Annotated in this window: 54 protein-coding genes (2 of these 54 cut by a window edge); 13 read left to right on the plus strand and 41 right to left on the minus strand. The window is 66.0% G+C overall.

Annotated features, from left to right (window positions below; genetic code table 11):
• Positions 1-440 carry the final stretch of a LacI family DNA-binding transcriptional regulator gene (locus AABF56_RS28960; RefSeq protein ID WP_272808617.1) on the plus strand. Its footprint begins 619 nt before the window's first position, so only the last 440 of its 1059 coding nucleotides appear in the window; its start codon lies off the left edge, out of view; the stop codon is at positions 438-440.
• Between the two features lie 49 nt (positions 441-489).
• Here AABF56_RS28960 and AABF56_RS28965 read toward each other — a convergent pair whose 3' ends face one another.
• The 20 genes from AABF56_RS28965 to AABF56_RS29060 form a co-directional block, all read right to left on the minus strand.
• Positions 490-1254, minus strand: coding sequence for an SDR family NAD(P)-dependent oxidoreductase (locus AABF56_RS28965; RefSeq protein ID WP_272808616.1), 765 nt, complete (start codon positions 1252-1254; stop codon positions 490-492).
• A gap of 28 nt (positions 1255-1282) precedes the next feature.
• Complete coding sequence (locus AABF56_RS28970; protein ID WP_244768649.1) at positions 1283-1867, minus strand: helix-turn-helix domain-containing protein; 585 nt, start codon at positions 1865-1867, stop codon at positions 1283-1285.
• Between the two features lie 114 nt (positions 1868-1981).
• A complete protein-coding gene (locus AABF56_RS28975; protein WP_272808615.1) occupies positions 1982-2749 on the minus strand; it encodes an SDR family NAD(P)-dependent oxidoreductase in 768 nt (255 codons plus the stop codon).
• Positions 2750-2770: 21 nt separating this feature from the next.
• Positions 2771-3472, minus strand: coding sequence for an ABC transporter ATP-binding protein (locus tag AABF56_RS28980; protein WP_244768647.1), 702 nt, complete (start codon positions 3470-3472; stop codon positions 2771-2773).
• Complete coding sequence (locus tag AABF56_RS28985) at positions 3411-4235, minus strand: ABC transporter ATP-binding protein (protein ID WP_244768646.1); 825 nt, start codon at positions 4233-4235, stop codon at positions 3411-3413. The genes AABF56_RS28980 and AABF56_RS28985 overlap by 62 nt, the downstream gene beginning before the upstream one ends.
• Positions 4211-5194 carry a branched-chain amino acid ABC transporter permease gene (locus AABF56_RS28990; protein WP_272808614.1) on the minus strand — a complete coding sequence of 328 codons (984 nt, stop codon included), beginning with the start codon at positions 5192-5194 and terminating at the stop codon, positions 4211-4213. The genes AABF56_RS28985 and AABF56_RS28990 overlap by 25 nt, the downstream gene beginning before the upstream one ends.
• 15 nt (positions 5195-5209) lie before the next feature.
• Complete coding sequence (locus AABF56_RS28995; RefSeq protein ID WP_272808613.1) at positions 5210-6160, minus strand: branched-chain amino acid ABC transporter permease; 951 nt, start codon at positions 6158-6160, stop codon at positions 5210-5212.
• A gap of 65 nt (positions 6161-6225) precedes the next feature.
• Positions 6226-7341: a branched-chain amino acid ABC transporter substrate-binding protein gene (locus tag AABF56_RS29000; RefSeq protein ID WP_272808612.1), complete on the minus strand. Its 1116-nt coding sequence runs from the start codon at positions 7339-7341 to the stop codon at positions 6226-6228.
• Between the two features lie 133 nt (positions 7342-7474).
• Positions 7475-8236 carry an SDR family NAD(P)-dependent oxidoreductase gene (locus tag AABF56_RS29005; protein ID WP_272808611.1) on the minus strand — a complete coding sequence of 254 codons (762 nt, stop codon included), beginning with the start codon at positions 8234-8236 and terminating at the stop codon, positions 7475-7477.
• Positions 8237-8289: 53 nt separating this feature from the next.
• Entirely contained in the window at positions 8290-8985 is a 696-nt protein-coding gene (locus AABF56_RS29010) for an acetoacetate decarboxylase family protein (protein WP_272808610.1), read from the minus strand.
• 87 nt (positions 8986-9072) lie between these two features.
• Entirely contained in the window at positions 9073-10506 is a 1434-nt protein-coding gene (locus tag AABF56_RS29015) for an NAD-dependent succinate-semialdehyde dehydrogenase (RefSeq protein ID WP_272808609.1), read from the minus strand.
• A 24-nt stretch (positions 10507-10530) separates the two neighbouring features.
• Positions 10531-11634, minus strand: coding sequence for a Zn-dependent alcohol dehydrogenase (locus AABF56_RS29020; protein WP_272808608.1), 1104 nt, complete (start codon positions 11632-11634; stop codon positions 10531-10533).
• Positions 11631-13175, minus strand: coding sequence for an AMP-binding protein (locus AABF56_RS29025; protein WP_272808607.1), 1545 nt, complete (start codon positions 13173-13175; stop codon positions 11631-11633). The genes AABF56_RS29020 and AABF56_RS29025 overlap by 4 nt, the downstream gene beginning before the upstream one ends.
• Before the next feature lie 43 nt (positions 13176-13218).
• On the minus strand, positions 13219-13992 hold the full coding sequence (locus AABF56_RS29030; protein WP_272808606.1) for an enoyl-CoA hydratase/isomerase family protein: 774 nt from the start codon (positions 13990-13992) through the stop codon (positions 13219-13221).
• 132 nt (positions 13993-14124) lie between these two features.
• Entirely contained in the window at positions 14125-14922 is a 798-nt protein-coding gene (locus AABF56_RS29035; RefSeq protein ID WP_272808605.1) for an IclR family transcriptional regulator, read from the minus strand.
• An 85-nt stretch (positions 14923-15007) separates the two neighbouring features.
• Positions 15008-15703, minus strand: coding sequence for a GntR family transcriptional regulator (locus AABF56_RS29040; RefSeq protein WP_272808604.1), 696 nt, complete (start codon positions 15701-15703; stop codon positions 15008-15010).
• A gap of 50 nt (positions 15704-15753) precedes the next feature.
• The gene (locus AABF56_RS29045) at positions 15754-16503 is read right to left on the minus strand and encodes an amino acid ABC transporter ATP-binding protein (RefSeq protein WP_272808603.1); all 750 of its coding nucleotides are present in this window, start codon (positions 16501-16503) and stop codon (positions 15754-15756) included.
• 1 nt (position 16504) lies between these two features.
• Entirely contained in the window at positions 16505-17611 is a 1107-nt protein-coding gene (locus AABF56_RS29050; RefSeq protein ID WP_272808602.1) for an amino acid ABC transporter permease, read from the minus strand.
• Positions 17608-18465, minus strand: coding sequence for an ABC transporter substrate-binding protein (locus AABF56_RS29055; RefSeq protein WP_272808601.1), 858 nt, complete (start codon positions 18463-18465; stop codon positions 17608-17610). The genes AABF56_RS29050 and AABF56_RS29055 overlap by 4 nt, the downstream gene beginning before the upstream one ends.
• An 80-nt stretch (positions 18466-18545) precedes the next feature.
• A complete protein-coding gene (locus AABF56_RS29060; protein ID WP_272808600.1) occupies positions 18546-19286 on the minus strand; it encodes an acetoacetate decarboxylase family protein in 741 nt (246 codons plus the stop codon).
• A gap of 276 nt (positions 19287-19562) precedes the next feature.
• Between AABF56_RS29060 and AABF56_RS29065 the strand changes: the two genes are divergently transcribed.
• A complete protein-coding gene (locus AABF56_RS29065; RefSeq protein ID WP_272808599.1) occupies positions 19563-20327 on the plus strand; it encodes an acetoacetate decarboxylase family protein in 765 nt (254 codons plus the stop codon).
• Between the two features lie 16 nt (positions 20328-20343).
• The gene (gene proC / locus AABF56_RS29070) at positions 20344-21165 is read left to right on the plus strand and encodes a pyrroline-5-carboxylate reductase (RefSeq protein ID WP_272808769.1); all 822 of its coding nucleotides are present in this window, start codon (positions 20344-20346) and stop codon (positions 21163-21165) included.
• A 50-nt stretch (positions 21166-21215) separates the two neighbouring features.
• Here proC and AABF56_RS29075 read toward each other — a convergent pair whose 3' ends face one another.
• From AABF56_RS29075 to AABF56_RS29085, 3 genes are all read right to left on the minus strand, one after another.
• Positions 21216-22244: an amino acid ABC transporter substrate-binding protein gene (locus AABF56_RS29075; protein ID WP_443021246.1), complete on the minus strand. Its 1029-nt coding sequence runs from the start codon at positions 22242-22244 to the stop codon at positions 21216-21218.
• A 189-nt stretch (positions 22245-22433) separates the two neighbouring features.
• Positions 22434-23222, minus strand: coding sequence for an IclR family transcriptional regulator (locus tag AABF56_RS29080; RefSeq protein ID WP_272808598.1), 789 nt, complete (start codon positions 23220-23222; stop codon positions 22434-22436).
• 96 nt (positions 23223-23318) lie between these two features.
• On the minus strand, positions 23319-24467 hold the full coding sequence (locus AABF56_RS29085; RefSeq protein ID WP_272808597.1) for an alpha-hydroxy acid oxidase: 1149 nt from the start codon (positions 24465-24467) through the stop codon (positions 23319-23321).
• Between the two features lie 221 nt (positions 24468-24688).
• On the opposite strand from AABF56_RS29085, the gene AABF56_RS29090 reads away from it, so the two are divergent.
• The 7 genes from AABF56_RS29090 to hemC all read left to right on the plus strand — a co-directional run bounded on the left by AABF56_RS29090 (position 24689) and on the right by hemC (position 33181).
• Positions 24689-26119, plus strand: coding sequence for an FAD-binding oxidoreductase (locus AABF56_RS29090; protein ID WP_272808596.1), 1431 nt, complete (start codon positions 24689-24691; stop codon positions 26117-26119).
• Positions 26120-26190: 71 nt separating this feature from the next.
• Positions 26191-27273, plus strand: a complete 1083-nt coding sequence (locus AABF56_RS29095) for an ABC transporter substrate-binding protein (protein ID WP_244768626.1) — start codon at positions 26191-26193, stop codon at positions 27271-27273.
• Positions 27274-27347: 74 nt separating this feature from the next.
• Positions 27348-28448, plus strand: a complete 1101-nt coding sequence (locus AABF56_RS29100; protein WP_272808595.1) for an ABC transporter ATP-binding protein — start codon at positions 27348-27350, stop codon at positions 28446-28448.
• Positions 28449-28452: 4 nt separating this feature from the next.
• Positions 28453-30222, plus strand: coding sequence for an ABC transporter permease subunit (locus tag AABF56_RS29105; protein WP_272808594.1), 1770 nt, complete (start codon positions 28453-28455; stop codon positions 30220-30222).
• A 68-nt stretch (positions 30223-30290) separates the two neighbouring features.
• Positions 30291-31196: a 4-hydroxy-tetrahydrodipicolinate synthase gene (gene dapA, locus AABF56_RS29110; protein ID WP_272808593.1), complete on the plus strand. Its 906-nt coding sequence runs from the start codon at positions 30291-30293 to the stop codon at positions 31194-31196.
• A gap of 95 nt (positions 31197-31291) precedes the next feature.
• Entirely contained in the window at positions 31292-32131 is an 840-nt protein-coding gene (locus AABF56_RS29115; protein ID WP_272808592.1) for an IclR family transcriptional regulator, read from the plus strand.
• Between the two features lie 117 nt (positions 32132-32248).
• Positions 32249-33181, plus strand: a complete 933-nt coding sequence (gene hemC, locus AABF56_RS29120; RefSeq protein ID WP_272808591.1) for a hydroxymethylbilane synthase — start codon at positions 32249-32251, stop codon at positions 33179-33181.
• A 58-nt stretch (positions 33182-33239) separates the two neighbouring features.
• Here hemC and AABF56_RS29125 read toward each other — a convergent pair whose 3' ends face one another.
• The 10 genes from AABF56_RS29125 to acnA (AABF56_RS29170) form a co-directional block, all read right to left on the minus strand.
• Positions 33240-34529, minus strand: a complete 1290-nt coding sequence (locus AABF56_RS29125; protein ID WP_272808590.1) for an aspartate aminotransferase family protein — start codon at positions 34527-34529, stop codon at positions 33240-33242.
• A gap of 82 nt (positions 34530-34611) precedes the next feature.
• Positions 34612-35382 (minus strand): ABC transporter permease, encoded by a 771-nt coding sequence (locus AABF56_RS29130; protein WP_272808589.1) that lies wholly within the window; start codon positions 35380-35382, stop codon positions 34612-34614.
• A gap of 12 nt (positions 35383-35394) precedes the next feature.
• On the minus strand, positions 35395-36171 hold the full coding sequence (locus AABF56_RS29135; protein ID WP_272808588.1) for an ABC transporter ATP-binding protein: 777 nt from the start codon (positions 36169-36171) through the stop codon (positions 35395-35397).
• 31 nt (positions 36172-36202) lie between these two features.
• Positions 36203-37258 (minus strand): ABC transporter substrate-binding protein, encoded by a 1056-nt coding sequence (locus tag AABF56_RS29140; protein ID WP_272808587.1) that lies wholly within the window; start codon positions 37256-37258, stop codon positions 36203-36205.
• 87 nt (positions 37259-37345) lie between these two features.
• Positions 37346-38080: a maleate cis-trans isomerase family protein gene (locus AABF56_RS29145; RefSeq protein ID WP_272808586.1), complete on the minus strand. Its 735-nt coding sequence runs from the start codon at positions 38078-38080 to the stop codon at positions 37346-37348.
• Between the two features lie 22 nt (positions 38081-38102).
• On the minus strand, positions 38103-39266 hold the full coding sequence (locus tag AABF56_RS29150) for an FAD-dependent oxidoreductase (protein WP_272808585.1): 1164 nt from the start codon (positions 39264-39266) through the stop codon (positions 38103-38105).
• A gap of 21 nt (positions 39267-39287) precedes the next feature.
• Complete coding sequence (locus AABF56_RS29155) at positions 39288-40751, minus strand: aldehyde dehydrogenase (RefSeq protein WP_443021261.1); 1464 nt, start codon at positions 40749-40751, stop codon at positions 39288-39290.
• A 123-nt stretch (positions 40752-40874) separates the two neighbouring features.
• A complete protein-coding gene (locus tag AABF56_RS29160) occupies positions 40875-41597 on the minus strand; it encodes an isochorismatase family protein (protein ID WP_244768614.1) in 723 nt (240 codons plus the stop codon).
• Positions 41598-41623: 26 nt separating this feature from the next.
• On the minus strand, positions 41624-43000 hold the full coding sequence (locus AABF56_RS29165) for a dihydroorotase (protein ID WP_272808583.1): 1377 nt from the start codon (positions 42998-43000) through the stop codon (positions 41624-41626).
• Entirely contained in the window at positions 42997-45681 is a 2685-nt protein-coding gene (gene acnA, locus AABF56_RS29170) for an aconitate hydratase AcnA (RefSeq protein ID WP_272808582.1), read from the minus strand. Before acnA (AABF56_RS29170) ends, AABF56_RS29165 begins: the two co-directional genes overlap by 4 nt.
• A 201-nt stretch (positions 45682-45882) precedes the next feature.
• Here acnA (AABF56_RS29170) and AABF56_RS29175 point away from each other — a divergent pair, with 201 nt between their 5' ends.
• From AABF56_RS29175 to AABF56_RS29185, 3 genes are all read left to right on the plus strand, one after another.
• The gene (locus AABF56_RS29175; protein ID WP_244768611.1) at positions 45883-46584 is read left to right on the plus strand and encodes a GntR family transcriptional regulator; all 702 of its coding nucleotides are present in this window, start codon (positions 45883-45885) and stop codon (positions 46582-46584) included.
• 29 nt (positions 46585-46613) lie between these two features.
• Positions 46614-47525, plus strand: a complete 912-nt coding sequence (locus AABF56_RS29180) for an isocitrate lyase/PEP mutase family protein (protein WP_272808581.1) — start codon at positions 46614-46616, stop codon at positions 47523-47525.
• 141 nt (positions 47526-47666) lie between these two features.
• Positions 47667-48263, plus strand: a complete 597-nt coding sequence (locus tag AABF56_RS29185) for a hypothetical protein (protein WP_272808580.1) — start codon at positions 47667-47669, stop codon at positions 48261-48263.
• Positions 48264-48402: 139 nt separating this feature from the next.
• Here AABF56_RS29185 and AABF56_RS29190 read toward each other — a convergent pair whose 3' ends face one another.
• The 8 genes from AABF56_RS29190 to AABF56_RS29225 form a co-directional block, all read right to left on the minus strand.
• Complete coding sequence (locus AABF56_RS29190; protein WP_272808579.1) at positions 48403-49482, minus strand: AbrB family transcriptional regulator; 1080 nt, start codon at positions 49480-49482, stop codon at positions 48403-48405.
• A gap of 96 nt (positions 49483-49578) precedes the next feature.
• The gene (gene pcaC / locus AABF56_RS29195; protein WP_272808578.1) at positions 49579-49959 is read right to left on the minus strand and encodes a 4-carboxymuconolactone decarboxylase; all 381 of its coding nucleotides are present in this window, start codon (positions 49957-49959) and stop codon (positions 49579-49581) included.
• A gap of 70 nt (positions 49960-50029) precedes the next feature.
• A complete protein-coding gene (gene acnA / locus AABF56_RS29200; protein ID WP_272808577.1) occupies positions 50030-52732 on the minus strand; it encodes an aconitate hydratase AcnA in 2703 nt (900 codons plus the stop codon).
• Entirely contained in the window at positions 52729-54120 is a 1392-nt protein-coding gene (locus tag AABF56_RS29205; protein ID WP_272808576.1) for an MmgE/PrpD family protein, read from the minus strand. The genes acnA (AABF56_RS29200) and AABF56_RS29205 overlap by 4 nt, the downstream gene beginning before the upstream one ends.
• Positions 54121-54154: 34 nt before the next feature.
• Positions 54155-55459, minus strand: a complete 1305-nt coding sequence (locus AABF56_RS29210) for a CapA family protein (RefSeq protein WP_338341931.1) — start codon at positions 55457-55459, stop codon at positions 54155-54157.
• A gap of 114 nt (positions 55460-55573) precedes the next feature.
• Positions 55574-56173: a thiamine pyrophosphate-dependent enzyme gene (locus AABF56_RS29215; protein ID WP_272808574.1), complete on the minus strand. Its 600-nt coding sequence runs from the start codon at positions 56171-56173 to the stop codon at positions 55574-55576.
• 2 nt (positions 56174-56175) lie between these two features.
• On the minus strand, positions 56176-56706 hold the full coding sequence (locus tag AABF56_RS29220; protein ID WP_244768602.1) for a thiamine pyrophosphate-binding protein: 531 nt from the start codon (positions 56704-56706) through the stop codon (positions 56176-56178).
• A gap of 100 nt (positions 56707-56806) precedes the next feature.
• Positions 56807-57671 carry the 3' portion of a Bug family tripartite tricarboxylate transporter substrate binding protein gene (locus tag AABF56_RS29225; protein WP_272808573.1) on the minus strand. 134 nt of this gene lie beyond the right edge of the window, so only the last 865 of its 999 coding nucleotides appear in the window; the start codon falls outside the window, past its right edge; the stop codon is at positions 56807-56809.

Consider the following 57671-nt stretch of genomic DNA (forward strand, 5'->3'; position numbering starts at 1 on the left):
GCTGGCCGGGCCCGGTTCGCCGGCGCATCGGTTTTGAAGTGGCGGCGGCGAAGCTTGGCCTTCACACCGAGGTCTGGGAGGCCGAGCACTATACCGTCGAAGCGGTCCGCCGCCGGGCGGCACCGGAACTGTCGCGCGAGGACCGGCCGACGGCCGTGTTCGCGGTGAACGACGTGATCGCGGTTGCCTTGATCCAGCAGGCGATCGAGTTGAAGCTGGATGTGCCGCGAAATCTCTCCGTCCTCGGCTTCAACGACCTTGATGTGGCAGCCTATGTCCGGCCCGCCCTCACCACCCTGCGCACGCCCGGAGCGGCGATGGGCGCGCGGGCGGTGGAGGTTCTGGTCGATGCGATTTCCGGCAAGCCGCTCGTTTCAACCGCTTTGCTGCCGATTGAGTTCGTTTCCCGTCAAAGCACCGGCGCGGCGCCTGGGAAGTAGCCGGCCGCATCGCCTACATCATCGAGCGCGTGTCGGACCACCGCGGCGATCACCTTGCCAGATAGCCGCCATCGACCTCGTAGCAGGCACCGGTGACGAAGGAGGCCGCGTCCGACAGCAGGAAGAGGATGACGCTCATGATTTCGTCCGGCTGGCCGAGGCGCGCCACCGGATGAAGCATCGCCGCCTCCTGCTTCTTCTCCTCGCTGAGATGGGCAAGCAGCGGCGTCTCGATGAAGCCCGGCGCGACAGCGTTGATACGCACGCCCTGCGCCGCGTGATCGAGCGCGGCCGCCTTCGTAAGGCCGATGACGCCGTGTTTGGCGGCCGTGTAGGCGGGTTGGCCGGCAAAGGCGCGAAAGCCCATGATGGACGAGACGTTGACGATCGAGCCGCCGCCGCGCGCGAGCATGGCCGGTATCTGGTTGCGCACCGCATTGAACACCCCGGTCAGGTTGACCGCGATGACCTTGTCCCAATCCTCCGCCGGATAGTGTGCCGTCGCGCAGCGCGGCAGGTCGATGCCGGCGGAGTTGACCGCGAGGTCGAGCCCGCCGAAACGGGCAATGCCGGCGGCAACCGCCTGCTCGACGCTTGCCATGGACGTCACGTCGACATTAAGGGCGAGCACGTCCTGCGTCGCCAGCTGCGCCGCAAAGGCAGCAAGCCGCTCAGCGTCGCGATCGGCCAGGACGAGCCGTGCGCCGAGACGGGCGAGCCTGCCCGCGGTCGCGGCCCCGATCCCCGAGGCGGCGCCCGAGATGAAGGCGACCTTGCCGACGAAAGCCGCGGGGTCCGGAAACGATGTCGTCATGGCGATGGCCCGCTGCTTCGGCCGGCGGCTATTTATAGACGCCGACCCAGATGATGATGGTCGGTTCGGTCTTCGATGGATTGCGCGAGTGATAGGTCGAGGAGCGGTTGAAGCGGTAGCTGTCCCCTTCCAGGAGATCGAACTTCTCCTCGTCCACCCACAATTCCAGCCGCCCCTTCAGGATGTAGCCGTATTCGGCGCCGGCCGTCGGCACGTTCTTCAGCTCCGTCTCAAGCCCCGGCTCGAAGGTGGACATCATGAATTCGACGTCGGAATCGAGCTGCGGCGTCAGGAGTTCGGTGCGTGCGCCCCGATGCAGCATGAAACGGCGCTGGCCGGCACGCACGACGATATCCTTCTCGCGCTCCGCTTCCGGCTGTTTCTCTTCCAGGTCGACGAACCAGCTCATCGGCACGCCGAAGATGGTACAGGCAGCGTAAAGGTCCTTCAGCGTCGGCTGGGATAGGCCGCGTTCGAGCTGGCTGACATAGCCTGTCGACCGGTTGAGGCCATCGGCAAGCTGTTGAATGGTGATGCGGCGGGAGCGGCGCAGTTCACGCAGCGTCTTGCCGACATGGTCCGGCGTCCGCGCCTCGGAAGTGGATTTTGGCATTGAGCATAACCTAACGAATTCACTTGCATGATGAAATCGAACAAACACTTCATGAAGTCAATGTCATGCGCTTGCCGCCGCTGCTGGCGGCGCGATTGTCCCCACCTGAGGACCTCATCCAAAGGTGCCGGCGGTGGTGCCGCCGTCGAGCACATAGACCATGCCATTGGCATAACTTGCCTGGGGCGAAAGAAGATGGAGCACGGCATCGGCAACCTCCTGCGGCCGGGCAAAGCGGCCGAGCGGCACGCGCCGTTCGTAGAATGCGCGGTCGTAGGTCCCGCCCCCTTCCCGCAGCAGGCCGTCTGCCATCGGCGTATCGACGAAGGAAGGGCAGACGACATTGCTGCGCAGGCCCTGCGGGCCGTGATCGAGCGCCATGCAGCGGATCAGGCCGACGACGCCGTGCTTGGACGCGCAATAGGCGGCATAGCCGCGCGAGCCGCGCACGCCGGAATCCGAGCTGATCGCAACGAATGCGGAAGCCTCGTTGCGCAGAAGATACGGCACGCTGTGGCGCGCGAGAAGGAAGGGTCCCGTCAGGTTGACCGCCAGCGTCGCCTGCCATGTTTCGTCGGAGAGCATCGTGACATCGCCCTTGCGGGCGATCCCCGCGGCCGCCACCGCGCCGGACAGGAAGCCGTGCCCCTCCACGGCCTGCCGCACGGCGGACGCCATATCGGCATCCGACGATGCGTCTCCCGCAACGTCCACGACCGCGGCACCTGCCGCGCGGCAGGCATCGGCCACCGCGCGCAAGGCCGGGGCGTCCCGGTCGAACAGCGTCAGCGCCGCGCCCTGCGCGGCCAGCGCATGCGCGATGGCGCGTCCGATGCCGGACGCCGCTCCGGTGACCAGGATGGAGTTTTCCCGTTTTTGCATCCGTCCTCTCCCCCTCCGGCCTCAAGCGCCGAGATAGGCCGCCTTGAGGTCGGGATCGTTGAGCACGTTGTGCGCCCCGCCTTCCACCGAGCACCGGCCCGCATCTATCACATAGGCGTAGTCGGCGATCTCCAGCGCCACGGCCGCATTCTGCTCCACCACGATAAGGCTGATGCCGGACTTGGAAAGGCCGATGATGATCTCGAAGATCTGGTTGATGATCTTCGGCGCAAGGCCGAGCGAGGGCTCGTCCAGCATGAGGAGCTCGGGCGTCGCCATCAGCGAGCGGCCGATCGCCAGCATCTGCTGCTGCCCGCCGCTCATCCGGCTCGCCAGCGAATGGCGCCGCTCCCTGAGGATCGGGAACATGTCGTAGACCTCAGTGCGGATCTCGTCGAAGCTGCGCCCTCGGCCGGGAAGATAGCCGGCGAGCAGGTTCTCTTCGACCGTCAGCCGCTGGAGGATCTGGCGCCCCTCCGGGCAATGGGCAAGGCCGAGGCGGGTGATCTCCTCCGGCGGCAGCCCCCTGATCGGCCGTCCCTTGAATTCGATCTCGCCGGCATAGACCTGCGTCAGGCCGGAAATGGAGCGCAGCGTCGAGGTCTTGCCGGCACCGTTCGCGCCGATGATCGTGACGATCTCGCCGGCGCGGACCTCCAGGTCAATGCCGAACAATACCTGCGTTCGACCGTAGCCCGCCTTGAGCCCGGCGACCTTGAGCAAGCTTGCGGATGTCGTCGAGTTCTTCCGTGGTTCCAAGATAGGCCTCCTGCACCCTTTCATTCGCGCGCACCACATCCGGCGTGCCGGAGCAAAGCAGCTCGCCGTAGTTCAACACGTCGATCCGGTCCGAAATCGACATGACCATGTCCATGTCGTGCTCGACGAGGATGATCGCCCGGTCTGCGCGCTTCAGGCCGGCGATCATCGCCGCCATGTCCTTCGTCTCGGTATGGTTGAGACCCGCCGCCGGCTCGTCCAGCAGCACGATCGGCGCCTGCGTGACGAAGGCGCGCGCCAGTTCGAGGATCTTCTGCCGCCCGTACGGCAGGTCGCCGGCGAGCACGTCCGCCACATCCGACAGATGGAACTCGGCGAGGCAGGCATGGCAGATGTCGAGGCGCTCGGCCTTGCCGAGGCGTTTCGTCCCGCTGAGAAAGCTTATCCAGGACTGCGGGAAGAAACACACCTCCAGGTTTTCCAGCACCGTCATGCCGTCGAAGAGGCGCAGGTTCTGGTAGGTGCGTGCGACGCCGAGCTGGGCGATGCGATGCTTCGGCAGCCTGCTGAGTTCGGTCGTGCCGAGCCGGATCGCGCCCGAGGTGACGGAATAGGAGCCGGCGATCATGTTGACGACGGTCGACTTGCCCGCCCCGTTCGGCCCGATGATCGAGTAGATCGAGCCGACGTCGAAGGATAGCGTGAGGTTCCTGATCGCCACCAGCGAACCGAAATGCTTGCTTACGTTTTCGAGGGCGAGAGCCATAGCGACCGAACCTTCCGAACGATGAAGCCGAGGTTGAAGCGGGGCGAGACGAGGCCGCCCGGGCGAAGCACGATGACCGCCACGAGCACGATCCCGTAGATCAGCAGGCGGTATTGCGCGGCGAAATGCAGGACTTCCGGCAGGATGACGAGCACCACGGCCCCGGCGATGACGCCGACGATGTTGCCGACGCCGCCGATGATGATGATCAGCACGACGAGCAGCGATTCCTGGAAGGTGAAGCTTTCCGGGCTGACGAAACGCTGGAACGAGCCGAAGATCACGCCGCCGGCACCGCCGATCGCCGCGCTCAGCGCGAAGGCGAGCAGCTTCAGCGTCGTCGTGTTGATGCCGAGGCCCCGCACGACATCCTGGTCCTCGCGCATCGCCCGCCACGCCTTGCCGAGGATCGAGCGCTCCATGTAGTAGACGCCTGCACAGACGATGATCGCCAGCGCCAGCAGCAGCCAGTAGAAATGCACCGGGCTCGTCAGCGGCAGGCCGAAGAGGCTTGCCCGGTCGAGGCCGGCAATGCCCTGCGGGCCGTTGGTCAGGTCGTCGGCATTGTTGATGGCGATGCGGATGATCTCGCCGAAGCTCAAGGTGACGATGGCGAGATAGTCGCCGCGCAGCTTCAGCACGGGAAAGCCGAGCAGGATGCCGGCAAGCGCCCCGACGGCGGCGCCGATGAAGAGGATCACGATGAACGGCAGGTGGATGTCGAACTGGCCGCTGGCAAGGAAGGCATAGGCATAGGCGCCCACCGCGTAGAAGGCGATGAAGCCGAGATCGAGCAGGCCCGCATAGCCGACCACGAGATTGAGCCCGACGGCGAGGATGATGTAGATCAGGATGCTGTCCACGACGCGGACGTAGTAGGGCGGAAGCTTGGGCACGAGCGCCAGCAGGACCACGCAAAGCGCCAGTACTGCCAGAAGGCCGATCCGACGGACGATCACCGGGTTCCCCATGACTCAGTAATCCTTCTTTGCGACGGTCGTTTCTTCCGAGACGGTCTCGCCGAGCAGGCCGGCAGGCTTGAACAGAAGAACGAGGATGAGGACGGCGAAGGCGAAGACGTCCCTATATTCCGTGCCGATGAGGCCGCCGGAGAGGATCGGCAGGAAGGCCGTGCCGAAGGTCTCGATCGCGCCGAGCAGGAAACCGCCCAGCATGGCCCCCGGGATGGAGCCGATGCCGCCGAGAATGGCCGCGGTGAAGGCCTTGAGGCCGATGACCGAGCCCATGGTCGGCTGCATGATACCGTAATAGGAAGCGTACATGATGCCCGCCATCGCGCCGAGGCCGGGGCCGATGAAGAAGACGAGGCTGACGGCACGGTTGACACGGATGCCGAGCAGGCTGGAAGTCGTCCAGCTCTCGGAGGCCGCGCGGATCCAGATGCCGAGGCGCGTGCCGTTGACGAAGAGCGTGAGCCCGACCATCAGCAGGACCGCGGCGGTAAGGATGCCGAGCTGCACCGTCGTCACCATGCCGCCGAGCGCCGCGATCGGCGTGCTCGGCACGATCGCCGGGAAATGCACCGGCTGCGGGCCGACCGTCACGCGCACCGCGCTCTGCAGCACGATGGACATGCCGAGCGCGCTCAGCATCGGCGCCAGCCGGCCATAGGCACGCAGCGGCCGATAGGCGAAGCGCTCGATCGCCACGCCCAGAAGGCCGATGATCACGAAGCTCGCGACGATGGCGATGGCCGAATCCAGCACCGGCGCAAGCCCACCGAGACCGACGAGGCCGCTGAAGATGAAGGTGTAGACATACGGCCCGAGCATGAAGAACTCGCCGTGCGCGAAATTGATCAGGCGCATCACGCCGTAGACCATCGTATAGCCGAGGGCGATCAGTCCGTAGATCGCGCCGATCGCGAGCGCGAAGATCAGTTGCTGGAGAAAATAGTCGAACAAGGGGATCGCCTCTCTGCGACGGGCCGGCGCGGCAGCGCCGGCCCCATTGACGATGCGTCCGGCCGTTATTGCTTGATCAGCTCGAACTTGCCGTCCTTGACGACATAGAGATACATCGGCGCGGTGGTGTTCTCGCCGTTCTCGTCGAAGGCGACCGGGCCGAGCAGCGTGTCGACCGTCACGCCGTGCAACTGGGCAAGCACGCCCTCGCGGTCCAGCGTCTCGGCCTTCTCGACGGCGGCGGCCATGACCTGGGCATTCGCAAAGCCGAGCGAGGCATAGGGGCCGGGCGCCCGGCCGAACCGGGCCTGGTGGCGTTCGGAAAAGTCCTTCAGCTCCGGCGAGGAATCGTAGGGCGGCAGCTGGAACGTCATCAGCGCGCCTTCGGCGGAGGCCGCCCCAACCTGCGTGATGAAATCGACGGTGAAGCCGATATCCGGGCCGATGAACTGCGCCTTCAGGCCCTGCTCGCGCATCTGCTTGAGGAACAGGGCAAGCTGCGGCATGCCGGCGCCCATATAGACGACATCGGGGTTTTCCAGCTTGATCGATGCGATCAGGGCGGAAAAGTCGACATCCTCAGGATTCGTGCCGTGGGTGCCGGAGACCTTGCCGCCGCCAGCTTCGAAATTGTCCTTGAACACGCCGGCGATGCCCTGGCCGAAGACGGTCTTGTCATGCACCAGAACGGCGGTCTTCAGGCCGAGCTTCTCCGTCACGTACTTCGCCGGCAGCGCGCCCTGCACGAAATCGTTGGCCACGGGGCGCACGACGGTCTTGAAGCCCATGCGCATCAGTTCCGGATTGGTGGCGGGCACGACCTGCGGCATGCCGCATTCGGAATAGATGTCGAGCGCGGGCATGGTGACGCCGCTGTTCATGTGGCCGATCACACCGATCACGGCGCTGTCGTCGCAGAATTGCTGGGCGACGAGCGTGCCCTGGCGCGGGTCGGCGCGGTCGTCGAGCGGACGGAACACCACCTTGTTGCCCTTGATGCCGCCCTTCTCGTTGAGCTGGTCGAAATAAAGCTGGGCGCCGTCGATCTGCGACTGGCCGAACTCGGCCTGCGCACCCGACATGGGGGCGCTGCCGCCCAGCACGATATCGTCCGCCATGGCCGGCAGCACGCTCGATGCCAACAGCAGGGCGGCGGAAAGAAGTACACGGTTTCTGGTCATAAGGTTCCCCTTTCGTTTGGTGCGATTGGTTGCACGGAACTCCCATCCGGGCAACGCATGCGTGAAATTATTATATGCATTCTTCACGACAGTGACCGGGCATGCGACTACTTGACGTTTTCGTCCGACCTCCTCATTTCGCGAGATAACCACCGTCGACCGCCAGCACATGACCGGTGGTCATCGCCGATGCAGGCCCGGCCAGGAAGACCATGGCCGCAGCCACTTCGTCCGGCTCGGCAAGACGGCCGAGCGGCGTCAGGCTGCGGATCTTCTCCATCTGTGCCGCATCCGCGGTCAGATGGTCGATCAGCGGCGTGCGGACCCAGGTGGGCGCGACCGCGTTGACACGAATGCCGCTGCCGGCCCATTCGACCGCAAGCGTGCGGGTAAGGTTCACCACGCCGGCCTTGGTCGACTGGTAGGAGACGTTCGGGTGCAGGCCGCCGCCCGAATAGCTCATGATCGACGCGGTGTTGACCACTACGCCCGGAACGCCACGGCCGATCCAGGAGCGCGCCGCCGTCCGCGAGCAAAGGAACATGCCCGTCAGGTTGACCGAGACGACGCTGTTCCAGTCCTCCAGCGCAAGCTCCGTCGACGGACGGCGGATCGAAATGCCCGCATTGTTGACGAGGATGTCGAGGCCGCCAGCCTGCCGTTCCGCAGCGGCGAACACGCCGAGGACGTCCGCCTCGTCCGTGACATCGAGGGCAGCGGCCGTCACCGCGCCGCCGGTCTCCGTCACGTCCCGGCAGACGGCTTCCGCCGCCGCCGCATCCCGGTCGAGAACCACGACATGCGCCCCGAAGGCAGCGAACATCCGCGCCGCCGCGCGGCCGATGCCGCCGCCGCCACCGGTGATGAAGACCCGCTTTTCATCGAGCCTGAACATTTTTTCGGGCGCTTTTGCACACATCATGTGTACGGTTCCCTGTAGCTGTCCCTTCAGCCGACGATCTTGCCGAAGGCGAGCACGAAATTTGCGACGATCATTTCCGCGCCGACGATCTCGCGGATCTGGAAATCGGAGAACGGATCGCCGGCATTGCCGCCGATCTTGAGGTCGACCGTGCCATAGGCATGGCGAAGCGTTTCGGACTGGCCCAGCGAATTCTCGATGATCTGGGTCTCGACGGCAGCGCTTTCCGGCGACGGGATGATGCGGGTCTGGAAGCGCGGCTGCAGAACGGGCTTGTCGAAGGCAGGGCCGCCGGCCTTGAAGTCGATCTCGATCAGCGAGGTGCCTCGGCGCGACAGCTTCGCGGTGACCGCCGCCTCGCTCGCCTTCCAGTCCACTTCGCCCATCTTCTTCGGATAGCCCCAGACCTCGCGTCCGACGGCCATCGAGTCGTCATTGGTGACGATCTCGTAGAGCACATGGCCGCCCGGGCGCCCCTTGTAGCTCATCGGTACGACGATGCCGCCCTCGGCATAGGTGCCGAGCGAACCGCCCGCCGGAACGTCCATGATGAAGAACTCGATCACGTCGCCCCTGACATCGAACGGCGCGGGCAGCGCCGCGCGGATCGCCGCCTCGTCGACACGGCAGAACACGCTGACCTTGCTGAAGGCTTTGTAGTCGAACGGCGGCGCCTGGTAGAGGGGCGCGCGCTGCGGGAGGGAATAGGCCTGCTGAGACATCGGAGATCGGGTCTTTCCTGTATGTTCATGTCAAGCAGAAGTTCACACTAATGAAAAAATGAAGTCAAGATTTCATTTGAGTGATTTCTATAGATTCGTCTGCGAAACGAACTTTATGGACTGGAAGGTTTCCAGCGCCTCCGGCCCGCCCTCGGAGCCGTAACCGGAATCCTTCACCCCGTTGAACGGGACCTCGGCATAGGCAAGACCATAGTCGTTGATCGAGAGCATGCCCGTCTCGATGTCCTCGGCAAAGCGTTGCGCGTTCTTCTGGGACCGCGTGAAGGCATAGGCGGCAAGGCCGAAGGGCAGCCGGTTCGCTTCAGTGATCGCCGCGTCGACCGTCGCGAAACGGTTGACGACCGCCACCGGCCCGAACGGCTCCTCGTTCATGATCGCCGCATCCTGCGGCACGTCGGCGAGCACCGTCGGCTCGAAGAAGAAGCCGGCATTGCCGATGCGGCTGCCGCCCGCCAGGAGGCGGCCGCCCCGCGCGACGGCGTCGCCGATCAGGCGGTCCATGGCGTCGAGCCGGCGCGCATTCGCCATCGGCCCCATGTCGACGTCTTGCGAGAGCCCGTCCCCCACCTTCACGGCCTTCGCCGCGGCGACGAAACCGTCGAGCACAGTCTCATAGACGGGTTCTTCCGCCAACACGCGCGTCGGCGCGATGCAGACCTGGCCGGCATTGTGGAACTTATGGCCGGCGAGCATCGAGACGGCGGAGGAGAGGTCCGCATCCGCGCAGACGATGCAGGGCGCGTGCCCGCCGAGTTCCATCGTCACCCGTTTCATATGCGCGCCGGCAAGCGCCGTCAGGTGCTTGCCGACCGGCGTCGAGCCCGTGAACGAGACCTTGCGGATGGTCGGGTGTGGAATGAGATATTCGGAGATTTCCGAGGGTACGCCGTAGAGAAGGTTGACCGCCCCGTCCGGAAAGCCCGCATCGGCGAAGGCGCGGATCATCGCGGCGCAGGATGCGGGCGCCTCCTCTGCGGCCTTCAGGATGACGGTGCAGCCTGCCGCAAGGGCCGCGCAGATCTTCCGGATGGCCTGGGCGACCGGATAGTTCCATGGCGTGAAGGCCGCGACGACGCCGATCGGCTCCTTCATGACCATCTGCTGCATACCGGGCCTGCGCGCCGGGATGATGCGGCCATAGGAGCGGATCGCCTCCTCCGCGAACCAGCGGATCACGTCATCGGCATTGCGCAGTTCGGAGCGGGCTTCGGCAAGCGGCTTGCCCTGCTCCATGGTCAGGATCGGCGCGATCTCCTCGATACGGGCGCGCAGGTTGTCGGCAGCGGCATGCAGCAGCTTTGCGCGCTCACGCGCGGTCGTCTTGCGCCATATGGCGAAAGCCGCAGCGGCGGCGGCGAGCGCACGATCCATGTCGGCCGTCGCCGCCTTTGCGACGCGGCCGATCTCGCCGCCGGTCGCCGGGTTGAGGACGGGCAGCGTCTCGCCGCCCGCGCCATTGATCCATTTGCCGGCGATGAAGAGTTGGGTATCGGGATACATGTCTTCCTCGTTCGATAGGATGGGTCAGCGGTCGAAGCACACGAGCGTGCGGGCAAGAACGCCCTGCTCCAGCCAACCGAAGGCCTCGTTGATCCGCTCCAGCGGCACGCGCTCACCGACCTGGCGGTCGAGGTCGAAGCGTCCGGCCCGGTAGAGGCCAAGGATGCGCTCGAAATCACGCTCGGGAACCCCGCCGCCGTAATTGCTGCCGATGATGCGCTTCTGGGTGTTCGGCAGCGTCGAGGCCGGCAGGGAAACCATCTCGCCCTTCGCCGCGATGCCGACGGAAATCACCGCGCCGCCAAGCCGGACGCCGTCATAGGCAAGTGCGATGGCCGCCGGCCGGCCGGTGCAGTCGATCATGCTGTCCGGGCCACGGCCGCGGCTCAGCGCCTTGAGTTCCGCAGTGACGTCCTGCGTCGCGGAATTGAGGAAGTGCGTCGCCCCGAACGAGCGGGCGACCGCTTCCTTTTCCGGGTTGATGTCGATCGCCACGACCGCTTCCGCGCCGGCCAACGATGCCGCATGGATGGCGTTGATGCCGACGCCGCCGACGCCGATCACACCGACGACCTCGCCGGGCTCGACGCGCGCATCGTTGACGACGGCGCCGAAGCCGGTCGTCACCGCGCAGCCGACGAGCGCCGCCACCTCGAAGGGAATGTCCTTCTCGATCCGCGCGCAACCCGATTCCGGCACGACGGCGAATTCGGCAAAGCTCGACACGCAGGTGAAGTGATGGACTGGCTTTTCGGCGTTGCCGAGCCTTTGCGCGCCGTTCCAGAGCGTGCCGCCGCCGGCGGCCTCGCCATAGGTGTCGCACATGGTCGGCAGGCGCTTGTGGCAATAGAAGCATTCGCCGCAGTTCGGCGCCCAGGAGAGGATGACATGGTCGCCCTTCCGGACCTTGGATACGGCCGAGCCGGTGCGCTCGACGATGCCGGCCGCCTCGTGCCCAAGGATGATCGGCAGCTTCGGCCGCGACTTGCCCCTGGCGGCGCTGAGGTCGCTGTGGCAGACGCCGGTGGCGATGATCCGCACGAGGACTTCGCGGTCGCCCGGCTCGCCGATCGCCACATCCTCGATCACCAGGTCCTCGTTGTAGCCATAGAGAACGGCGGCCTTCATTCTGCGTTTCTCCTCTCGAGGCCTTGAGCCTGCCGCCTGTCCCAGCTTCCTTCGACAGAGGCGGGCAGCCGGTGCTTCATGATGCGCTGGCTCGGCGTGCGCTCGAAATCGTCGACCACGGCGAGGTAGCGGGGGTTCTGGAACGGGGCGAGCCGCTGGCCGAGCCAGGCGGAGAAGGCCGGCAAATCGATGGCGGCTCCCGCCTTCGGCTTGATGAAGAGCTTGATCTCCTGCTCGCCGACCTCGGCCGCAACGCCGATCAGCGCACAATCCTCCACCATCGGATGGCTGCCGGCGACGTGCTCCACCTCGAAGGCCGAGACGTTCTCGCCCTTCACCCGCACGCTGTCCGTCAGGCGGCCGAGGAAATAAAGGTTGCCGTCGGCGTCGATGCTGCCGAGGTCGCCGGTATGGAAGCCGTCCGGGCGCAGCGCCCTCGCCGTCGCCTCCTCGTTGCGGAAATAGCCGGCGAAGACCGCGCCTTCCCGACGCGGATGGACGACGATCTCGCCCGGCACGCCCGCCGCCACGGGCGCTCCCTGCTCATCGCGGATTTCCACCGAAAGCCACGGCACCGGCGTGCCGACCGACCCGACGATGCCGGCGGCGTTGAACGTAGTGATGCTGGAGGATTCCGTCATGCCGTAGCATTCACGCAGCGGCGTGCCGAAGCGCTCCTCGAAGGCGCGCCAGATGTCGCGCGGGCAGCCGCCGCCCCAGGCAACGCGCACTTTGTGGTCGCGGTCCCGACCGCTTTCCGGCTGCTTCAGGAGAATCTGCAGGACGCCGCCGAGATAGTGGATCTGCGTCGCGCCGCAGGCGCGCACCTGATCCCAGAATCGGCTGGCGCTGAAGCGCTGCACCATGGCGAGCGTGACCTCGCGCAGCAGCGGGATCGGGATGAGCTGCGCGCCGCCGATATGGTAGAGCGGCTCCCAGACGAAGAAGACGTCGCCGTCCCGCGCGTCCGAGCAGAGCATCGCCCCTTCGGCGGCGTAGCGCAGCATGCGGTGGGTGACGCGCACCCCCTTCGGCCGGCCGGTGGTGCCGGACGTATAGTTCAGCGCAAAGAGGTCGTCCGCCGCGGGCAGCGGTTCGGAAAAGACATGGCCGCGGCCGGCGAGCCCATCGAGGCTATCCGCCTCTCCCGCCTCGGCGACGAGCCGGAAGGCACGCATGTCGGCGCCACATGCCAGGATGTCCGGGAAGAGATCGCGGTCGGCGAAGACGACGCGCGGATCGCAATGGTCCAGGATATATTTCAGGCCGTCGCCGCGTAGCTGCACATTGACGGGCACCCAGACGGCGCCGCATTTGGCGATGGCGAACAGGACGGCAAGGCTGTCGGGGCTGTTGCGCAGCATGAGCGCCACGCGATCGCCCTTCGCAACACCCAGGCGGCGCAGCTCGACCGCCACGCTGTCCGACTTGCGGTGCAGATCCGCGAAGGTGATCGGCTCGCCATCGAAGGTCGCATAGATGGCCTCGGGCGAGGCGGCGGCGCGGGCCGGCAGGCGGGAAACGAAACCTTGGTCTTGCACGCTGAGGTCCTGGAACGTCGTTGATATCGAAAGCGGACGCGGTTCAGCCGGATTTCGCCCCGGACTTCGCGGCGAGGAACTTTTCCATCATCCGGTTGGGTTCGCCATCGCCATAGGCGATGCGCTGGTTGCGCACGCCGGCGGCGAGCGCATCGCGGAAGCGCGCCTCGGTGACTTCGCGGAACCGCTGCTTGTTGAGCTTCATGGCGAGCCGCGGCTTGGCAGCAAGCGCCTCGCCCAGCGCCAATGCTGCCGCAAGCACCTCTTCGCGCGGCACGATCCGGTTGATCAGGCCGATCGCGGCGCATTCCGCCGCCTCCATCATACGCCCGCTCAGCGTGAGGTCGGTCGTGCGCGCAAGGCCGATCATCTCCATCATGACCCACGGGCCGGTGGTGCTGGCAATACCGGAATTGATCTCCGGCTGCCCCATCTTCACGCCGTCGTGGCCGATGCGGAAATCGCCGAGCAGCGCGACCTGGAAGGCCGAGCCGGCGGCGAGGCCGTTCAACGCCATGATCAGCGGCTTGGACAGGCCGCGGATGCAGTCGTAGAGCCGTTCCCACTCGCCGATCCACATTTCCGCGCGGTCGGGATCGAAGGTCTTGGTCTCGTTGAGGTCCTGCCCGGCGCCGAAGGCACGCTCCCCTGCCCCGGTCATGACGATCGCTCCGACGGACGCATCCTCTTCGGCAGCTTCCAGCGCCTCCACGAGATCGGCACGCATTTGCGCGTGCCAGGCATTGAGAACCTCGGGACGGTTCAGCGTGATGACACGGCATGCGCCATGCTGCTGCGTCAGGATGAAATCTGCCATGTCAATCACCGTATTTCTATTTAATACGATGTATTGTATTTCGATGCATGAAATTGTCAACGGGATTCTTCATGACGTGCAGGATCGGCCGCCGGCTGGCGGAGATGCGCGAAAAGACCTTGTGTCAGGATTTCAGAACGCCGGGGACGCCTGCGAGATCGAGCGCGCGGCGGCGGTGACGAGCGGCGCAAAAAGCTCCTCGGCTTTCTCCGGCGTGTAGCGCGCGTTGGAGACTCCGATATTCACTGCCGCCACGGGCCGGCCGGCCTGGTCGAGCACGGCGGCCGCGACCGAGAGATCGCCGGGGAAGAATTCGCCCCAGGTCGTGGCATAGCCGGCATGGCGGGCCGCATCGAGCTGCGCGACAAGGGCCTCGACCGTGTGCACCGTTTGCGGCGTGAAGGCCTGCAGGGGCGAACGCCCGAGGAGCGAGATAGCCTCCTCGGCCGGCAGGCGGGAAAGGATCGCCCGGCCCGGCGCCGTGCAGAAGGCGGGCATGCGCGTGCCCACCACCACATCGGTGTTGAGCATGTGCCGGCTCATGAAGCGGGCGGCGAAGACGATATCCACGCCGTCCGGCAGGGTCAGGTTCACCGCCTCCTCCGTCTCGCGGCTGAGATGGAGGAGATAGGGCATCGCCTGGTTGACGATCGGGTTGGCGGTGATGAAATGGCGCGCCATCTCCAGGCTGCGCAGGCTGAGTTCGAAACGCTTCGTCACCGGGTCCTTCCGCAGGTAACCCAGCCGGTTCAGCGTGTGGGTGAAGCGTTGCGCCGCGCTCTTGTCGAGCCCGACACTGGCGCCGATCTGCGCCAGGCTGAGGCTGCGGTTCGTGCCGTCGAATGCCTCGAGCACGCGAAACGCCTTTTCCACCGACCGCACCATCAGCGGATCGGCGTCGTCCGGACCCTTCATGTTGTCAGCAGCCAAACTCGTTACCCCGGCAATCGCGTCGATGCCCTGTGGCCCCGTGTAACCCGGCCTCCCGGCAACGGCAAGCCCGCCCGGGCCGCGATCAGCCGGCGCTCTTGAACAGGAGATCGCGCACGCGGTCGGAATCATGGGCGACATGTGCCCGCATCAGGCCGCGCGCCGCCTCGCTGTCGCCGCCGAGGATGGCGACGGCGAGCGGCCGGTGATCGACCGCTTCGGGGCTCTGCGAAGGTGCGCTCTGGTTGCAGAAATACCAGAGTCGGAGAGCGAGATTGAAGTTCTGCGTCAGCATCGCGGCAAGATAGTCGTTACGCGCCATGCGGTAGATGCGACGATGGAACTCGGCGTCCCCGGCGATCTGGAGCGAGATGTCGCGCTCCTCCACCAGCTTTTCGGCGAATTTCATCAGCGATTGACGCTCCTGCGTCGTCGCGCGCACGGCCGCAAGCGAGGCCGCCAGCCCCTCGATCTCCAGCCGGATCTCCTTGATCGACTGCTGGTCCCGCAGGCCGATATCGGCGGCGAAGATGCCGCGCCGGGGGTAGATCACCACAAGATGCTCGCCCTCCAGCCGCCGCAGCGCCTCGCGGATCGGCGCAAGCCCGATATCCAGCTCGGCGGTCAGTTCCCGCTCGTTGAGCGGCTGCAGGGGCTGGTAATGCAGGCGCACCAGCCGGTCGAGCAGGATGCCGTATACCTTGTCGCTGAAGCGCTCCTCCGATTTGGCCGCCTTGTCGCTGTCCGGCAGCATGGCCGCACCCGCCGCGATGGTCGTCATGACATGTCCTTCACTGCCTGCCCGGCAGGCGCCCCGCGCCCGCCTTCACCTCATAGCCGTCCTGCGGCCGTCACCCGGCGCAGGAAGGATTGCGTCGCCGCCTCGCGCGGCGCGCCGAACACCTGCTCGGGCGGACCTTCTTCCAGGATCCGGCCCTTGTAGAGAAAGCATACTTTATCCGAGATTTCCCGCGCAAAACTCATCTCGTGCGTCGTGAGTAGCATCGTCATGCCCTGCCGCGCCAGATCGCGCACCAGATCGAGCACCTCCATCACCAGTTCGGGATCGAGCGCCGAGGTGATCTCGTCGAGCAGCAGCACCTCCGGCTGCATGATCATGGTGCGGGCGATGGCGACGCGCTGCTGCTGGCCGCCGGAAAGCTGGTCGGGAAAGGCCTTCGCCTTGTCGCGCATGCCGACGCGCTCCAGCATGGCGAGCGCCCGCGCCTCCGCCTCCTCCCGGCCGCAGGCGCCGGTGATGACCGGCGCGACCGTGCAGTTGCCGAGCACCGACATGTGGGGAAAGAGGTTGTAGCTCTGGAACACCATGCCGACGCGCCGGCGCAGCGCCACGTGGTCGATGCCGAGGCCGGAGATCACCTCGCCGTCGAGCCGGATCTCGCCCTGCTGGATGTCCTCCAGCCCGTTGAGGCAGCGCAGCAGCGTCGACTTGCCCGAGCCGGAGGCACCGATCAGCGAGACGACCGAATGGCGCGGGATATCGAGGTCGATGCCGTCGATGACGCGGAAGGTGCCGTAGGACTTGCCGATGCCCTCAAGTTCGATCAGCGGCCTTGCCATCTCAGCGGCCCTCCTTGGTGTCGGCGCGGGCGACGAGGTAGTCGACCAGCCGGGTCTGCGGAATGGTGATGGCGATGAAGAGGATGCAGACCACCGTGACGGACGAGAGATTGTAGTAGTTGGCCGAATAGATCTTGGCCTGGGTGAAGGCATCGACGATGCCGACGATGTTCACCAGCGCCGTATCCTTCTGCAGCGCGATGAAATTGCCGAGCATGGGGCCGGCGATGCGGCGCATGGCCTGCGGCAGCACGATGAGGCGCAGCACTGCGCCGGGCGGGATGCCGAGCGACTGGGCGGCGGAGATCTGGCTGTGATGGATGCCCTTGAGGCCGGCGCGGAACTGCTCGCCGTTATAGGCGGCATAGGTCAGGGACAGCGCGACGATGGCGTAGAGCATCGGATCGCCGTCGCTGAGCACGGGAATGCCCATCAGCGGCACGCCGAAGCAGACGAGATAGATGATGACGATGGCCGGCAGGCTGCGGAAGATATCGACATAGAAGATGCAGACGCCGCGCACCAGCGCGAAGCTCGATCCCTGCAACGAACGGCCGATGGCGAGCAGCAGGCCGAGCAGCATGGAGAGGACCTGCGCGGCGACGGCGATCGTGAGGTTCGCGCCGAAGGCCTTGGTGACGTCGACAAGGCTCGCCAGGATGACGTCGCCGCGCAGAAAGGTCTTGTAGACCACCGCATCGTTGATCGTCAGGAAGGTCGCGACCGCGAGCACGGGCAAAAGGAACAGGCCGAGCCCCATCGCCGTGAAGGCATGGTGGCGGGCATGGGCCGCCTCGACACGCGCTGCGACGGGAACGCCCCCGCGCCAAGCCTCGGCCGAAAGGCGCCGCGCCCGCAACGCGCGGCTCATGGGGATGCCAAGCGCGAAGGCCACGGCGAGCGCGGCCGCAATCGCGCCGGCAAGCCGCATGCTCTCGCCGGCAAGCGTCGCGACGCTGCCGCCGGCAAGAAAGGCGATACCGATCGAAGCCGTGGCCAGCGCCGCGGCGAAGGCAAGGGGCCAGCCCATCGGAAGCGGGGGCGTCTGGTGCGCCCCCTCCCTCGTTCCCGACAGCGCCGGCGCGTCGATGCTCTTCGTCACCGTCATTCGGTCGTCCACTCCTCGATGCTGGAGACCGGCGCACCGAGGATCGGCGCGAGCCACTTGACCTCGATCGCCGCGAGCGAGCCGTCGGCGCGCATGTCGGCGAGGATCGCATCGGTGGGCGCGACATTGGCGGAGCCCTTGGGGAAGAGGATCGCGACGTCCCCGCCGATCGGATAGCGGCCGAACACCTTCAGCGCGCCGTTCGAGGCGGTGGCGCGCGGCAGCGCCGTTTCCGTATCGGCCAGCGCCGCGTCGATCTGGTTGGCCATCAGCGCCGCCCACATATCGTCGTTCGACTGGAAGATGCGCAGGTCCCCGGTCGGCTTCAGCTTCTCGCGCACGAATTTCTCCTGCACCGAGCCGAGCAGCACGCCGATGCGCTTGGCGCCCAGTGTCTTGGCCGTCACGTCGCTGCCGGCCTTGGCGATCACGCCGGTATCGGTGAAGCGGTAGCTGCCGGAGAAATCGACCGACTTCTTGCGCTCGTCGGTGGGGAAGAGATCCCAGATCGACATGTCGAAATCGGACGCCTTGCCCGTTACGAGGGACTCGAACGAGGCGTTCTTGACGACGATCTTGCCGATGCCGCCACGGCTGGCGATCTCCGCGCCGAGGCAATAGAGATAGCCGCCGTCGATGGTTTCCGGCGTGTTGCCCTGGTAGGCCTGCGGCGAGGGCAGCGGCACGGCGATGGTCAGCACGCCCTCGTGGGCCGGGCTCAACGCGTGCTTGGCGGCGCCTTCCTTCAATTCGCAACGGCCGAACGCCGCCGTTTCGGCCTTTGCCGGCAGCGCTGCCGCCAGCACGGCGAAGACGGCCGAGGCCAGGAGTGTCTTGGTGGATACCTTGCTCATGTCGTGATTCCCCTTTTTGGTCGAGCTTTATCGGGTATCGGCGCCGGATCCGCAAAACCGGATCCGGCGCCGCAAATGCGTCAAACGAGCGACGCGACGACGGTCGGCACGCCGTTTTCCGGCGTCGAGGCGAAATCGCCCACCGTATATTCGGCGCCGAGCACCTCGGCGATCCGCAGCCGTTCCCCGCCAACCGAAATCGTCGGGCCGAGGGAAACGCGGCCGCGACCGACCTTGCGCTCCGTCAGCTTGTAGTCCTTGATGGTGTTGCGGCTGATGATGTCGAAGGTCTGGAAACCCGGCCCGTTGACCTCAGGCACGGCACGCACCTGGTAGTGCGGGAAGAGGCGCAGGTCCGCCCAGGCCTCGCGGCTGACCGAGGGGTCGAAATCCACCGCGATCTCGAACATGACGTCGTCGTAGAGCGAGGTCTTGCCGCGCATGCCGGTCGCCGTCTCCTCCAGTTCGATCCGGGCGAAATGCTTGGGATACCCCCACAGCTCCCGCCCGCCGGCGACGGTCGTGTGCTTGTCCTCGTATTCGAAATAGTAGGTGCCGCCGACATGCTCGCCGTATCGGACCGGCAGGATGACCGCGGCGTCGAAATAGGTGCGGCCGGAATTGTTGCCGAAATCGGCGATGGAGACGACGAAGCGGTCATCCGCCAGCTCGAAGGGCAGCGGGTCCAGAAGGCGCTCCATCTGCGCGCGCTCGCCCCGGCAATAGACCGAGAGCGTCTTCAGGCCGGGGCAGGCATAGGTGACGTTTCCCGGGCCGAAGCGCAGGAAATTCCAGAATTGCAGGGGGTCGTACGGTTTCATGTCGCTCACAGCCGTTCAAAATTTCATTGCACTGACATTTCAGATCAATTTTGAAATTCTGTCAAGCGAACTTCCCGCCAAGCCGCTCGAACTCTTCATATCTCACTGATCAGAATACATTATTTCGATTCCCGGCAGGAAATAAGGCTTGGGATTTACGCTCTTCCAAGTGCTGGTAGCCGCGGAAATCGCTTGACGACACGAAAGTCCCCTATATCAAATTCATATAAATGAATTTTGCAGAATATTTCTTCACGCACCGCTAAGAGGACCGCCATGAATCGCATCCCCCTTCAGAACGGCAACAACATGCCGCTCCAGGCTCCCCTGATTCCCGATCCGTTCGTGCCCTACGAATGCCCCGGCAACCGCAGCCTCAACGCGATCTGCCGGGGCGATCCGGCCATCCTCGGCCAGTATTTGGAAAACACGCCCTTCACGCTGAACGGCGACCGGTTCCTCGTCTACGTTTCCGACTTCACCAACTGCCGCAAGGCGCCCTTCATGGATGCGGGCATCGTCATTCCGGTCCGCTTCGGCGAGCGCGAGGGCGGCTATTTCCTCTTTGAATACGAGGACAACGACGCCGCCATTGCCGCCGGCCGCGACCTCTGGGGCTATCCGAAAAAATTCGGCACGATCACGCTGGAGGAGAAGGACGGCGGCGCGAGCGCGCGCGTCGTGCGCCACGGCGTGCCGCTCATCACCATCGACTGCCGTTTCGACGGGACGGAGACGGAGCCGCTGAAGACCACGCCGCATCTCAACATCCACATCCAGCCCGCGCCGGACGGCACGATCCTCAACAAGCGGGTGATCGCCCGCGACACCTCGCCGGATTTCCGCCTGACCTCCTGCCGCTGGGGCTCGGCGGCGGTGTCGCTCGGTTCGCTTCCCACCGATCCGATCGGCCCGCTCGGCCCCGTGACAGTGCTGGCCGCCAGCTATGTCGTCGGCGATTTCTTTGCCACGGAAGAGAACGGCTGGGGCAAGACCATTGCCGATCTTGTGGTCAACGGCGTTCCGACGACGGAGGCCTGACATGGACGACAATACCATGAGCGGCCCGCTGTTGCTGGTCGGATGCGGCAATATGGGCCGCGCGATGCTGCGGGGCTGGCTGGACGCGGGCTTCACCCGCGCCGACGCGGTTCATGTCGTCGAGCCGGCCGGTACGCTGCGCGAGGAGGCCGGTGTGCTCGGGGTCAGGACCCATGTCTCGACGGAAACGCTCGAACCCGGCTTCAAGGCCGCGCTCGCGATATTCGCCGTCAAGCCGCAGGCCATGGCCGCAGCACTGCCGGCCTATCGGCCGCATGTGGCCGAGGGTGTCACCGTGAGCATCGCCGCCGGCATTCCACTGGCCTCCATCGCCGCCGGCCTCGGCGAGGTTGCGATCGTCCGGGCCATGCCGAACACGCCGGCGGCCATCGGCAAGGGCTCCATCGTCCTTTGCGCGAACGAACGGGCGAGCGCGGCGCAGGTCGCGAGTGTAACGCGGCTTTTGTCGGCGAACGGGACGGTGCACCGGGTGGAAAGCGAAGCGGCGATCGACGCGGCGACCGCCATTTCCGGCTCCGGTCCCGCCTATGTCTTCCATTTCATCGAATGCCTCGCCGACGCCGGCGTAAACCTGGGCCTTCCCGCTCCCCTCGCCCTGGCCCTTGCAAGGGAAACGGTCGAGGGAGCCAGCGCCCTGGCCATGGCGACGGGCACGCCGCCGTCCGACCTGCGCCGGCAGGTCACCAGCCCCGGCGGCACGACGGAGGCGGCTTTGACCGTCCTGATGGGGGACGAGGGGCTGCGGGACGTGATGCGCAAGGCGGCGGTGGCGGCGCATCGGCGCGCGGTCGAACTGGCCGGGACGACATCCGCCTGAAAGCCGGACGCTGCCGGAGGCGGTCGCCCGCCTCCGGCGATCATAGGCGTTCAGCGCACGGGCATGGCGTATTGCAGGCCGTGGTCGGTCCACAGCCCGTTCAGGCCGCGGGCGATCTTGAGCGGGCTGCCCGAGCCGATATTGCGGTCGAACACTTCGCCGTAATTGCCGACGGCCTTGACGATGCGCACCACCCAGTCCTCGGTCAGGCCGAGGTCGGTGCCCAGCTTCGCGTCGGCTTCCATGCCGAGCAGGCGCTTGACCTCCGGATTGGGCGAGGTCTTCATCTCATCGACATTGGCCTGGGTGATGCCGAACTCCTCGGCCTGCACCATGGCGAAATGCGTCCACTTCACGATGTTGAACCAGCGGTCGTCGCCCTGGCGCACGACGGGGCCGAGCGGCTCCTTCGAGATGATCTCCGGCAGGACCGCATGTTCGGCCGGGGCCGACAGCGACAAGCGGGCGCTGTAGAGGTTCGACTGGTCGTCGGAATAGACGTCGCAGCGGCCGCTGTCATAGGCGGACTTGGCCTCCTCGATCTTCTCGAAGACCAGCGGGGAATATTCCAGGTTGTTCGCCTTGAAATAGTCGGCAAGGTTCAGTTCCGTCGTCGTGCCGGCCAGCAGGCAGATCGTCGCGCCGGAAAGGCCGAGCGCGGAGGTCACGTCGGGCATCTTCTTGCTGTTGATGAGAAAGCCCTGGCCGTCGTAATAGGTCACCGCCCCGAAGAGGAAGCCGAGGCTCGCTTCGCGGCTCAGCACCCAGGTCGTCTGGCGCGACAGGATGTCGATCTCGCCGGATTGAAGCGCCGGAAAGCGGTCCTTCGCCGAAAGCGGCGTGAACTGCACCTTCGTCGGATCGCCCAGCACGGCGGCGGCGACAGCCCGGCAGAGGTCGACGTCGAAGCCTTCCCACTCGCCCTTCTCATCCGGCGCGGAGAAACCGGCATTGCCGGTGGTCACACCGCATTTGAGAATACCATTGGTTTTGACGTCCTCCAGCGTGCCCGCCGAGGCAACACCCGCCACAGCCAGCACCGCCCAGCAGGCAGCGCCCCACATCGCGATTTTCTTCACAGCGCAGTTCCCTTGTTGTCCTGGATTTTCGGTTCATGGGCGCTTTCGCACGCCCTCTCCTCACACACTGATCGTATAACAAATCAGGTAAATTACAATCCATTTCTTTATAATTACATTGTAATTAATAATGCGCGATAGAATCCTTCCTTCTTGAGCCATTCATCGCAAAAAAGAGAAAAAGCGCCGTCAGTTTCCGGCGAGTTCGCCGGCAAGATTGTCGACCACGCTGACGAGCAGGTCGCACGCCTGGGCATGCACCTCCTCAACGCTCGTCGTGCCGCTGAAATAGGAAAGGCCGATCGCCGCAACGTCGCCGGTCGCCGGATCGGTGAAGCCGCAGGCGAGCGTGATGTCGCTCGCCATGTCCTCCTCCACGCCAAAGGCGTAGCGTTGCGCGCGGGTCTCGCCGATGCGCTCCAGGATCCTGTCGGTCTGCCAGACCGTGTTCGGCATGACAGGCCTGAGGTCGCTGCGTGCCAGCACGTCCCGCACCTCGTCGTCCGGCAACCGGGCGAGCATGGCGATGCCCGTCGCCGTGCAATAGGCGGGCAGGCGCGCGCGCACGCCGAGCTTGTTGCCGAGCATGTCCACGGTCGTGTGCCGCTGCACGAAGACCGTCTCCGTGCCGTCGAGCATGGTGAGATTGACGGAGGCCTGCGTCTTGCGGCGCAGGAGCGAGATATAGGGCGCGACCGCCTCGACGATGCGGTTCGTCTCGGCAAAGCGCATGCCGATGTCCTGACAGCGCAGCGACAGCCGGTATTCGCCGGAGCCGGGCGTCTTTTCGAGGTAGCCGAGACGCCACAGCGTATGGGCGGCGCGCTGCGCGGCGCTCTTCTCAAGGCCCGTCACCCGGGAGATCTCGGAAAAACCCATGCTGCGGTGCGGACGGTCGAACGCCTCCAGCACGCGGAACGCCTTGACGACGCTGCCCACCAGCAGGTGATCGTCCGTATCCTTCTTCTCTTCCGCCATGCGTCCATCCACTCCCGTTCCGTCCGGCCGCCGACAATGCCCGCCCGCCGGCACCGCGTCGAGGGGACGAGGCCAGATAGATGTGAACGACGGATATTATGGCCGCCAGATCGCATCGCGCGTGATCTCCGACAGGCGCGAGCGTCCCGTGAAGGCCATGCAATGGTCGAGTTCCTCGGCGAGGATGTCGATCACGCCCTTCGCGCCCTTTTCGCCGCCCACCGCCGTTCCATAGAGGGTCGCGCGGCCGACGAGCACGGCGTCGGCGCCCGAGGCGATGTATTTGACGATGTCGCTGCCGCGGCGGATGCCGCTGTCGGCAAGGATCGTCATGCGCCCTCCGACCGCATCGGCGATCTTCGGCAGGGCGTCGAGCGCCATCGGGGCGGAATCGAGATTGCGTCCGCCATGGCACGAGACGACGACGCCATCGGCCCCGAGCGACAGCGCGCGTTCGGCATCGGCCGGGGAGAGCACGCCCTTGAGGATGAGGTTGCCGTCCCATTCTTTGCGCACCTCGGCGAAATCGTCCCAGGTCAGCCGCCGCGCCAGCTTGACATTGTCCCAGACGGCGGCGCGCGTGATGCTGGTGCGGTATTCCGGCGGATAATGCGCATAGGTCGGCACGCCCGTCGTCAGCACGTAGCGTGCCATCACGGCGAGCGACCAGCGCGGATGGGTGAGAAGATCGAGCCCGCCGGCCAGCGACGGCTTGATTGGGATGCCGAAGCCGTTGCGGGTGTTCCACTCCTTCTTCGGCGAGCGGGGCGTATCGGCGGTGAAGAGCAGGTTGCGGATGCCGAGGGCCTTGGCGCGCCGCAGGAGGTCACGCGTCAGCCCGCGATCCTCGAAGACATAGAGCTGGAACCAGAGATTGGCGCCTTCAGCGCCGGCCGCGATATCCTCCATGGAGGTCATCGACTGCGTCGCCACGCAGAAGGGAATGCCCGCCGCCCGCGCGGCGCGGGCAAGCTGCACCTCGCCGTCGTGCCAGACGAGACCCGCGACGGCCGTCGGCGAGATGATGACCGGCAGCGGCAGCGTCTCCCCGAAGATCACCGTCGAGGTATCGGGCGCGGAGACGTCGTTGAGAACGTGCTGATTGAGCCGGGTCGCGTCGAGGGCGCTGCGGATGCCCCTGAGGCCGACCTCATCCTCCGTTCCGCGGTCGATATATTCGAACATGCCGCGGGGAAGCCGCCTTTTTGCGGCCAGGCGGTAATCGGCGACGTTGAGCGGCTTCATGGTTCACCAGGGTTTCGGGCTGCATCAGATATAATCACAATGCAATTCATATGGATTTCAATACGATTTCTTGCGCGTACCTGTCAACGCAAAATCGAATCGCGCCACGATCGTTTTCCGCCTCGTTTTCGGAAAGCCGAGTCGGCGTCTTGTCAGGCCGGCAATTATCGTCTATCGTATTTCAATTATTATAATCGAAATGCAATCACTTGGGAAGACCAATGACCAAGACCCTGATTGAAGAGCTCACGGACCTCATCGGCGCCGACGCGGTGTTGACCGACGAGGCGGCGATGGCCTTCGCGACGGAGGACTGGCGCAGCCGGTATCGGGGCAAGGCGCTGTGCGTCGCCCGCCCCGCCGATGCCGCAGAGGTCGCCGGCATCGTCGCCTGCTGCGCGCGGCATGGGGTGCCGGTTCTCCCCCAGGCCGGCAATACGGGCCTCGTCGGCGGCTCGGTTCCGGCGGCCGAAGGCCCCGCGCCGGTGATCGTCGCGCTGGAGCGCCTGCGCCGCATCCGCAAGGTCGATCCGGTCAACAACACGATGGAAGTGGAAGCGGGCTGCGTGCTCGCCAATGTGCAGGAGGCGGCGCGCGCGGCGGGCCGCTACTATCCCGTCAGCCTTGGCGCGGAAGGCTCCTGCCAGATCGGCGGCACCATCGCCACCAATGCCGGCGGCACCTCGGTGCTGCGCTACGGCAATACGCGCGAGAACGTGCTCGGCCTCGAAGCCGTGCTGCCGGACGGCACCGTCTGGTCGAACATGACGGCGCTCCGCAAGAACAATACCGGCTACGACCTGAAACATCTCTTCATCGGCTCGGAAGGCACGCTCGGCATTGTCACCGCCGCCGTTCTGAAGCTGCATCCGCTGCCGACGCGCCACGCCGTCGCCTGGGCCGGCCTTGCCGATCCCGAGGCCGCCGTGCGGCTGCTGACGCGGGTGCAGGAGCAGGGCGGCGCAAAACTCTCCGGCTTCGAGCTGATGAACCGCAAGCAGCTCGACCTCGTGGTGCGCCATGTGCCGCAGCGCCGCTCGCCGCTGGAGGCCGCGCACGACTGGCACCTCCTGATCGAGCTTTCCGACACCGGTGGCGAAGACGACCTCGACGCCGCCCTTGAAGGTCTTCTCGCCCGGGCGTTCGAAGACGGTCTGGTGACGGATGCCGTGATCGCCGCAAGCGAAGGCCAGCGTGCAGCCATGTGGGAACTGCGCCACAGCGTTTCGGAAGCCAACAAGAAGGGCGGCGTCGGCCTCACCACCGACTGCGCCGTGCCCGTTTCCGCCACAGCCGACTTCATCCGCGAGGCAGGTGCCGCTGTGAAGGCACTCGCGCCGGAGGCCGAACTGGTCATCGTCGGCCATATGGGCGACGGCAACGTCCACTTCATTCCCTTCTTCAACTTCGACCAGTGGGATAAGCTGGAGGATCGCGACGCGCTGGCCGAGACGATCCGCCATGCCGTCAACGATGCCGCCCATGCGCTCGGCGGCACGTTCAGCGCCGAGCACGGCGTCGGACAGGTCTCGCTGAAGGAAATGGCCCGCTACAAGAGCCCCGCGGACCTTGCGCTCATGCGCGCCGTCAAAGCTGCCCTGGACCCCAAGGGGTTGTTCAATCCGGGCCGCCTCATTCCGCCGGACGCCTGATCCAGCGGCGACAATGCCACACCGGCGGCCATGCCGGTTCCGACAATCAACAGCGAAAGAGGAGAACTGAAATGAGCATTCTGAACCAGGGCTGGTCGCGCCGCCGGCTTCTCAAGACCACCGCCATCGCGGGTGCGGCGCTGGCCGCCCCTGCCATCTGGACGCCCTCGCGCGCTGAGGGCAAGCGTATCGTCGTGCGCGACGACGGCGGCATCTATACCAAGGCCTACGGCGCCGTCTTCTACGGCCCGTTCCAGGAGGCGACGGGCATCGAGGTCGTCGGCGTGCAGGCCAATGCCGAGCCGACCGCGCAGATCCGCTCGATGGTCGATGCCGGCGCCTATACCTGGGACATGGCCAAGATCAGCCAGCCGGCCATCCTCATGCTGACCTCCGGCGACAAGAAATACCTGGAGCCGCACGGCCTCGAAAGCGATCCCGTCATCGCCACAATGCCCAAGCAGTACATGTCGGAATACGGCGTCGGCAACAATGTCTACACCACCGTCCTCGCCTATCGCTCGGATGCCTTCGAGGGCCGCGAGGCGCCGAAATCCTGGGCCGATTTCTTCAATGTCGAAGGTTTCGAGGGCCGCCGGGCGCTGCGCAAACATCCCTTCGACACGATCGAGCAGGCGCTATTGGCCGATGGCGTCGCCACCAAGGACGTCTATCCCTGCGACATCGACCGCGCCTTCAAGAAGCTCGACACGATCAAGCAGAACATCGACGTCTTCTGGACCAGCGGTGCGCAGGTGGAGCAGATGCTGACCTCCGGCGAGGTCGACCTCATCCCGACCTGGGTCTCGCGCGCCCAGTCCGCCCGGGCCGGCGGCGCGCCTGTCGAGATCGTCTGGGACCAGAACATCTGGGGCCTCGACAGCTGGTCGATCCTCGCCGGCACGCCCAACGCCGACGCCTGCCGCGAGTTCATCAAGTTCGCCTCCGACGCCAAGCGTCAGGCCGCGCTGATGGAATATTTTGCCGCCGGCGTCACCCAGCCGGCCGCCTTCGACCTGATCGACCCGAAGGTCGCACAGGATTCGCCGACCTTCCCGAAGAACATCGAGAGCGGGGTGCAGATCGACGCCAAGTACTGGCTCGACAACCAGGCTGCCGTCATCGAGCGCTACAACAGCTGGCTGCTCACCTGATCCGCTGATCCGTATCCGGGGGCTCGCGCACGGCGTGGGCCCCGCCCCTCTCTCTCTTTTCAGCAGGGCACCCCATGTCGTCATCCAGCCTGACCGTGCAGAAACTCTCCAAACGCTACGGGGATTTCGTCGCACTCGCCGAGACGGACCTCGTCGTCGCAGAGGGCGAATTCCTCACCTTGCTCGGGCCGTCCGGCTCGGGAAAAACGACGCTCCTCAGCCTCGTCGCGGGCCTGGCGCGGCCAGACGGCGGCGCGGTGCTGATCGGCAGCGACGACGTGACCTACAGCGCGCCGCACCTGCGCGACATCGGCGTCGTCTTCCAGAACTATGCGCTCTTCCCGCACATGACCATCCTGGAAAACATCGCCTTCCCGCTGAAGATGCGCAAGGTCGAGGCCGGAGAAGCCCGCCGCCGCGCGCAGGAGGCGCTGGAGATGATCCGCCTGCCGCATATCGCGCAGCGCTATCCCAAGGAGCTTTCGGGCGGCCAGCAGCAGCGCGTGGCACTGGCCCGCTGCATGGTCTACCGGCCCTCGATCATCCTGATGGACGAGCCGCTCGGCGCGCTCGACAAGAAGCTGCGCGAGCACATGCAGCTCGAGATAAAGCGTATCCACCGGGAGCTGGGCGCGACGATCATCTACGTCACCCACGACCAGGAAGAGGCGATGACCATGTCGGATCGCATCTGCCTGATGAATTCCGGCCGGATCGAGCAGCTCGGCACGCCGGGCGACCTTTATTTCCGCCCCGAGACCCTCTTCGTCGCCGACTTCCTCGGCGAATCGAACCTCCTGCCGGCAAAGGTCGAGGCGGTCGAGGGCGGGGAGATCGCCGTGGCCATCGGCGCCGGTGCCGTCAAGGGCCGCGCGCTCGCCGACGGCCGGCTCGCGCCGGGCGCGGCCGTGCACATCATGATCCGCCCGCAGAACCTTTCCATCGCCCCGGCGGGCGAGGCGGACGGCGCAAGGCTGCAGGCGACCGTCACCGACGTCATGGTGACGGGCAGCCTCACCAAGGTCTACATGAAGGCCGCCGAAGAGGAGCTTCCCGATCTCGTCGCCGCCTTCCCGACCCGTGCGAGCGGCGAGACCTTCCGCATGGGCGACCGCGTGGCGCTTGCCTGGCACGGCACGGACGCCGTGGCGATCCCGGAAAGCGCGAGGACCTGAGCCGATGAGCGCCGCTTCCAACCGCACCCGCTCCGCGCCCATGCCGGACTGGATCAAGAACTGGCTGATGATCGCGCCGCTCCTGCTGCTGCTCGTCGGCTTCCTGGTCTATCCCGTCGGCAAGCTCCTCTCGCTCAGCTTCGTCGATGCGGAGGGCTTTTCGCTCGCCGCCTACAGGCAGCTCTTCGCCTCCGATCTCTATCTCCGGGTCCTCTGGATCACGCTGAAGATCTCGCTGATCACCACGCTGCTTTCCGTGGCGCTCGCCTATCCGGTCGCCTACCTGATCTCGACGGCCAGCCCGCGCATGAAGGGCCGGCTGATCTTCCTGGTGCTCCTCTCCTTCTGGACGAGCTTCCTGGTGCGCGCCTTCGCCTGGGTGGTGATCCTCGGCCGTAACGGCGTCGTCAACCAGTTCCTGCTGTCGATCGGCGTCATCGACCGGCCGGCCAACCTCATCTACAGCCTCGGCGCGGTCCTCGTCGGCATGGTCCACGCCATGCTGCCGCTCGCCGTCATGACCATGCTCGCCGTGATGGAGAACATCGACCGCAACCTGCCGCGCGCCGCCTCGACGCTCGGCGCCCGCCCCGGCGCAGCCTTCTGGACGATCTATTTCCCGCTCTCGATGCCGGGCGTCGCCGCCGCCGCCATCATGGTCTTCGTCACCGCCATCGGCTTCTTCATCGTACCGGCCCTGCTCGGCAGCCGGTTCGAGACGATGATCACCCAGCTCATCATCGACCAGGTGCAGCAGACGCTGAACTGGGGCCTTGCCGGCGCCATCTCCGTGCTGCTTCTCGTCGTGGTGCTGATCGTCTTCATCCTCTACGACCGGGTGTTCGGCTTCGCATCGCTGACGGGCGAAAGCCCCGCCGGCACCACCAACCGCGACACGGCAGCCCGCCGCGCCGGGGCGAAGATACTGACCATGGTGGGCGATGCCAGCGACGGGCTGATCGGCCTCTTTCCCGGCAGCGGCAAGAGCACCGACGCCGGCAAGACGCCCTGGCCTTTGACCGTCTTCGTCTGGACGATCCTCGTGCTCATCAGCGTTCCCGCCTTCCTGATGGTGCCGATCTCCTTCAGCCAGGCCGGTCTCAACTGGCCGCCCTCCGGCTTCACCACGGAATGGTATGCGCAGATGTGGAACACGCCGGTCTGGACGCAGGCGCTCTGGCGCTCGCTGACGGTGGCGCTGGGCACCGGCATCCTGTCGATGCTGATCGGCGTTCCCGCCGCCTTCCTCCTTGCCCGCGCCAATATCCGCGGCAAGGCGGCGCTGCTCGCCTTCGTGCTGTCGCCCATCGTCGCCCCGCGCATCATCATCGCCGTCGGCCTGTTCTATGTCTTCGCGGAACTGAACCTCGTCGGCACCTCGCTGGGCCTCATCATCGGCCATACGGTCGTCTGCGTTCCCTATGTGGTGATGACCATGGTGGCCGTGCTGCGCAATTACGACACGCGGCTCGACCTTGCGGCCCAGAGCCTCGGCGCGAGCCCGGCGAAGAGCCTCTATTACGTGACCTTCCCGATCCTCGCGGCAGGCATGTTCTCGGCCTTCCTCTTCGCCTTCGCCACTTCCTTCGATGAGCTGACCATCGCGCTCTTCTCGTCCGGCGGCCTCAGCGCCACGCTGCCCAAGCAGTTCTGGGACGAGGTGACCTTGCAGGTCTCGCCGGTCATCGCGGCGGTCTCCACCTGCCTGCTCGTCTTCATCTCGGTGCTGATCTTCACCGCCGACCGCATGCGCCAGCGCAGCCTCGCCCGCTGATCTCATTGCAGGGCGGCTCGCAGCCGGGCCGCCTTCACCCTCCCGCCGTTTGAAAGAAAGGAATTTCCATGCTCGACTCTACAGGCCTTCACGGCATCCTTCCGGCGATCGTCACGCCGGTCGAGGCCGACGATACGATCGACGTCAAGGCGACCGACGCGCTGTTTGCCTGGCTGAAGCAGCAGGGCATCGACGGCGTCGTGCCGCTCGGCGGCACCGGCGAATACGGCGCCGTGTCGCGCCGCGAGCGCAATCGCTTCGTGGAAATGAGCGCCAAGGCCATGGCCGGTGCGGGTCCGGTCATCCCCGGCGTGCTCGACACCGGCTTCCACGACGCGCTCGATGCCGGCAAGGATTTCGCCGCCGCCGGCGCGGACGCCCTCCTCGTCATCACGCCCTATTACACCAACCCGACGCAGGCCGGCATCCGCGACTATTTCCTGCGCTATGCCGACAATTCTCCGCTGCCGATCCTGATCTATGAGATCCCCTACCGCACCCGCATCGCCATCGATCCCGAAGTGCTGCACGAGCTGTCGCGCCATGAGCGCATCATCGGCATGAAGGCCTGCAACACGGACATGTATCATTACCTGCGCGTCGTCGCTGGCGTCGATCCGTCCTTCACGGTGCTGAGCGGCGAGGATTCGCTGTTCCCGCTGCATGTCACGGCCGGCGCAAAGGGCGGCATCGTGGTGACCGCCAACCTGCTGCCCCGCACCTGGCGGCGTCTGTTCGATCTCGCCTCCTCCGGCAAGACGCAGGAAGCGCTGGCGCTGCACCGCGAGCTGATCCCGCTGATGAACCTCGCCTTCGCCGAGACCAATCCCGGCCCGATGAAATCGGTGATGGACATGATCGGCATCGACGCGCCGCGCACGCTGATGCCGTTGCGCCAGCCGAAGGACGAACTGCGCAACGCCTTGCGCGCGGAATATGCCCGCCTGCTCGAACGCCTCGAAAAGGCCGCGTGACAGGTTTTCCGCGCCGGTGGACAACGGATATGGCTGGGTTTACAGCCATATCCGAAACGGAAGGTCCGACAGGACGGCGAGAACGGAAGACCAGCATGTCACGCAAGGCCGACATCCCGGCGACACAGGAAGAGACGAAGGACGACGGCGGCGATCCGAAGCGGTCCTCGCTGTTCGTGGGCTCGTCGGAGAAGATGTTCCGCATCCTGCACGCCTTCGACGGCCCGGCCCGGCAGATGCCGCTTTCCGACATCGCCAAGGCGGCGGGGCTCGACCGCAGCGCCGCCCAGCGGCTGGTCTATACGCTCGAAACGCTCGGCTACCTGCGCCGGGCGCACAACAGCCGCAACTATGCCCTGACCTCGCGGGTCCTGCAATTCGCCTACAACTACCTGCATGCCCATGAGGTCTTGCACAAGGCGGCCCCCTATCTCCTGCAGATCAGCCGCGGCGTCGGCGAGACCGCCAACCTGCAGGAACTCGACGGGCCCGAGATCGTCTATGTCGGCCGTTTTCCCGGCCAGCATCTCGTCAATGTCGACATCATGGTGGGAAGCCGCCTGCCGGCACTCTTCACGGCATCGGGAACCGTCATCCTGTCCCGCCGCACCGCCGCCGAGCGGGACGAGGTCTTCGCCCAGACGGACCTGCGCCCGCTGACGCCCGCCACGGTGACCGACGAGGGCCTGCTGCGCGCGCGCATCCAGGAGGCGGCCGAAAAAGGCTACGCCATCGTCGCCAACGAGACGGTGATGGGGGATATTTCCGTCGCCGCCGCCATCACCGACGACCATGGCCAGGCCGTCGCCGCCGTCAATATCGCCGCGCCCACCACCCGCTGGACCGTCGAGCGCGTCGAGGCCGAGCTTGCCCATCACGTCCAGGTGGCGGCGACCTCCATCTCCATGACGAAATTCACCCTCTTCACACCGTGACCGACCGCGCGGTATAGGCCGCAGGCTGGCAGGAATGGCGGTCGTACGGGATCGAGATCAGCCCTTCGAGATCGGCGGTGCGTTGCACACAAAATTCAGCAATGATAATCAAGCGACATGACACAGAACGCGTCCTTGAAGATCGGCACCCGGGGTTCGCCTCTGGCACTTACGCAGGCCATCGAAGCCCGGTCGCTGCTCATGGCCGCCCACGGCCTGCCCGAAGAAGCGTTCGAGATCGTCGTCATCAAGACCACCGCCGACCGGATCCAGGATCGCGCCCTGCGCGACGTCGGTGGAAAAGGTCTTTTCACCCGGGAAATCGAGGATGCGCTGCTCGACGGCACCATCGACATGGCCGTGCACTGCGTCAAGGACGTGCCGGTCGAGCGGCCGGAGGGCCTGGCGCTCGGCTGTCACCTGGTCCGCGAGGACCCGCGCGACGCCTTCGTTTCCGCCCGCTGGGAAAGCCTGTGGGACCTGCCCGAGGGCGCGGTCGTCGGCACGTCGAGCGTCCGGCGGCGCGCCCAGCTTCTCCATCGCCGGCCCGACCTGGCGATCGTCGACTTCCGCGGCAATGTCGAGACCCGGCTGAAGAAGCTGGAGGACGGTGTGGCCGTGGCGACGCTTCTCGCCGTGGCCGGCCTCAACCGGCTGCACATGTCCGGCGCCGTCGGGCGGCCGATCGACACGGGCGACATGCTGCCGGCCGTCGGTCAGGGCGCGCTGACCATCGAGCGGCGCGCGGACGACGCCCATGTCGCCGAACTGCTTGCGCCGCTCGACGATGCGGCGACCGGCTGTCAGATGGCCGCCGAGCGCGCCTTCCTCGCCGTGCTCGACGGATCGTGCCAGACGCCGATCGCCGGCCTCTCCGAGATCATCGGGGACCGTATTCACCTTCGCGGCGAGATCCTTCGCCTCGACGGCTCCGAGGTGATCTCGGCCTCCGGCGAGGCGGATGTCGCGGACGCCGCCGAACTTGGCCGCAGGCTGGCCCGGCAATTGCTCGACCAGGCCCCGAGCGACTTCCTGGTGAAGACCCTCTGAATGACGAAAGGCCACGTCCGGCGGGCGCGGCCTTTCCATAGGGATCACCCCGAGCGGTTCAGAGCGCGGCGTAGGCGCGCAGCCCCTTCGAAAGCGCGTGCAGCGTGGTTTCGATATCCCCATCCGTATGGGCCGCCGAGAGATACATGAGACCGCGCGGCAGCGGCATCAGCCCGTTCATCATCAGCATCTCGGTCAGCCGGACGATCCTGCTCCTGTCCGCCTTGGCAAGATCGGCGATGTTCGCCATCTGCCGGACGCCGGTGAAGATCTGCACCGCCGAGCCGACGCCGTTGGCGCAGACGTCGAGATCGAGAGCCGCCGCTTCCGCATTGATATGCGCCTGTATGGCCGCAGCCTGTGCCGTCATGCGCGGATAGATCTCCGCGCCGTCCCGCTGCAGCCGTTCCACGCAGGCAATGGCCGCGCTGACCGAGAGGGGATTGCCATTGAACGTGCCGCGATGCATCACGCGGCCATCAACCAGCGCCTCCATGACCGCCCTGCTGCCGGTCACCGCGCTGATCGGCATGCCGGCGCCGATGGCCTTGCCGAGGACGGCGATATCGGGAGTGACGCCGAACATCTCCTGTGCGCCGCCGAGCGCCAGCCGGTAGCCGGTGATGACCTCGTCGAAGATCAGGACGACGCCGTGCTTGCGCGTCAGGTCGCGGACGGCCTGCAGAAAACCTTCCGGCGGCGCGAAGCAGCCGGCATTGACCGCGGCCGCTTCGAGGATGACGGCGGCATAGTCGCTCGATATCACCTTTTCGAGGGCGGCGGCGTCGCCCCAGTCGACGACCGTGATGTTTTCCGACGCCTTGGGGTCCTGTCCCCCCGAGCCCGGGCCGTCGTTGCCGGGTGCATTGGCGACATGAACGCTGTCGAACCAGCCGTGATAGTTGGCGCGAAACTTGATGATGCGGGTGCGTCCGGTCGCGGCGCGGGCGATGCGCAGGGCAAGCTGCACGGCCTCGGTCCCGGTGCTGACGAAGGAGGAGATCTCGCCGCAGGGCACGGTCTCGGCGATCAGCTCGGCCAGCCGCCCCTCCCCCCGGTGAACGCTCGCCGTGCGAAAACCCTTGTCGATCTCCGCCTTCAGCGCCGCGACCACCTCCGGCGGATTGTGGCCGAGGATCAGCGGGCCGTAGCCCATCGTGTAGTCGATGTAGTCGTTGCCGTCGACATCGGTGAGGATCGCGTCGAGGGCACGGTCCATGGCGACCGGCACCGGAAGCTGCGCGGTGCGCGGCGTCGAGGAGACGCCGTTGGCGAGATGCCGCACGGCATACTCCCTGTATTGTCTGGAATTGGTGAAGCCGGGCGTTTCGCGCTGCGTGGTCTGCATGGGTCTCTTCCTTGCTGGACGGTCGTCCCGCCCCTGTTTTCAGTCCCTCGCGCGGCGGACGGCGCCGCCGCGCGAAAAAGTCTCAGTGATCGCCCGCCCAGAAGACGACGCGGCGCTTGGCCATGCCGACGATGGAGTGCATCGTCATGCCGATGGCGGCGAGCACGATGAGGATGGCGAACATGCCGGCGATGTTGAACTGCTCGTTGAATTGCAGGATCATCTTGCCGAGCCCCTTCTGCGCGCCGACGAATTCGGCGACGATGGCGCCGACCAGCGCGAAGACCACGCCCAGTCCGAGGCCCGCGAAGACGTAAGGCAGCGAATTCGGCACGCGCACCTTCATGAGGATCTGGAGGCGGCTCGCGCCGAAGGCTTTCAGCATCTGCACCTCGTCGCGGCCGGAGGCTTGCAGCCCGGCGATGACGTTGACCAGCATCGGGAAGAAGGCGATCAGCGCGGCCATGACGATCTTCGAGGCGAGGCCGTAGCCGAACCATTGCAGGAAGATCGGCGCGAGCGCGACGCTCGGGATTGTCTGAAAGGCGACGATGTAAGGCATCAGGCTGAGATCGAGCAGGCGGATCTGCGAGATCAGGACGCCCAGCACCACGGCGATCAGGATGCCGAGCACGTAACCCATCAACACCTCATACATGGTGACCCAGAAATTATCCCAGAACATGGCGTTGCCGAGCAGCGAGAAGAGCTGCTTGCCGACGACGCTCGGCGCGGGCAGCACGAAGGCCGGCGTCTCGCTGACCCAGACATAGAATTCCCAGCCTCCGGTGACGATGAAGAAGACCAGGACGACCAGGACGGCCTGAAGCAGCTTGGAACTATCGCGATACATGGGACGGTCTCCTCAGTCGATCATCGAGCTGTCGGCGAAATGGCCGCGGATGCGGGCAAGCTCGTCGCCGGCATGGGCGAGGTCGCCGAGCTTACGCTCGCGCGGCAGGCCGATGGGTACGATCTCGCTGATGCGGCCGGGGCGCGGGCTCATCACCACCACCCGGTCGGCGAGGAACACGGCTTCCGGAATGGAGTGGGTGACGAAGACCACCGTCTTGCCGGCGCGCATCCAGATCCGCTGCAATTCCGCATTGAGGAATTCGCGCGTCATGGCGTCGAGCGCGCCGAAGGGCTCGTCCATCAGCAGCACTTTCGGATCGCGCACCAGCGCCCGGCAGATGCCGGCGCGCTGGCGCATACCCCCGGAAAGCTCCCGGGGATACTTGTTCTCGAAGCCCTTGAGGCCGATCATCTCCATGAGATCGAGGGCCCGCTTGGTGTAGATCTTGGTGTCCATGCGCACCAGTTCGACCGGCAGCATGATGTTTTGCAGGATCGTGCGCCACGGCAGCAGCGTCGGCTCCTGAAACACCACCCCGACTTCCAGGGACGGCTTGGTGATGGCGACATTGCCGAGCCGCGCCTCCCCGGAAAAACCGCCTTCTAGCCCGGCGAGAATTTTCAGGAGGGTGGTCTTGCCGCATCCGGAGGGACCGACGAGGGCGATGAACTCGCCGTCGCCGATGTCCAGGTTCACCTTGTCGAGAGCCACCGTGTCGCCGCTGCGCGTCGGGTAGGTCTTGCACAGGTTCTTGATGCGGATCAGCGGTTGGGAAATGCTATCCATCGTCGTCTCTTTCCATCGGGGAGCCGTACGCTCACTTCTTCTCGGTGATCGCCTTCACGTCGAAGGTGTAGATCTCGGGCATCAGGGAGGCGTCCCAGACCTGCGCGACGTCGAGCTTCTTCTCGGTCTGGCCGGTTTCGTGGGCGAAGGTCAGCAGGGCTTCCCAGCGCTCGGCCGGCAGGTTCAGCCACTCGCCCCACTTGGCGGGGTCCTGCTCGTCCGGGATCGAGTCGCCGAGCGCGATCTTCATGGCCTCGGCGGTGTTCTTGGCCTCCTGGCCGGCCGGATCGGCAGCACCGGCGAGCTGCGGGAACTCGGCGAAGGCGAGCTTCAGCGCGCTGTCGGGATAGAGCTGCGTGTAGACGATGCCCTTGTAGGCGGCGCGGGCGAAGCCGGCGAGTTCCTTGCCGCGGGTTTCCAGCGTCTTCGCGCTGGTGACCATGGTCACGCTGAACAGCTTCTCCATCTCCGCCGGACGCTCCAGCAGGGTCAGGTCGACGTCGTTCTGGCGCATGACCGTGAAGCTGTCGGAATAGCTGTCGATGGCGTCGACCTCATCGGCCTTGAGGGCCGCCGCGGCGCGCGCGCCGGCGCCGACCGGGATGACCGTCACGTCGGCTTCGGTGAGGCCGGCGATCTTCAGGTTGGCGCGAAGGTCGGCATAGGAGGCCGAAGCGAGGCTGATGACGCCGACGCGCTTGCCCTTGAGGTCGGCGATGGTCTTGATCGGCGAATCCTTCGGCACGCCGATGAAATAGGGCCACTTCACGGTGATGCCGGCGAACGCCTTCAGGCCGACGCCCTTGTCGATGGCGGCCGCGATCGCTGCCGAAGAGGCATAGCCGACATCGGCGGAGCCGGAGGCGACGGCCTGCAGCGCGGCGGTGGAGCCGTCGGTCTGGAGGATCGTCGGGCTCAGGCCCTCCTCGGTGAAGTAGCCGAGCTGCTTCGGAATGGCGTAGGTGAAGGTCTCCTCGGCGGCCGTCAGCGTGTTGCGCGCGAGCGCCAGCGTGAAGTTGTCTTCCGCCTGCGCGGAGGCGACAAGGCCGAGGCACAGCGCCAGGGCGGTCAGAATTTTGCGTTTCATGCATATCCCCTATGGTTGCAGGTTTGATCGGTTGTGCTTTGCCGCTCGCGCGGCCGGGGCCTCATGCCCTTCTCGTTGTTTATCTCTTCAAGACCGGAGGCCGGCCGGCAGGGCCGCGCCCATCCAGGGCGAAGAGGGTCCCCAGTTGCGGGTCAGGCTCCAGATCGAGCAGATGTTGGAGGCGAGCACCGGCGCGGGCATTTCCGCGGCGGTCGTCGCCAGCATGTCGATGGTGCGCATGCCGGTGCCGCTGAGGATGATCGCCCCGCCGTCCGCGACATCCATGCGCTTCAGCGTCTTGCCGATCTCCTCCGGCGTCACGCGATAGGCGACCAGATCGTCCTCGAACTGGCTGACGGAATGGACGCGGTAGCCGGCCTCCTTCCAGTAGGCGATGGCGAGCTGGGTCTGGATGTTCGGATAGGGCGACATCAGGCTCACCGTGTCGATGCCGAGCGCCTTCAGCATGCGGTCGATGGCGATGGTGCCGGTCTCGACCGGAATGCCGGCCTGGTCGGACAGCCGGTCGCAAAGCTCCCGGTCGCCCTTCGGCGTCAGGCGATATTGCGAGCCGGTGAGCGCGATGGCGATGGCGTCGAGCTTCAGCGAGCCGAAGCCCTTGATCATCTGCGGAAAGCTCTCGACATAGCCGCGGTTGCGGTCGTCGAGCGTTCCCGGCAGCACCGGCAGGCGCATGGTGTGCAGCGCCACGTCGGCCGGCAACAGCACCGGATATTCGATCTCGACGGTTGGATTGGCCGGCGGCACCAGCGCGCCGAAGCGGTATTTCGGGGCCGGCAAGGGCGGAAGGTGAGCAGTCATCGAAAATTCCCCTTGAAGTCGGTCAGCGGGCTGGAAGCTCCACCATGTCGAGCATGGCGGTCTGGGCGAGATAGGCGGCGGCCTTCTCCTTGTCGGAGAGCAGGCCGTTGACTTTTTCGATCCACGCCTTTTCCTGCGAGACCATGGTGTCGGTGCGCGGAAGCAGCATGTCCCTGGCCACCCGGTGGCGCTCGGCGGCGGCCTGTTTCAGCGCCGTGTCGTCGCCGGTGGAGAGCGCCGAGACCATGGCATTAGAGATGACGAAACCGTCATGGATGCCGCAGTTCATGTTCATGCCGCCGCGCGTGTTGGTGAGGTGGAGCGCATCGCCCGCCAGATAGATGTTGCCGGCCCGGCCGTCCGAGGCGAGGCACTTGCGCGCCTTGTAGCAATCCTTGTCGACGACGCACGGCATGGTGAAGCCGGGGATCAGCGCGGCAAGCCGCTCGACCGCCCATTCGTCCGTCAGCGCGGTCTCTTCCGAAATACCCTCCGGCACGCGCAGGATCACCCGCCAGTTGTCCGGCATGTGCAGGAAGCTGACCGAATGGGTTTTTCCGACCAGGTAGGTGACAGGCCCGAGATCCGGCACCACGTCGCGGATGCTGTCGTCGGTGCGGATGCGAAGCTGGAAGCCCGGATAGGCCGCGCCGTCGAAGGTCATGCCGGCGGCCTGCCGCACGGCGCTGTGCGCCCCGTCCGCGCCGAGGATCAGCCGTGCGGTTACACTTTCGCGCTCGCCGTTGCGCTCGATGGTGGCGGTGACGCCATCGCCGTGGTCCTCGGCCTCGACATAGCCGGCATCGAAGCTGAAGGCGGCGTTCGGATAGGTCTTCAGCCGCTCCAGCAGCATCGGCGTCAAGAGCGACTGTTCCAGATGCTTGCGGAACGGGAATTCCGTGCGTTCCTTCAGGAGATCGAAGGTCAGTTCGCCGAGGATGCCGCCCTCGACCGTGCGATATTGCAGCCGGTCGATATGCAGCGCCTGCCGGCTGAACTCTTCATAAACACCGACGCGGTCGAGGATATCGAGCGTCGGGGCGTGGAAGGTCGAAGCCTTCGACACCTGGTTGAGCCGGTCGCGCTTTTCGAAGACGGCGACCTTCAGTCCGGCCTTCGCCAGGACCAGCGCGGCGACCAGGCCGACCGGCCCGGCTCCCGCGACGATGACGTCATGATCGTGCATGTTCCTGCCCCTTCCGGCGGTTCAGCGGCGAACGAAGGGGTTCGGAATGTTGGTCTCGGTGGAGATCCACACGCTCTTCACTTCCATATATTCCTTCATGCCGGCGATGCCGCATTCGCGCCCGATGCCGCTCATCTTGAAGCCGCCGAAGGGCGAGGTGACGGAGGTGGAGCGGTAGTTGTTGATCCAGATCGTGCCGGCGCGCACGCGGTTCGACATGTTGATGGCGCGGCCGATGGATTGGGTCCAGATGCCGGCGGCAAGGCCGAACTCGATGTCGTTGGCGATGCGCACCGCATCGTCCTCGTCCTTGAAGCGGATGATCGAGAGGATCGGGCCGAAGACCTCCTCCTGCGCGATGCGCATGGAGTTGTCGACATCGACGAAGACGGTCGGCTCGAAGAACAGGCCGTTCGGGCAACCTTCGACCTTGGCCGGCTTGCCGCCGAGCGCCAGCTTCGCCCCGCCGGCGAGCGCCACCTCGACATAGGATTTCACCTTCTCGAACTGCGGGCGCGTCGAGATCGGCGCGATCTGCGAGTCCGGGTCGGCCGGGTGGCCGAACTTGGCCTGCTTCACCATCTCCAGAAGGCGCTCGACGAACACATCGTGGATGCTCTCCTGCACGAGGAGGCGCGAGCCCGCGACGCAGGTCTGGCCGGAGGCCGCGAAGATGCCGGCAATCGCGCCCTTCAGCGCATTGTCCATGTCGGCGTCCTCGAAGATGATGTTCGGCGACTTGCCGCCAAGCTCCAGCGTCACGCGCTTCATGTGCTTGGCCGCCTTCTCGTTGATCATCTGGCCGGCGATCGGCCCGCCGGTGAAGGCGATGCGCTCGACATGGCGATGGCTGACCAGCGCATCGCCGACTTCCGCGCCAAGGCCGGTGATGACGTTGACGACGCCCTTCGGCACGCCGGCGCGCTCCATGATCTTCATCAGCTCGACCAGCGAGGCGGAGGTGAATTCCGACGGCTTCAGCACCGCCGTGTTGCCGGCGGCGAGCGCCGGGGCGATCTTCATGCTGGCGAGCGGCAGCGGCGAGTTCCACGGCGTGATGCAGGCGACGACGCCGAGCGGCTCGTATTTGGTGTAGTTGAGGACACCCGGCTTGTCGGTCGGGATGACCGAGCCCTCGATCTTGTCGGCAAGGCCGCCGTAATAATAGTAGTAGTTCGCCATGTAGCGCATCTGCATCGACAGTTCGGCGATCAGCTTGCCGTTGTCGCGCTGCTCGATATAGGCGAGCCAGTCGGCGTTCTCCGAGACGAGATCGCCGATCCGGCGCAGCAGCGCGCCGCGCTGGCTGGGATTGAGCTTCGGCCATTCGCCCTCGGTGAAGGCGCGGTGCGCGGCGTTGGCGGCGCGGTCGACGTCCTCGGCCGTGCCGCGCGTGATGCGCGCCCAGACCTCGCCCGAGACGGGATCGACGGTATCGATCATGTAGCGCCCGTCCGTCGCGGTGAATTCACCGTCGATATACATGCCGTAGAGGCGCACGCCCGCGGCATCGGCCGGGGTCTGCGGCAGGGTGGTTTCGGGGGCCTTGGGCGTGAGGGTCGTGCTCATCGGTCGGTTTCTTCCAGTGACGGGATGGTAAGGGGCGGCTTACTTGCGCGGCTCGCGCACCGGCTGGGCGCTGAGATATTCAGCGACCTCGGCCTGCGGGATGACGTCGGCATATTTGCAGTTGAGGTCGAACAGGTTGATCGCGTGGCTCGCCTCGAAGCGGTCGAAGGCGGCTTCCTCCGGTATGATGACCTTGAAGTTGAAGGAATAGGCGTCGACGGTCGTTGCGCGCAGGCACCCGGAGGTGGTGCAGCCGACAAGGATCAGCGTGTCGACGTCGAGGAAGTTCAACTGGCTCATGAAGGTCGTGCCGAAGAAGCAGGACGGCTTCTGCTTGGAGATCAGCATGTCCTGCGGGCGCGGGGCGATGGGCTCGACGGTGCGGGTATCGTGGGTGCCGGCGACAACGGTCTTCTCGCCACCGCGATGGTTCTTGCCGACCTGCACGCCGGAATCGAGCAGGTCGGGACGCCGGCCGCTCTCGGTGTAGAAGATCGGCAGGTTCTTTTCGCGCGCCAGTTCCACGAGGGGAATGATCTGCTCCACCGCCGCCCAGGCTTCGCGGCCGCAATGGGTGCGGTACTGCTTCAAGCCTTCCAGGATATCCTCCGGCTTGTCGCCGCAGAAATTGTACTGCACGTCGATGATGAAGAGCGCCGGGCGTGTGCCGAAGCCGCCGCGCTTGCCGTAGCCCGCGGCCTTGTAGACCTGCTGGTCGCGCTCGGTCAGAAATCGGTCCCAGATTCTCGTGTTTTCGGTCATGTCAAAATCCGTATCGTTCCAGAGTGTCAGCGTGGCATGCGTTCGAGATAGCGGCCCCAGGGATTGGCGCGGGCCTCTTCGGTGATGCGGCCGTCCTGCATGACCGTGCGGCCGCGCACCAGCGTGCGCACCGGCCAGCCCTTGAGCCGCATGCCCTGATAGGGCGAATAGTCCGAGTAGGACTCCGAGACGGCGTGGTCGACGGTGCGTTCGAGATCGGGATCGACCACCAGAAGATCCGCATCCTTGCCGACCGCGATCGCGCCCTTCGACGGCATGTTGTAGATGCGCGCGGCATTGGCCGAAGTCAGCTCGACGATCCTTGAGAGCGGCAGGCCGCGGCGGTGGTAGCCCTCGTGCAGCATCAGCGGCAGGAGGAGGCCGGAGCCCGGGAAGCCGGCGCTGGCGCCCCAGATGTCCTTGTCCTTGGTCTCGCACTTGCGGGCGACGTGATCGGAGCCGATGGTCGTCACCGAACCGTCGAAGACACCTTCCCACAGGGCCTCGATATCGGCCCGGCCGCGCACCGGCGGGTTGACCTTGGCGAGCACGCCCGCCGGCCATTCGTCATCGACGACGAGGTAATGCGGGCAGGTCTCGACATGGATCGGCGGGCCGGAGCGGCCGCGCATCTTGCGCTGCTGGCGCACGATTTCCAGAGAGTCGCTGGCGCTCATATGGACGATGTTGACCGGCGTGCCGGTCTGGGCGGCGAAATAGCAGACTCGGAAGACGTTTTCCGCTTCGAGGAAGCCGGGGCTCTGCTCGTTCCATGCCTTGAGGTCGTTGCGCCCGGCGGCCTTCAGCGGCGGGCGCAGGACCGGGATGACCTCGACGTTCTCGCAATGGACGCCCATCACCGCGCCGGGAATGGCGGCGGTGGCGCGCAACGCCGTGTAAAGCAGCGCGTCGTCGATCTCGGTAAAACCCTTGGCCGCGCCGGCCGCGCCCTTGTACATCATGTAGAGCTTGAAGGAGGTGACGCCGAAGCGGCGGGCGATCTCCTCCAGCGTCTCGACATGAAGCTGGCTGGTCAGGCCGAAATGCAGGCCGAAATCGATGCAGCTCTGCCGCTCCGCCCGCTCCTTGACGACCGGGAAGCTGTCGCGGATGTCCTTCGAGCGGTGGAAGGAGAGGATCGACGTGGTGCCGCCGAGCGCGGAGGCGCGCGATTCCGTCTCGAAATCGGTCTCCGGATTGCCGAAGTCGAAATGCACATGCGGATCGACGACGCCGGGCAGCAGCAGGAGGCCGCCGCAATCGATCATTTCGCGCGCGGCAAGATCGTCCGCCGTTTCGGCGATGACGGCGATGCGGCCGTCCTTCACGCCGACGGCACCGAAGGAAAGGTCGCCGCCCGGTAGGGCGATCTGCGCATTCTTGAGAACCAGATCCAGCATCATTCTTCCATTCCTTTGCTGCCGGAGGCCGGCGAGAACGCATCGAGGACATGCATCAGGATGCCGCCGGACGCGATCAGCGCCCGTTCGGCCTCGGTGAGGAGTTGCGGCACGGCCTCGAATTCGACGGTCCCGCCCTCGCCTTCCGCGGTGACGCGCACCGGCGCGCCCGTCCGCACGGCCTCTTCGATGCCGGCGAAGGAGAAGAGTTCGCCGCCGGTGAGGCCGAGCTGACGCCAGCCCTCCCCCGCCCGGAAGGCGAGCGGCAGCACGCCCATGCCGACGAGGTTGGCGCGGTGGATGCGCTCGTAGCTTTCCGCGATGACGGCGCGGATGCCGAGCAGCGCGGTGCCCTTGGCCGCCCAGTCGCGGCTGGAGCCGGTGCCGTATTCCTTGCCGCCGAGGATGATGGCGGCGGTCCCTTCCGTCCGGTAGCGCCGTGCGGCATCGAAGATCGTCACGGTCTCGCCGTCCGGGAAATGGCGGGTGAAGCCGCCTTCGACATCCGGCAGCAGGGCGTTCTTGATGCGGATATTGGCGAAGGTGGCGCGGGTCATCACCTCGAAATTGCCGCGCCGACCGACATAGGTGTTGAAATCCTTCTGCGCGATGCCGGCATCCGCCAGATAGCGGCCGGCCGGCGTATCGAGCGGGATTTCACCGCTCGGGGAAATGTGGTCAGTGGTGAGCGAATCCCCGAAGGCGGCGAGCACCCGCGCTTTGGAAAGCCCCTGGGCGAGATCGGCGACCGGATCGCGCCCGGCGGCCCCTTCGAAGAAGGGCGGCTCGACGAGATAGTGCGAGCTGCGATCCCACGGGAACAGCGCGCCGGCCGGTGCTTCCAGCGCCTCCCAGGCGGCGGCGCCGGCGGCCTCGCGGCCGTAGACGGCGGAGAACAGGTCCCGGTCGCGCGCCTGCGGCAGCAGCGCCTCGATCTCCTCCGGCGTCGGCCAGAGATCGCGCGCATGGACCGGGTTGCCGTCCGCGCTGAGGCCGACCGGCTCGCGGTCGAAATCGATATCGACGCGGCCGGCGAGCGCATAGAGCACGACGAGCGGCGGCGCGCCGATATAGTTGGCGCGGATGAGCTTGTGGATGCGGCCCTCGAAATTGCGGTTACCCGACAGCACCGCCGCCGCGACCAGCCCGCGCCGTTCGATGGCGTTCGCCACATCCTGCGGCAGCGGTCCGGACTTGCCGCCGCAGGTGGTGCAGCCGTAGCCGATGATGTTGAAGCCGAGGGCTTCGAGGAAGGGCAAGAGCCCCGCCTTTTCGAGATAGCGCGTGACGACGCGCGAGCCCGGGGCCATCGAGGTCTTGACCCAGGCGGGAACCGTCAGGCCGAGTTCCACCGCCCGGCGCGCGACGAGGCCGGCGGCCATCATGACGGCGGGGTTGGAGGTGTTGGTGCAGGAGGTGATCGCGGCGAGCGCGATGCTGCCATGGCCGGGCAGCGCCTCCGCCGGATCGGCCTCCACGGCCTCGGCGCCGAAACCGCCCTGCGACAGCGGCAAAGTGAGCTTCTCGCGAAAATCCTCGGCGACGCCGGCGAGCGTCATGCGGTCCTGCGGGCGGCGCGGGCCGGCAAGGCTCGGCTCGGCCTCGGAAAGGTCGATGTCGACGATGCGGTCGTAATCCGGGCACTCTTCCGCATCGGCGCGCCAGAGGTGGTTGGCCTTACAATAGGCTTCGACGAGACCGATATGGTCTTCCTCGCGGCCGGTCTGGCGCAAATAGGCAATGCTCTGCTCGTCCACCGGGAAGAAGCCGCAGGTCGCGCCGTATTCGGGGGCCATGTTGGCCATGGTGGCGCGCTCGGCGACCGTCAGGTGCGGGATGGCCGGGCCGAAATACTCCACCATGCAGCCGGTGACGCCCGCCGCGCGCAGTTTCTGCGTCACGAGAAGCGCGGCGTCCGTCGTCATCGCCGGCGGGCGGATGCGCCCGGAAAGCCGGACGCCGACCACCTGCGGGCGCGGGAAGATATAGGCTTGCCCCAGCATCGCCGCCTCGGCATCGATGCCGCCGACGCCCCAGCCGAGCACGCCGAGGCCATTCACCATCGGCGTGTGGGAATCGCCGCCGATGACGAAATCCGGGAAAGCCCAGTCCGCGCCGTCCAGCGTCTCCAGCACCACCACGGAAGCGATGCTCTCGATATTGACCTGATGGATGATGCCGGTGCCCGGCGGATGGATGCGCAGGCGCCGGAACGCCTGCTGCGCCCATTTCAGGAAGCGGTAGCGCTCGGCATTGCGCTCCAGCTCGCGGGCAAGGTTACGCTCCTCGGCGGCCGCATCACCCCAGAAATCGACTTGCAGGGAATGATCCACCACGAGATCGACCGGCACGAGGGCATCGACCGCGGTGACGTTTCCGCCCACCCGGTCCACCGCGCTGCGCAGCGCCGCCAGATCCTGCAAGGCCGGCAGGCCGGAGGAATCCGGCAGGATGACGCGGGAGACGAAAAGCGGAAGCTCGGCCGCATCGCTCTTTTCGAGAAGGGCGGCGATGTCGCGCTCCCCCACCGGGCGGCCGGCGCGCTGGCTGCGGCAGAGGTTTTCAAGGAGGATGCGGTGGACGTAGGGCAGGCTGGAGACGGACCGGCCCGCCGCCTGCGCAGCTTCTGCCACGCCGGCATAGCGGATCGTGCGACCCATCCATTGGAATTCCTGCTGCGTCATCGTGCGTTCCCAGCGGCTTTTGTCCGTCCTTGTGGCAATTAAGCGGTCATCACCTCTAAATGTCAACACTTTAAAGCTAAAAAATCACAATACTGCTTATATCGCCAAAAACTGTTGACATTTTAGCTTCAGATGCCTAAAAAGTTGACACTTCTCCCTGCCCAACCGATGGTGGATGAGCCGAAAAGGGAGACAGAGGACATGACGGTGGATGCTCAGTTCGAAACGATCGAGGCAACGGGCAGCGAGGCGGGAACGCCGCGCTCCGACATGATCTACCAGGCGATCCTCGACGCGATCTACCAGGGCCGCCTGCCGCCGGGCAGCGTGGTCAACGAGGCGGCGCTGGCGCTGGAATTCGGCGTCAGCCGCGGCCCCGTCCGCGAGGCGATCCGCCGGCTTCAGGGCATCCAGCTCATCACGCGCGAGCCCTATATCAAGTCGCGCGTCGTCACGCTCGACGCCACCACCGCCCGCGAGCTCTTCGAGCTGCGCATGGCGCTGGAGGGCATGGCCTGCAACATCGACGCGCGCCGCATGAGCGATGCGGAGATTGACGGGCTGATCTCCGAGCTGGAGCGCAGCCGCCATAACTATTCGGCGGATGTGCCGGGCGACGGCAGCGTCTTCGACTTTCACGAGCGCATCGCACGCGCCTGCGGCAATGCCCGCATCATCAACCTTCTGTGCGGCGACCTCTACCACCTGCTGCGCATCTACCGCCGGCATTCCGGCGCCATCATCGAGCGCAAGGAGGAGGCGTACGACGAGCACTGGCAGATCCTGCGCGCCATCAAGGCGCGCGATCCGCAGCTTGCCGAATCCCTGATGCGCTCGCATGTGCGCCGCGCCGCGCGCAATCTCTTCGATCACCTCGACGGTGAGAACCTTCCCGATATCTGACCCATCGCTAGCCTTGGAGTGCAGCCTTCATGACCACAGGTGCCAAGAAATTCCGTGAAATCCTGAGATCGGGCGAGTTCATCGTCTCGCCCGGCGTCTATGATGGCTATACGATCCGCCTCGTCGAGGATGCCGGCTTCAAGACCGCCTGCACCAGCGGCGCGGCGATCTCCAACGCGCTGCTCGGCATCGCCGATATCGGCGTGATGGGCCTGACGGAGAACGTCAACCACTGCCGCAACCTCGCCCGCTCCGTCTCCATCCCGCTGACGGCGGATGCCGACAACGGCTACGGCAACCCGGTCAACGTCTACCACACCGTACGGATGTTCGAGGAGGCCGGCGTCGCCGGCATCAACCTCGAGGACCAGGTGAGCCCGAAGCGCTGCGGCCACATGCCCGGCAAGGCGGTGGTGAAGCCGGCCGAGATGGTCAAGAAGATCGAGGCCGCCTGCATGGCCCGCCGCGACGACGACTTCGTCATCATCGCCCGCACCGATTCCCTCGCCATGGAGGGCATCGAGGGCGCGGTGAAACGCGCGCGCGCCTATGCGAAAGCGGGCGCCGACATGATCTTCCCCGACGCGGTGCGCAACGAGGACGACATCAAGCGCATCGTGGACGCCGCCGGCATTCCGGTCACCATCAACATGGGCTTCGGCATCCGCCACCGCCCGACCACCCCGCTCATCCCGCTGCCGCGGCTGAAGGAAATCGGCGTCCGGCGCATCAGCCTGCCGCGCATGCTGCCGGCCGCCGCCATCCATGCGATGAAGACGGCGCTCTCGGTCATGCGCGAGGTCGCCGAGACGGGCGTGCCCGTCAACCGCGAGGACCTTCTCGTCGGCATCGAGGACATCATGGCGGTGATGGACTACGAGGAAATGCGGGCGCTGGAGAAGAAGCTGACGACCTTCGACGTCGACGCCGTCTTCGAATAGGTTTCCCTGCCTCCCCGGCGGTCGCCTCGTCAGGTCCGCCGCCGGGGCTTTTTCGCAGGCCCGAGGTCGATGTTGTGTCGATGGGCCGGAATGGACTAAACTCGCCCGACCCGGACATGATGCGGAAAGCGAGTCACTGCCATGCAAAACGCCAGCGCACCCTACAAGCTGACCCTTCACGACGTCACCGTCGATACGGCGCATGCGCCGGCGCAGTTGAGCGTGCGCTACGAGGGCCAGCACGCACCGGCGACGGTCACCCAGTCCATCGACGGCGTCGCGGTGCCCGATCTCATGAAGGCCTGCGAGACCGTCGCCAGCCGTATCTTCCACGACGAATTCCGGCTGAACAACGCGGTGGAGATGACGTTTTCCCTGCGCGACGAACAGGGCCTCTCCCTCTGGCACACCAAGCCGACCCTCTACATGCAATGCCCACTCACCATGTCGATGAAGTGGTCGTGCCTTCACCTCAGCAACACCTACAAGACCATGACCACGCTCGGCCTGATCGAGCTTCCCTCCACCCTGCCGCTCGACGGGAACCAGATCGACCTGAACAGGACCGCCCGGGTCATCATGGATTCCATGGCCAACGGCGTGGAATTCATGGGCAACCTCATGCGCATGCGCAACACCCTCGATCACGAGGCCGCCAAGATGGGAGCGCCCGTTTTCTCCCACCCTCGAGGAGCGGGGGACAGCGTTGCGCGATCAACAAGGCCCGAAGGCCATTAGGAACCCGGCAACCATGTGCTTTGAGGTTTGCGTGATGCTCTAGTCTCGCAAACCCTATCCGTCCGGCGTTTCGGATAAAGAACTGGCGCTGAAAAGGCCCTGGTTCGATACGGCCGGGCTGCCGACATGCATCGCTTCTTCAGCCGGGATCGGCCGCCCCAAAGACCCTTTGCAGGAAGCCGAGCATGCCGCACCGCGTCAGCAGCGCGTAGTAGTGCGAGGCAAAAGTGTTGACGAGGATGCCGCGCACCACTTGGAACCCGACGACCGTCGGAACGGCAAGATGCAGGATTTCCGCCGTGACCGTCATTTCGGACAGGCCACCGGGCGATGTCGCAAGGATGGCGGCCGGATAGCTCAACCCTGTTGCGACGGACAGAAGCAGGGCAAAACCCACCATGACGCCGCTCAGCCCGAAAATGGAGATGACGCTGAAAAACGCCACCCGCGGAAGCCTGGCGAGAATATCCCGGCGAAAGCGGCAACCGACGGCAAAACCGACCATCAACTGGGCAGCCGCGAAAAGCGGCTGATACATCTTGCCGGCGACGAGCCCGCGTGACGCGAAAATGGCCGTAAACAGGACCGCCCCGATCATATAGGGATTGTTGAGGTGGATGCGCCCGAGACAATAGGCGAAACCCGCCCCTCCCGCGATCAATCCCACCGTCCAGTACGGATCGACGATCATGGTGCCCGGCGCGATGGCGAAATGCGGCGGGCCGAAAGTCAGCAGGATCGACGGGATGGTGACGGCGACCAGCGTGACGCGCAGCGTATGGACGATGGCGATCGGCTCGGCCTGCGCGCCCATCTGGACGCCGATGTTGCCCATCTCCGCCAGCCCGCCCGGCAGGCTCGCGAAAAACGCCGTCTTCATGTCGAGCCGGGCCTGCCGGGCGAGGATGACCGCGGCCACGCAGGACACGAGCACGGAGACGATGGCGCTGAGCACCATGAGCGGAAGCCACCCGCCGAGCTCCGCCAGGACGCTTGCCGTCATCGTCAGCCCGACGGCGGTCCCGATCGTGAGCTGGCCGAACCTCCTCACATTATCGTTGGGCCGCAGATCGAACCCGGCCGCCGACAGGCAGGCCGCTACGAGCAGCGGGCCCAGCATCCAGGCCAGCGGGACATGGCAGGCCGCGCCTGAAAAGCCCACGAGCGCGGCAAGCCCGAAGGCAAAGGTGGTCGTGGCCAGCCTTTTCCAGGCATTCAACGAGGGAATTGGCGCACTCCTTGAAAGATAGGGATTGTTTTGCAAGCCCACCGGGGAAGGCCGAAGGAGGACTCCGGCGGTTCGATGCCCCGATTTCTATCCGGCGTCCAGGTCCTTCAGCACCTCGCGGCCGATCCGGAAGCTGTCGACCATCGCAGGCACGCCGCAATAGATGCCCACTTGGAGAAAGACTTCCTTGATTTCGTCGCGGGTCACGCCGTTGTTGATGGCGCCGCGGACATGCGCGGCAAGCTCGTGGGGACGGTTGAGCGCGCTGATCATCGCCAGGTTGATGATCGAGCGGGTTTTCCGGTCCAGCCCCTCGCGGCTCCAGACCTCGCCCCAGCAATAGGTGGTGACGAGTTGCTGCAGGTCCCGCGTGAAGTCGTCGGCCTGGGCCAGCGCCTTGTCCACATAGGCGTCGCCAAGCGTTGCACGGCGGATGGCGAGGCCCTTGTCGTATGTTTCCTGGTCCATGTGCATTTCCTTTCAAGAGATGGTCGGATCGATGAATGTCCGGCGCGCCGGCAGCCCATGTACGTACCGGTTACGAGGCCGCGCGCAGGCGCTCGGCTTCGGCTATCAGCTCGTTCAGGATGTAGGGCATGACACCGCCGCTGCGCGCATACTCGACCTCGACGGGCGTATCGAGGCGAAGGATCAACCGGACCTCCGCCCTCGCCCCGTCGGCCCGATGGATGACGAGCGTCAGCGACTGTCCGGGCTCCATGTCGTCGCAAAGGCCGAGGATATCGAAGCGCTCCGAACCATCAAGGGCAAGATCCGTCGTCCGGGTCCCCTCCGCAAGCTGGCACGGAAGCACGCCCATGCCGGCAAGGTTGCTGCGGTGGATGCGCTCGAAGCTTTCGGCAACGACCGCGCGCACGCCGAGAAGCCGCGTCGCCTTGGCCGCCCAGTCGCGCGCGCTGCCGGTTCCGTATTCCTGGCCGGCCACCACGATCAGAGGAACGTCGTCGGCCTTGTAGCGAAGCGACGCCTCGTAGATGCTCATCGTTTCCCCGTCCGGCTGGTGCGTGGTCACGCCGCCTTCCACGCCCGGAACCATGAGGTTGCGCAGGCGCTGGTTGCCGAAGCCGCCGCGCACCATGACCTCGTGATTCATCCGCCGGGCGCCGAAATTGTTGAAATCCAGCGGGGCGACGCCGAGGCTGGAAAGATACACGCCGGCCGGGGAACGCGCCTTGATGTTACCGATCGGGCTGATGTGATCGGTGGTGACGGAATCGCCGAGGATCGCCAGCGCCCTCGCCCCCGTGACCGGCTTCAGGACGGAGGCCGACAGTTCGGGCGCGAGGAACGGAGGCTCCTTCAGGTAGGTCGATCGCTCGTCCCAGGCGTAGAGGCTGCCTGTCGTTTGCGGAATGGTCTTCCAGTTCGGATCACGCGCGGCGATGTCCCCGGCATAGGTTTCCCGGTAGAAGGCGGGATTGGCTGCGATCGCCTGCGCCGCCCCGAGCTCTTCGGCTGTCGGCCAGATGTCGCGGAGATAGACGGGCCTGCCGCCAAGATCGACGCCCAGCGGCTCGTTCAGGAGGTCGATGTCCATCCGCCCCGCCAGCGCGAAGGCCACGACGAGCGGCGGGCTTGCAAGAAACGAGGCGCGGACGGCCGGGTGGATGCGCGCCTCGAAATTGCGGTTTCCCGACAGCACCGCGCAGGCGACGACATCCCGCGCGGATATCTGTTCCTCCAGTTCGGGATCGATCGGCCCGGAGGCACCGACGCAGGTGGCGCAACTGTAGCCGGCGACGGCGAAGCCCAGCGTGTCGAGCGCGTCCTGAAGGCCGGCCGCTTCCAGATAGCGGCTGACCACCATCGACCCCGGCGTCAGCGATGTCTTGACCCACGGCCGGGTGCGAAGGCCCTGGGCGACCGCATTGCGGGCGACCAGCCCCGCCGCCAGCATCACGCCCGGATTGGACGTATTGGTGCAGGACGCGATGGCCGCGATTACGACGTCGCCGTCGCGCACCCCGCGCCCGTCCTCGCCGGCGACGGCCGCCGGCGCCTTTCCGTAGCCGCCCTCCGCCACCGGCGCCGCGAGCACGTCGGCAAAACGTTCCTTCAATCCGTCGAGCGGGATGCGGTCCTGGGGCCGCTTCGGCCCGGCAAGGTTGGGCACGACGATCGATAGGTCCAGTTCGAGCACGTCGGAATAGTCGATGTCGCCGGGCTTCGGCGCGCCGAAAAAGCCTTGCGCGCGATAGAGCGTCTCGACCGCCCGCACCGTCTCCTCGCTGCGTCCCGTCTGGCGCAGGTAGGAACAGGTCTGGCCGTCGACGGGGAAATAGCCGATCGTCGCCCCGTATTCGACCGCCATGTTGGCGATGGTCGCGCGGTCGGGCACGCTCAGCGTCGTGACGCCCTCGCCGAAGAACTCGACGAACTTGCCGACGACCTTCGCCTTGCGCAGCATCTCGGTCACATGCAGGACGAGATCGGTGGCCGTCACGCCTTCGCGCAGCCGGCCGGCGACATGCACGCCCACCACGTCCGGCGTGAGGAAGAAGAGCGGCTGGCCGAGCATGGCGGCCTCGGCCTCGATGCCCCCGACACCCCAGCCGACGGTGCCGAGGCCGGCGATCATGCAGGTGTGCGAATCCGTCCCGACGAGCGTGTCGGGATAACAGATCCCGTCCTTTTCGAGATAGCCGGGGGCGAGAAGCTCGAGATTGAGCTGGTGCAGGATGCCGGCGCCCGGCGGAAACAGGCGAACGCCGCCATAGGCCTGCATGGCCCATTTGACGAACCGGTAACGCTCGGCATTGCGGCGGATGTCGAGCGCGGTATTGAGCGCCAGCGCATCCGGCCGGGCATTGAAATCGACCGTCAGCGTATGATCGAGCGCCATGTCGACCGGCACCTTGGGGCCGACGGTCCCGGCGGGATAGCCGCGGCGCATCATCGCGCCGCGAATGGCCGTCAGGTCGCCGAGAAGCGGAATGCCCGCCGCGCAATTGAGGACGATGCGCCCGATCGTGAAGGGGATTTCCGTCTCGCGCGGCGCGTCGGGCCGCCAGTTGGCGAGCGATTCGACATGGTGTGGCAGGACCTTCCTGCCGTCGCAATTGCGCAGGACGGATTCCAGCACGATGCGCAGCGACACGGGCATGCGCGAGACCTTGCCGATGCCGTTCTCCTCCAGCGCGGGGACGGAGAAGTAGCGGTAGTTCAGGCCCGGCCCGAGGGGGATGTCACGGCGGGTCATGTCCTTGAGATTCACTGTCATCGGGAACTCACTGAGGAAAGGGGTTCCATGAGCGCACGGACCGAGGAGAGATCGGCAAGGGTGCGGACGCGCTCCGTGAGGGTCTCGGCCTGCGCCTCGGGCAGGCGTCCGCGCGTCAGCCGCCTGAACTTCTCCCGGCTTTCGGCCTGCGTGCAGGGATCGGCGGGCGTGCCGTGACAATCGAGCACCATGCCTTCGAACGATCGTCCGTCGGCGAGCCTCAGCGAGACGCAGGCGCCATACTGGGCGGGATAGACGGCGTCGATGCGGGGATCGACGCCGATCTCTATCCGCGCCGCCAGCTCCCGGATATCCGCGCGGCCGACCGCCTCGGCGGCAAACATGTCCGGGTCGCGCGGATCACCGAGGAGGGAGAGCGCGGCGCAATAGGGGATGCTGTACTGCGCGCCCATCGTATCGATCGGCACGGGCTCGCTGTTGTTCTGGGCCGCATATCTGCTGACGCCGACGCGCACATGGGCGATATCGGCGGATGCGAGCGGCCGGGGACCGCGCATCTCCAGGAGCAGTTGCACGGTGGACTGGATCCATCCGCAGATCGGATAGACCTTGAACCAGGTCTGCGCGATCGCCCATTGCGACCCCAATCCGGCGCTCAGCCTGGCTGCGTCCGCGCTGGCGCCGCCGAACACCTCCACGAGGCCGAAGCGGCTGTCGATGGCGAAGGGCGGGCCGAGGAAGCCGCGCCGGGCAAGCTGGGCGGCGCGCACGCCGGCTTCGGCCGCGCGGCCGAGATGCAGCCGCTTCACCATGCCGCCCCCCTTGCCGACGGCAAAGCTCTTGATGCCGCCGGCGGCGGAGCAGCTCAGCCCGATGGCGGAGAGAAGCTCGTCGCGCGTCAGGCCCATGACGATGCCCGCGGCGACCGCGCAGGCGGCCGGGGCCGAAAGGCTGGTCACATGAAAGCCCCGCCGGGACGGTTCGGCGCCGAGCGCCAGGCCAATGTGGTGCATCACCTCGTAGCCGGCGACGATGGCCTCCAGAAGCCGCGCGCCGCCGGCCTCGACCGCTTCTCCGGCGGCAAGCGCGGCCGGGATGACGGCCGCGCCGGGGTGCACGACGGATTGCGCGATCAGGTCGTCGAGCTCGTAGCCATGGATCGCCGTTCCGTTGCACAGGGCGGCGGCAGGCGCGGCGAGCCTGCCGCGGCCGATGACCGTGCTGAAGCCCCGGCTTGCCTCCGCGACCATCTCGTCGGCGAGGAGGCGCGACCAGGGCTGCGAGGCGCCGAAGACACCGCAACCGAGCGCCTCCAGAAGGCAGATCCGCGCCTGCTCCACGACGGCAGGAGGCAGCGTGTCGAGGGATATCCGGCGGACGAAGTCGATCAGGTCGTGGGCGTGGCTGTTGGTCGTCATGCTGTCCATGCGTGGTCCTCTGCTGTCCTTTGCAATGCGGCCGTCAGAGCCGGATGACACCGATGCCCTTCTCGATGTCGATCCGCGTGCCGAACGGCTCGGAAAGCGACTTGAGGCGTCGGAGAACCGCCTCGCCGGTTTCCCCGTCGGCAAGGAAGGGGCGGCCTTCCGTCAGGGCATGCGAACCTTTCCCCGTCCGCCGCGTGATCACCGTTCCGTCCGGCGTCGTCCGGCGGCCCATCTCGACCGGGTGCAGCCGGATCTCCTTCAGGACGTCGCCGTCGTAGGCTAGCTCGAACACGGCGGAACTCCACCAAGGCGCAAGGTCGAGGCCGGGATGGAGCGGATGGGCCGCGGCGTTCAGCGTCGTCAGGCGGTCGACGTCGTGGTCCCACGCCTCGTAGCTGTCATAGGGCACCCGGCGGACGAATTCCGATTGGCAGATGAAATTGCCGACGCCGTAGAAGATCGGCTTGCCGTCGTGGATCTCGATGCCGAGCGTCTTGTGCCAGCCGTGGCCGATGCAGATATCGGCGCCCGCCTCTATCGCGGCATGGGCGAACTGGCGGGCGAAGCGCGGAGGATTGTCGCTGCGCGGCCCTTCCGAGACATTGAAGTGATGGGCGACCATGACGAGGTCGGCCATCGCCGCCGCCTCGCCGATCGAGCGGAGATTACCTTCGAGGTCGCGCGGATGGCATTCACTGAACACCCCGAACCCCTCGCCGGCGACGAAGGCCGGTGCGGTGCGGGTCGACTGGTCGCCGGGAAAGTTCAGCACGATCTCGCCCGCCTCCCTGCGGCCGCCGATGCCGAGCCGGCCGGCAAGCCTTTCCAGCTCGGCGGCGGCGGCCCTGTCGATCTCGTATTTCATCGACACGCGCAGGGGATTGACGCCCGGCCGGCCGCGCAACTGCGCCTTCGGATGGCTCGCCCATTCGTAGGCCTTGTTTCCCGAACTCGTCGAAACGAGCGCCACGCGGCCCTTGCGCGTCTCAAGGAAGGCCGGCTCGCGGGCCTCCTCCAGGTCGCGCCCGGTGCCGGCGCAGGCAAATCCCGCCGCCCGGCAATGGCGCGCCGTCGCGAGCAGGCCGGACGGACCGAAATCGAAACTGTGATTGTGGGCAAGGGACAGAAGGTCGATCCCGACCGCCTTCAGTTCCGCGGCAAGATCCGGCTCCGCGATCATGTAGCTCGCGATCCAGTCGCCGCGCGCGGCCCATTCCAGATCGTCGGCGGTGCCGAAATTCATCTCGAGATGCGCGTAGGTGACGTCGGAGTCTGCGAGCAGGTCGAGGACCGCGCGGAACTTGGGCTCCTCATAGGCCGAGAAGGGCCGGGACATCATGCATTCGCCCGCAAGGACGACCTTCCAATCCCGTTTCCGAGACATGTTCTCACCCCGTTTGCTTGATCGATCAGTCGGCGGCGCCCGTCGCAGGACGGGCGCCCGCGCGCGCGCTCAATAATAGGCGCGCTCGGCACCGAGGAGATTTTCCCGGAAGCGATCCTTCAGATGGGCGCCGTCGCGCACGCGGATCGACATGGGATAGCGCTGGGTGTTCACCTTGATCGCCGCGAAGAATGGCCCGTCCGTTTCGAACAGCCGGGGCACGACCGCGTCGAGTTCGGCCGGGGTATAGACCGTCTCGGCACCGGCAAAACCGCATGCCTGCGCGACGCCGGCAAGGCTCACGCCGCGCTGCGTGTGGGTCGGCTGCATGCCGGTCTCGCTGTAATACTCGTTGTCGATCACCACGATGGCGAGGTTCTTCGGCCGTTGCGCGCCGATCGTCGCGAAGGCGCCGATCCCCATCAGCATCTCGCCGTCGCCCGTCACCACCAGCACGCGGCGCTCGGGCTGGGCGAGTGCGAGGCCGAGGCCCGTCATGGCCGCCGCCCCCATGCCGCCCCAGAGGCAGAACGTGTTGGGGTGGTCGACCGTGCCGGCATCGTAGGTCGCCGAGCCGAGCCCCGTGACCATCAGCGCGGTTCCGCGTTTCGCCACGATCGTTCCCATCACCTCGCGGCGGTCCATCGTGCCCTTTTTCGTATCGGTCATCGTCATTTGCTCCAGTCCTTGAAGCCGAGAAGCCGCTGGCTGAGGAGCACCGCGACCGCGCAATTGGAAGAGAAGGCGAGCTGTGCGGCGGCGTAGACGATCTGCCCCACCTCCTCGGCGTGGTTCGCACGATGAATGTAGACGCCCATATCCTGCAGGACCCGCTCGGCGTTCTGGCCCATCGGCAATTGCCAGGGGTTGAACTCGCCCCACTCGCCCCGCATCGTGACAATCATCAAGAGCGGCATGCGGCAGTGGAGCGGAACGCTCAGCATATTGATGCAGTTGCCGACGCCGGACGATTGCATGAGGAGCGCACCGCGGTCGCCGCCGAGCCATGCGCCGGCCAGCATGGCGACACCCTCCTCCTCGGTGGTCAGGGAGACGGCGGACATGCCGGGGTCCGCCTCGCAGCTCGCTATCAGCTCGACATGGCCCGCATCCGGAACGTAGGCGACCTGCCTGACATCGCTCCGCTTGAGCGCCTGGAATATCTCGCCGGGCCAAAGCCGGGGGGTGGGTTCTATTTTCACATCGACTCCATGGAAGGCTTGAACAGTATTTGAAACGTCGGGTTCCGGCTGCGCGGCCGTGGGCCGCGCAGGCGATCGGCATTCTTCGGGGTCTATGCGGTCAGAGCTGGTTGGCTACGCCGGACTGCTTGACGACCTCGGACCACTTTCCGATATCGTTGACCACCTGCTTGGAGAACTCCTCCGGCGTGTTGCCCACGAGCACGGCGCCGGTCGGCTCGAAGCGGCCGCGGAAATCGGGATCATCGATCAGCGCCTTGGTGCCCTCGTAGACCTTCTGCACGATCTGCGGGTCCGTTCCGGCGGGGACCAGGAGGCCATACCAGAGATCGGATTCGAAGCCGTCGAGGCCCGGCAGCTCGGCGACCGCCGGAATGTCCGGCAGGGACGAGTTGCGTTGCAGGCTGCTGACCGCCAGCGGGCGGAGCTGCTCCTGCTTGATATAGGGCGAAGCGCTGAGGATCGAGACGAAGAGGCAGTCGATATGGGCGCCGAGGAGCGCGGTGATCGACGAGCCCGTTCCCTTGTAGGGGACATGCGTGATGTCCACGCCCGCCCTCGCCTTCAGCATCTCCAGCGCCAGGTGCGCGCCGCCGCCGACACCGGACGAGCCGCAACTGAGATCGCCGGGGCTCTTTTTCGCCAGCTCCAGGAATTCCTCCATGGTCTTCGCCGGCGAGGACGGCGGCACCAGGAAGACGAAGGGCAGGCTCGAAAGCATGGAGACGGGCGTGAAGTCCTTGACCGGATCGTACTTGACGCGGTCCCCGAAGAGCTGCGGATTGATGACGATCGTGGCGTTGGTCGTCAGGAGCAGCGTATAGCCGTCCGGCTTCGCCTTCGCGACGATGTCCGTCCCCAGGTTGCCGTTCGCGCCGGCCTTGTTCTCGACGATGACGGGATTGTTGTTCCACAGGCCCTGGAGCTTGTTGGCGAGCTCACGCGACATGATGTCCGTGCCGCCG

This window comes from Shinella sp. WSC3-e, assembly GCF_945994535.1.
GTDB classification, from domain to species: Bacteria; Pseudomonadota; Alphaproteobacteria; order Rhizobiales; family Rhizobiaceae; genus Shinella; species Shinella yambaruensis.

Bases quoted from the DNA above. Each gene is read 5' to 3' on its own strand.
- AABF56_RS28965 (WP_272808616.1), bottom strand. From the start codon at position 1,254: ATGACGACATCGTTTCCGGACCCCGCGGCTTTCGTCGGCAAGGTCGCC.
- AABF56_RS28970 (WP_244768649.1), bottom strand. From the start codon at position 1,867: ATGCCAAAATCCACTTCCGAGGCGCGGACGCCGGACCATGTCGGCAAG.
- AABF56_RS28975 (WP_272808615.1), bottom strand. From the start codon at position 2,749: ATGCAAAAACGGGAAAACTCCATCCTGGTCACCGGAGCGGCGTCCGGC.
- AABF56_RS28985 (WP_244768646.1), bottom strand. From the start codon at position 4,235: ATGGCTCTCGCCCTCGAAAACGTAAGCAAGCATTTCGGTTCGCTGGTG.
- AABF56_RS29000 (WP_272808612.1), bottom strand. From the start codon at position 7,341: ATGACCAGAAACCGTGTACTTCTTTCCGCCGCCCTGCTGTTGGCATCG.
- AABF56_RS29005 (WP_272808611.1), bottom strand. From the start codon at position 8,236: ATGTTCAGGCTCGATGAAAAGCGGGTCTTCATCACCGGTGGCGGCGGC.
- AABF56_RS29010 (WP_272808610.1), bottom strand. From the start codon at position 8,985: ATGTCTCAGCAGGCCTATTCCCTCCCGCAGCGCGCGCCCCTCTACCAG.
- AABF56_RS29015 (WP_272808609.1), bottom strand. From the start codon at position 10,506: ATGTATCCCGATACCCAACTCTTCATCGCCGGCAAATGGATCAATGGC.
- AABF56_RS29020 (WP_272808608.1), bottom strand. From the start codon at position 11,634: ATGAAGGCCGCCGTTCTCTATGGCTACAACGAGGACCTGGTGATCGAG.
- AABF56_RS29030 (WP_272808606.1), bottom strand. From the start codon at position 13,992: ATGGCAGATTTCATCCTGACGCAGCAGCATGGCGCATGCCGTGTCATC.
- AABF56_RS29040 (WP_272808604.1), bottom strand. From the start codon at position 15,703: ATGACGACCATCGCGGCGGGTGCGGCCATGCTGCCGGACAGCGACAAG.
- AABF56_RS29045 (WP_272808603.1), bottom strand. From the start codon at position 16,503: ATGGCAAGGCCGCTGATCGAACTTGAGGGCATCGGCAAGTCCTACGGC.
- AABF56_RS29050 (WP_272808602.1), bottom strand. From the start codon at position 17,611: ATGACGGTGACGAAGAGCATCGACGCGCCGGCGCTGTCGGGAACGAGG.
- AABF56_RS29055 (WP_272808601.1), bottom strand. From the start codon at position 18,465: ATGAGCAAGGTATCCACCAAGACACTCCTGGCCTCGGCCGTCTTCGCC.
- AABF56_RS29060 (WP_272808600.1), bottom strand. From the start codon at position 19,286: ATGAAACCGTACGACCCCCTGCAATTCTGGAATTTCCTGCGCTTCGGC.
- AABF56_RS29065 (WP_272808599.1), top strand. From the start codon at position 19,563: ATGAATCGCATCCCCCTTCAGAACGGCAACAACATGCCGCTCCAGGCT.
- proC (WP_272808769.1), top strand. From the start codon at position 20,344: ATGAGCGGCCCGCTGTTGCTGGTCGGATGCGGCAATATGGGCCGCGCG.
- AABF56_RS29080 (WP_272808598.1), bottom strand. From the start codon at position 23,222: ATGGCGGAAGAGAAGAAGGATACGGACGATCACCTGCTGGTGGGCAGC.
- AABF56_RS29085 (WP_272808597.1), bottom strand. From the start codon at position 24,467: ATGAAGCCGCTCAACGTCGCCGATTACCGCCTGGCCGCAAAAAGGCGG.
- AABF56_RS29090 (WP_272808596.1), top strand. From the start codon at position 24,689: ATGACCAAGACCCTGATTGAAGAGCTCACGGACCTCATCGGCGCCGAC.
- AABF56_RS29095 (WP_244768626.1), top strand. From the start codon at position 26,191: ATGAGCATTCTGAACCAGGGCTGGTCGCGCCGCCGGCTTCTCAAGACC.
- AABF56_RS29100 (WP_272808595.1), top strand. From the start codon at position 27,348: ATGTCGTCATCCAGCCTGACCGTGCAGAAACTCTCCAAACGCTACGGG.
- AABF56_RS29105 (WP_272808594.1), top strand. From the start codon at position 28,453: ATGAGCGCCGCTTCCAACCGCACCCGCTCCGCGCCCATGCCGGACTGG.
- dapA (WP_272808593.1), top strand. From the start codon at position 30,291: ATGCTCGACTCTACAGGCCTTCACGGCATCCTTCCGGCGATCGTCACG.
- AABF56_RS29115 (WP_272808592.1), top strand. From the start codon at position 31,292: ATGTCACGCAAGGCCGACATCCCGGCGACACAGGAAGAGACGAAGGAC.
- hemC (WP_272808591.1), top strand. From the start codon at position 32,249: ATGACACAGAACGCGTCCTTGAAGATCGGCACCCGGGGTTCGCCTCTG.
- AABF56_RS29125 (WP_272808590.1), bottom strand. From the start codon at position 34,529: ATGCAGACCACGCAGCGCGAAACGCCCGGCTTCACCAATTCCAGACAA.
- AABF56_RS29130 (WP_272808589.1), bottom strand. From the start codon at position 35,382: ATGTATCGCGATAGTTCCAAGCTGCTTCAGGCCGTCCTGGTCGTCCTG.
- AABF56_RS29135 (WP_272808588.1), bottom strand. From the start codon at position 36,171: ATGGATAGCATTTCCCAACCGCTGATCCGCATCAAGAACCTGTGCAAG.
- AABF56_RS29140 (WP_272808587.1), bottom strand. From the start codon at position 37,258: ATGAAACGCAAAATTCTGACCGCCCTGGCGCTGTGCCTCGGCCTTGTC.
- AABF56_RS29145 (WP_272808586.1), bottom strand. From the start codon at position 38,080: ATGACTGCTCACCTTCCGCCCTTGCCGGCCCCGAAATACCGCTTCGGC.
- AABF56_RS29150 (WP_272808585.1), bottom strand. From the start codon at position 39,266: ATGCACGATCATGACGTCATCGTCGCGGGAGCCGGGCCGGTCGGCCTG.
- AABF56_RS29155 (WP_443021261.1), bottom strand. From the start codon at position 40,751: ATGTATATCGACGGTGAATTCACCGCGACGGACGGGCGCTACATGATC.
- AABF56_RS29160 (WP_244768614.1), bottom strand. From the start codon at position 41,597: ATGACCGAAAACACGAGAATCTGGGACCGATTTCTGACCGAGCGCGAC.
- AABF56_RS29165 (WP_272808583.1), bottom strand. From the start codon at position 43,000: ATGATGCTGGATCTGGTTCTCAAGAATGCGCAGATCGCCCTACCGGGC.
- acnA (WP_272808582.1), bottom strand. From the start codon at position 45,681: ATGACGCAGCAGGAATTCCAATGGATGGGTCGCACGATCCGCTATGCC.
- AABF56_RS29175 (WP_244768611.1), top strand. From the start codon at position 45,883: ATGACGGTGGATGCTCAGTTCGAAACGATCGAGGCAACGGGCAGCGAG.
- AABF56_RS29180 (WP_272808581.1), top strand. From the start codon at position 46,614: ATGACCACAGGTGCCAAGAAATTCCGTGAAATCCTGAGATCGGGCGAG.
- AABF56_RS29185 (WP_272808580.1), top strand. From the start codon at position 47,667: ATGCAAAACGCCAGCGCACCCTACAAGCTGACCCTTCACGACGTCACC.
- pcaC (WP_272808578.1), bottom strand. From the start codon at position 49,959: ATGGACCAGGAAACATACGACAAGGGCCTCGCCATCCGCCGTGCAACG.
- acnA (WP_272808577.1), bottom strand. From the start codon at position 52,732: ATGACAGTGAATCTCAAGGACATGACCCGCCGTGACATCCCCCTCGGG.
- AABF56_RS29205 (WP_272808576.1), bottom strand. From the start codon at position 54,120: ATGGACAGCATGACGACCAACAGCCACGCCCACGACCTGATCGACTTC.
- AABF56_RS29210 (WP_338341931.1), bottom strand. From the start codon at position 55,459: ATGATGTCCCGGCCCTTCTCGGCCTATGAGGAGCCCAAGTTCCGCGCG.
- AABF56_RS29215 (WP_272808574.1), bottom strand. From the start codon at position 56,173: ATGACCGATACGAAAAAGGGCACGATGGACCGCCGCGAGGTGATGGGA.